The organism is Burkholderia sp. IO2, assembly GCF_029522185.1.
Lineage (GTDB): Bacteria > Pseudomonadota > Gammaproteobacteria > Burkholderiales > Burkholderiaceae > Burkholderia > Burkholderia cenocepacia.
In genome coordinates this window covers 54810-110331 of record NZ_JAKWFH010000020.1, presented here as the reverse complement: position 1 = coordinate 110331, position 55522 = coordinate 54810, and the positions used below count along the sequence as shown (strand labels likewise).

The window sequence follows — 55522 nt, the reverse complement described above, 5'->3', positions numbered from 1 at the left end:
TGGACCGCCTCGACTTCGTGCTGCTGATGTCGGTGAACCCCGGCTTCGGCGGCCAGTCGTTCATTCCGGAAACGCTGAACAAGCTGCGCGAGGCGCGTGCGCGCATCGACGCGTACACCGAGCGCACGGGCCGCGAGATCCTGCTCGAGGTCGACGGCGGCGTGAAGGCCGACAACATCGCGGAAATCGCGGCGGCCGGCGCGGACACGTTCGTCGCGGGTTCGGCGATCTTCGGCAAGCCCGACTACCGCAAGGTGATCGACGAGATGCGCGCGGCGCTCGCGACCGTCGAACGGAGCTGACGCCGTGGCCGACTCGTCGTTCGCCGGCCGCGCGCCGGCCGAGGCCGCCACGGACGCGGCCCCGATCCGCTTTGCCGCGCCGCGCATCGACGCCGCGCTGATCGACCTCGACGGCACGATGGTCGATACCGCCGACGATTTCACGGCCGGCCTGAACGGGATGCTCGCGCAGCTCGGCGGGCCGGCCACGTCGCGCGACGAAGTGATCGGCTACGTCGGCAAGGGCTCCGAACACCTGATCCAGAGCGTGCTGAAGCCGCGCTTCCCGGCCGACGAAGCGCACGCGCGCTTCGACCACGCACTGGCGATCTATCAGAGCGAATACGCGAAGATCAACGGCCGCCACACGCGCCTCTATCCGGACGTGGCAGCCGGCCTCGATGCACTGCGCGCGGCCGGCATCCGGCTCGCGTGCGTGACGAACAAGCCGCACCGCTTCGCGGTCGAGCTGCTCGAACAATACGGGCTGGCCGGCTGCTTCGGCATCGTGCTGGGCGGCGACAGCGTCGCGCGCAAGAAGCCCGACCCGCTGCCGATGCTGACGGCCTGCGACGCGCTCGGCGTCGCGCCGGACGCCGCGGTCGCGATCGGCGACTCGGAAAACGATGCGCTGGCGGGCCGCGCGGCCGGGATGGCGACGCTGACGGTGCCGTACGGCTACAACCACGGCAAAGCTATACAAACGATAAATTCGGATGGTATAGTCGATTCGTTGCTGGTCGCGGCTCGCACAATTTCCGCGCACAACGCCGGCCGGCCAACCATCTGATTATTTCTTCCATCCGCATGTTTCTGAATAAAAAACGGAGTCTGAGCAGCATCGACCGGGGAGCCTGGCCCTGGCGTCGCTGGTCGCGCTAACCTCTTCGATGAGGTACGCTGAAGCACGTCTTCAGCGCCGTTTTTTATCTCGCTGCGCATCCGCGCGCCGACCGTCGCACCACCTCGAGTTCCACCGCGTCCGAACGCTCGCGTTCAGGACCGGCCGCAGGCTCGCGACGTTCACGCCCGGAGTGCCGGCCGGCAACAGGCACTTCTCGATCGACCGCCCTTTCGCCGACGGCCACCCGCGCAGCGTCAAGTGATCCCTGGCGCACGCGCCGCTCGTCCCGAACAGGACCGGAACATGACCGAACTCGAATTCCAATCGCTCGCGAACGAAGGCTACAACCGCATCCCGCTGATCGCGGAAGCCCTCGCCGATCTCGAAACGCCGCTGTCCCTCTACCTGAAGCTGGCCCAGCCCGAACGCGCGGGCGCCAACTCGTTCCTGCTCGAATCGGTGGTCGGCGGCGAACGCTTCGGCCGCTATTCGTTCATCGGCCTGCCCGCCCGCACGCTGGTGCGCACCCGCAACGGCGTGTCGGAAGTCGTGCGCGACGGCCAGGTCGTCGAGACGCACGACGGCGACCCGTTCCAGTTCATCGAATCGTTCCAGGCGCGCTTCAAGGTCGCGCAGCGCCCGGGCCTGCCGCGCTTTTGCGGCGGCCTCGCCGGCTACTTCGGCTACGACGCGGTGCGCTACATCGAGAAGAAGCTCGCGAACACCGCGCCGCGCGACGATCTCGGCCTGCCCGACATCCAGTTGCTGCTGACCGAGGAAGTCGCGGTGATCGACAACCTCGCCGGCAAGCTCTACCTGATCATCTACGCGGACCCGGGCCAGCCCGAAGCGTACGCGAAGGCGAAACAGCGCCTGCGCGAACTGAAGCAGCGCCTGCGCACGACCGTGCAGCCGCCCGTCACGTCGGCGAGCGTGCGCACCGAGACGTTCCGTGAATTCAAGAAGGACGACTATCTGGCCGCCGTGCGCCAGGCCAAGGAATACATCGCCGCCGGCGAGCTGATGCAGATCCAGGTCGGCCAGCGGCTGACGAAGCCGTACCGCGACAATCCGCTGTCGCTGTACCGCGCGCTGCGTTCGCTGAATCCGTCGCCGTACATGTATTACTACAACTTCGGCGATTTCCACGTGGTCGGCGCATCGCCGGAAATCCTGGTGCGCCAGGAAAAGCGCGGCGAAGACCAGATCGTCACGATCCGCCCGCTCGCCGGCACGCGCCCGCGCGGCAACACGCCCGAGCGCGACGCGGAACTCGCGACCGAGCTGCTCAACGACCCGAAGGAGATCGCCGAGCACGTGATGCTGATCGACCTCGCGCGCAACGACGTCGGCCGCATCGCGGAAATCGGCTCGGTGCAGGTGACCGACCAGATGGTCATCGAGAAGTACTCGCACGTGCAGCACATCGTCAGCTCGGTCGAAGGCAAGCTGAAGCCCGGCATGACGAACTACGACGTGCTGCGCGCGACCTTCCCGGCCGGCACGCTGTCCGGCGCGCCGAAGGTGCGCGCGATGGAACTGATCGACGAGCTCGAGCCGGTCAAGCGCGGGCTGTACGGCGGTGCGGTCGGCTATCTGTCGTTCTCGGGCGAGATGGATCTGGCGATCGCGATCCGCACGGGCCTGATCCACAACGGCAACCTGTACGTGCAAGCGGCGGCCGGCGTCGTCGCGGATTCGGTGCCCGAATCCGAATGGCAAGAGACCGAGAACAAGGCGCGCGCGGTGCTGCGTGCGGCCGAACAGGTCCAGGACGGCCTCGATAGCGACTTCTGACCGGAGACTGACCATGCTGCTCATGATCGACAACTACGACTCGTTTACCTACAACCTGGTCCAGTACTTCGGCGAACTCGGCGAGGACGTGCGTACCTACCGCAACGACGAAATCACGCTCGACGACATCGCGCGCCTGAACCCCGACGCGATCTGCCTGTCGCCCGGCCCGAGCAATCCGCAGCACGCGGGCATCACGCTCGACGTGCTGCGCGAATTCGCGGGCAAGAAGCCGATCCTCGGCGTCTGCCTCGGCCACCAGGCGATCGGCGAGGCATTCGGCGGCCGCGTGGTGCGCGCGAAGACCATCATGCACGGCAAGGTAAGCCGGATCGAAACCGACTGCCGCGGCGTGTTCGCCGACCTGCCGAAGCATTTCGACGTGACGCGCTACCACTCGCTCGCGATCGAGCGCGAATCGCTGCCGGACTGCCTCGAGGTGTCCGCGTGGACCGACGACGGCGAAATCATGGGCGTACGCCACAAGACGCTGCCGGTCGAAGGCGTGCAGTTCCACCCGGAATCGATCCTGTCCGAGCACGGCCATGCGTTGCTCGAGAATTTCTTGAAGCAGACGCGCGGAGCGGCCCGCGTGGCCGCGCCCACCGCCTGACGGGAGCCTCACGATGACGATTACCCCGCAGGAAGCGCTGCAACGGACGATCGAGCACCGCGAGATCTTCCACGACGAAATGCTGCACCTGATGCGGCTGATCATGCGCGGCGACCTGTCGCCCGTGATGGCGGCCGCGATCATCACCGGGCTGCGCGTGAAGAAGGAGACGATCGGCGAGATCGCCGCCGCCGCGACCGTGATGCGCGAATTCGCGAACCACGTCGAGGTGCAGGACAACTCGAACTTCGTCGACATCGTCGGCACCGGCGGCGACGGCTCGCACACGTTCAACATCTCGACCGCGTCGATGTTCGTCACGGCGGCCGCGGGCGCGAAGGTCGCGAAGCACGGCAACCGCGGCGTATCGAGCAAGTCCGGCAGCGCCGACGTGCTCGAGGCGCTCGGCGTGAACATCGACCTGCAGTCGGACCAGGTCGCCGCGTCGATCGCCGAAACCGGCATGGGCTTCATGTTCGCGCCGAACCATCACCCGGCGATGAAGAACATCGCGGCCGTGCGCCGCGAGCTCGGCGTGCGCACGATCTTCAACATCCTCGGCCCGCTGACCAATCCGGCCGGCGCGCCGAACCAGCTGATGGGCGTGTTCCACGCCGACCTCGTCGGCATCCAGGTGCGCGTGATGCAGCGCCTCGGCGCGCAGCACGTGCTGGTCGTGTACGGCAAGGACGGGATGGACGAGGTATCGCTCGGCGCCGCGACGCTCGTCGGCGAATTGCGCGACGGCAAGGTGCACGAATACGAGATCCATCCGGAGGACTTCGGCCTGCAGATGGTGTCGAACCGCACGCTGAAGGTGGAAAATGCCGACGAATCCCGCACGATGCTGCTCGGCGCGCTGGACAACCAGCCGGGCGTCGCGCGCGAGATCGTCACGCTGAACGCGGGCACCGCGCTCTATGCGGCGAACGTCGCCGAATCGATCGCGGACGGCATCCAGCTCGCCCGCGAAGCGATCGCGAGCGGCAAGGCCCGCGCGAAAGTCGACGAACTCGTGCGCTTCACGCAGCAGTTCAAGCGCTGACCCTCTTACGAATCCAGCAGGAACCCACATGAGCGACATTCTCGACCGAATCATCGCCGTCAAGCGCGAAGAAGTCGCGGCGGCCATGCGCAGCACGCCGCTCGAGGCACTGAAACTCGACGCATCGGCGCGCGACCTGCGCGACTTCGTCGGCGCGCTGCGGGCGAAGCACGCGGCCGGCAACGCCGCCGTGATCGCCGAAATCAAGAAGGCGAGCCCGTCGAAAGGCGTGCTGCGCGAGCATTTCGTGCCGGCCGACATCGCGCATTCGTATGCGGCGCACGGCGCCGCGTGCCTGTCGGTGCTGACCGACGAGCAGTTCTTCCAGGGCGGCGTGCGCTATCTCGAGGAAGCGCGCGCGGCCTGCTCGCTGCCGGTGCTGCGCAAGGACTTCATCGTCGACGCATACCAGATCGTCGAAGCCCGCGCGATGGGCGCCGACGCGATCCTGCTGATCGCCGCCGCGCTCGACACGCCGCTGATGCAGGATCTCGAAGCGTATGCGCATTCGCTCGGGCTCGCGGTGCTGGTCGAAGTACACGACCGCCACGAGATGGAACAGGCGCTGACGCTGAAGACGCCGCTGCTCGGCATCAACAACCGCAACCTGCGCACGTTCGAGACGTCGATCCAGACCACGCTCGACATGCTCGACATGATTCCGTCGGACCGCATCGTCGTGACCGAATCGGGCATCCTGTCGCGCACCGACGTCGACACGATGCGCGCGGCGAACGTGAACACGTTCCTCGTCGGCGAAGCGTTCATGCGCGCCGACCAGCCGGGCGAGGAACTCGCACGGATGTTCTTCTGATGGCGATCGAAAAGGAAATCAAGCTCGCGCTGCCGGCCGGCCAGGCCGACGCCGCGCGCCGCTTCTTCGAGACGCTGACCGGCGAGCCCGGCCACGCGATCACGCTCGCGAACGTCTATTACGACACGCCCGATCTCGCGCTGGCGCGCTCGAAGAGCGCCGTGCGCGTGCGCCGCACGCCGGACGGCTGGCTACAGACGTTCAAGACCGTCGGCAGCGCGGAAGGCGGCCTGCACCGCCGCCACGAATGGGAACTGCCGGTCGCCGGCGACGCGCTCGAAATCGACGCGCTCGTCGCGGCTTGCGACGTGCCGGAAGCCGCCGCCGCGCTGAATGACGCGGCCGGCGCCCTGTACGCGCTGTTCCGCACGGATTTTTCGCGTACGCTGTGGCGCATCGCAATCGGCGGCGCAACCGTCGAAGCCGCGGTGGACCTCGGCGAGATCGTCGTCCAGGCGGAGCGCGACACGCGCCGCGAACCGATCAGCGAAATCGAACTCGAACTGATCGACGGCCCGGAAACGGCGCTCGCGACGCTCGCCGCCGAACTGCAGCAGGCGCTGCCGGGCCTCGTTCCCGAAAATATCAGCAAGGCGCAGCGCGGCTACCGGCTGCGCGCGCAATAAACACGCATCACGCATGGCAACCCGCAAGACTTCCCGCGCGCCGCAACAGGCGTCGCTGTTCGACGATCCCGTGCCGGAAACGGCACCGGCCGATCTTCCGTCCCCGGCTTCCGAGCCACCCGCGGCCGCGCGCAAAGCCGCGAAGAAAACCGCCGCACCGGCGTCCGCGCCGGCCCCGGCCGCCGCGGCACCGCAGTCCGTTGCCGCCGACGTACCGCATCTCGCCGCGCAATTCGACGCGCTGCCGGCCGTCTGGCGCGACGTGCTGAAGCCGTTCATCGACAGCGACGCGTACGCGCCGCTGTGCCGCTTCGTCGACGACGAGCGCGCGGCCGGCAAGACGGTCTACCCGACCGACGTGTTTCGCGCGCTGCGCCTGACGCATCCCGACGACGTGAAGGTCGTGATCCTCGGCCAGGACCCGTACCACGGCGACGATCGCGGCACGCCGCAGGCGCACGGCCTCGCGTTCTCGGTGCCGCCGGCCGTGCGCACGCCGCCGTCGCTGCGCAACATCTTCAAGGAAATCGCCGCGAACTTCGGTCACGACACGCCGCGCCACGGCTGCCTCGATACGTGGGCGCGGCAGGGCGTGCTGCTGCTCAACACCGTGCTGACGGTCGAGCGCGGCGCGGCCGCGAGCCACGCGAAGCGCGGCTGGGAACAATGCACGGACACGCTGATCCGCGAACTCGCCAACCGCCATCGCGGGCTCGTGTTCATGCTGTGGGGCGCACATGCGCAGGCCAAGCGCGCGCTGTTCGATCCGAGCGAACACTGCGTGCTGGAGGCGCCGCACCCGTCGCCGCTGTCCGCGCACCGCGGCTTCCTCGGCTGCCGCCATTTCGCGCTCGCGAACGACTATCTGGTCGGCGCGGGCCGCGCACCGATCGACTGGCGCCTGCCGGACGTGGCCGAAACGTTCGCGTAACGGCCTCGGCAGCCGGTTCGCCAGCCACCCCACCGCATGCAAAAACGCCGCGTCCCTTTCGGGGCGCGGCGTTTTTTTATCGGGCGACGCAGCGGGTGCGTCGCACCCGCGTCGAGCTTGCGCGTTACGCGGCGGCGATCGCTTCGCGTGCGCTGGCCAGTGCGGCGCTTTGCGCATCCGGACCGAGGTTCAGGCCTTCCGCATGGATGAAATTCACGTCGGTCAGGCCGATGAAGCCGAGGAACGAACGCAGGTACGGCGTGTGGCTGTCGTTCGGCGTACCGAGGTACTTGCCGCCGCGGGCCGTCACGACGTGAACCTTCTTGCCCTTGATCAGGCCTTCCGGACCGTTCTCGGTGTAACGGAACGTGACGCCTGCGCGGGCGATCCAGTCGAAATACGTCTTCAGTTGCGACGAGACGCCGAAGTTGTACATCGGCGCGCCGATCACGATGATGTCGGCAGCCTGCAGTTCGGCGATCAGTGCATCGCTCTTCGCGACGATCGCATTCTGCTCTGCGGTGCGCTTGTCGGCCGGCGTGAAGAACGCGCCGAGCACCGATTCGTCGAGGTGCGGCAGCGCATCGGCCAGCAGGTCACGAACCACGACGTTCGCGCCGGGATTCGATTGTTGCAGCTTTGCCGTCAGTTCGTTGGCCAGCAGCGTGGATTGCGCACCTTGCGAACGCGCGGCGGAATTGATTTGCAGAATGGTCGTCATGTCAGGCTCCAGTGGGGTTGCGCTTCAGTAGCGCGAGTGACGCCATTGTGCGTGGCCATATGACCGCGAAAAAGCGGGTTCAGGGCGACGGATTGTTGCAACAACGGAACAATCCTTGATCGCGCCCCGATACCCGCGTGCGTCCGCTTACCCCTTCAGCCAGGCTTCGCGGGCCTTCGTGGCCGCAGCCGGCTTCGCGGCCGCCGTCAGCCGGTAGCGGGTGACTTCCGGACCGTCGAGCTTCAGCTTCGCGGTACGCAGCTCGTCGCGGCGGAACGCGTGAACCTCGACCTTGTCGCCCGGCCGGTAGCGGGCCAGCAGCGCATCGAGGTTCGTACCCGTCACGCGCAGGCCGTCGACCGCGATCAGCGTGTCGCCGGCCGACAACCCCGCGCGATGCGCGGCGCCGCCTTCGTAGACCGCCGCCAACGTGCAGTCCGCGCCGCCGCGCGGGCGCGCGCCGATCGTCGGCTTCGCGGCCGCGCCGGTCGCGACATCGGGCGTCAGCGTCACGCCGAACGGCGCGAGCAGTTCGGCGAGCGGCAGGTCGCGCGTGCCGTGCACGGCGTCGGCGAACAGGCGGCCGAGCGCGACGCCCGTCGCCTCTTCGATCAGCGTCTCGACTTCGTTTTCCTCGACGCCCGCCTGCTGGCCGCGATAGAAGTCGCGGCCGTAGCGTTGCCACAGCAGGCGCATCACGTCGTCGAGCGACTTGCGGTTGCGCGTCTGCGCGCGGATCGCGAGATCGAACGCCAGCGCGACGAGCGAGCCCTTCGTGTAATAGCTGACGATCGCGTTGGTCGCGTTCTCGTCCTGACGGTAGTACTTGATCCACGCGTCGAACGAGCTTTCCGCGACGCTCTGCTTGAGCCGGCCCGTGCCGCGCAGCACGCCGCCCACGGTGCGGCCGAGCGCCGCGAAATAGTCGTCCTGCGACATCAGCCCGCTGCGGACCAGCATCAGGTCGTCGTAATACGACGTGAAGCCCTCGAACAGCCACAGCAGCGACGTGTAGTTCTCGCGGGTGAGGTCGTACGGCACGAACGCCGCCGGCTTGATGCGCTTCACGTTCCACGTGTGGAAATACTCGTGGCTGCAGAGGCCGAGATACGTGCGATAGCCTTCCGTCGTTTCCGGTCGCCCCTTCACCGGCAGGTCGGTACGGTTGCAGATCAACGCGGTCGACGCGCGATGCTCGAGGCCGCCGTAGCCGTCGCTGACCGCGAGCGTCATGAACACGTAGCGCTCCATCGGTGCCTTCTTCGACTTCGGCTCGAACAACGCGATCTGCGCCTCGCACACCCGCTTCAGGTCGTTGCGCAGCCGCTCCAGGTCGAGCTGCGTCACGCGCCCCGCGATCACGATGTCGTGCGGCACACCGTGCGCGTCGAACGTCGCGAGCGCGAATTCGCCGATCGTCACCGGATGGTCGGACAGCTCGTCGTAGTTGGCCGCGCGATATGCGCCGAAACCGTAGCGCCGGGTGCCGCCCGCTTCGGGCAGTGCGGTGCCGACGCGCCAGGTGCGGAACGCCGCGCCGGCCGGTTTCGCGATATCGACTTCGCACGGCGCGTCCTCGCGACCGGCGACGCTCAGGAACACGGCCGTCGCGTTGAAGAAGCCGCCCGATTCGTCGAGATACGCGGAGCGCACCGACAGGTCCCATGCATACACGTCGTAACGCAGCGTCAACGCGCCGGTCACGGGCGCGGCCTGCCACGTGTGCTTGTCGGTCTTCGCGATGCGCACCTTGCGGCCCGCGTCGTTGAACGCACGCAGCGTCACGATGTTGCGCGCGAACTCGCGCACGAGATAGCTGCCCGGAATCCATACCGGCAGCGAGAAACGCTGGCCTTCGGGATCGGGATCGGCAACCGTCACCGTCACTTCGAACAGGTGCGCGGCAAGATCTTTCGGGACAATCGAATAGCGGATCGGCTGGGTCATCGTGGCAATCGGTCGGTCGAATACGGCGGCGAAAACGAAGAGAGGCGCCGGCAGATCATGCGGGCGCCCCTCGCTGGCCGGGCCATGCGCCCGGCGTGCAGTCGGTTACTTGCTCGAGGCGAGCGCCTGGTTGAGCTGGTCGGCCGATACCGCGCCCGGCAGGCGGCGGCCGTCCGGCAGGAAGATCGTCGGCGTACCGGTGACGTTCATCCCGCGGCCGAGCGCGAGGTTCTTGTCCAGCGCGCTGGTATCGCAGGTACCGGCGCCGGACGGCGCACGGTGGTCGAGCATCCAGCTTTCCCACGTCTTCGCGCGGTCGGTCGCACACCAGATCGCCTTCGACTTCGCGGTCGAATCCGGCGACAGCACCGGATACAGGAACGTGTAGACGGTCACGTTGTCGACCGACTGCAGCGTCGTCTCGAGCTTCTTGCAGTACGGACAGTTCGGATCGGAGAACACCGCGATCTTGCGGGCGCCGTTGCCCTTGACGACCTTGATCGCATTCGCGAACGGCAGGCTCGCGAAGTCGATCTTGTTGATTTCGGACAGGCGGGCGTCGGTCAGGTTCTTGTGCGTCTTCGCGTCGACGAGATCGCCGAGCAGCACGTAGTCGCCCGCCGCGTCGCTATAGATGATCTGCGAGCCGAGGTTCACTTCGTAAAGGCCTGCAACCGGCGATTTCGACACGCTCTTGATCGGCGCGTCGTTGCCCAGCCGGGCCTGCAGCGTAGCCTTCAGCTTGTCGGTGGTCTGGTCGGCCTGCGCGGTGCAGCCAAGCGTCGCCATCGTGACGGCCAGCGCCAGCGATGCGATGCGGATCGTTTTTTTCATTGAAATCTTCCTTCAGCTCAATCGGAGTGCACGGCACAGTGTACGCCGTAACGGAACCGTCTCCGACCGGCGCGGTGGCGGAAGGTTCGCTCAGCCGAGCGCGGCCGACACGAGCCAGCGCTTCACGAGCGGCTGCGCGCCGACGAACGCCATGCCCGCATTGCGCACCGCCTTCGCGAGCGAGCCCGGCACCGCGAACAGCCGCTGCAGGCCGTCGGTCGCGACCATCAGCGCGCGGATGTCCTCCCGACGCGAACGCTCGTAGCGGCGCAGCAGCACCGTATCGCCGAGGTTGCGGAAGCTTTCCTTGCCCGCGATCGCATCGGCGAGCGCGGCGACGTCGCGCAATCCCAGGTTCATCCCCTGCCCCGCGAGCGGGTGGATCAGGTGCGCGGCATCGCCGACCAGCGCGACGCGCGGCGCGATCAGCTTGTCGACCGTCTGCAGCGCCAGCGGGAAGCCGGCGGCCGGCGTCACGCATTCGAGCGCGCCGACCTGGCCGTGCGACACGCGCTCCACCTCGGCCGCGAGCTGCGCCGGATCGAGTGCGAGCAGTGCGTCCGCGTGCGCGGTGTGCGCGGACCACACGAGCGACACGTGGCCGTCCGGCAGCGGCAGCAGCGCGACGATCTCGCCTTCGTGAAACCATTGGTACGCGGTCTCGCGGTGCGGCAAAGATGCCTTGAAATTCGCGACGACGCCCGTTTGCCGGTAGTCGCGCCGCTCTACCCTGGCCCCCATTTGGGAGCGCACCCACGAATGCGCGCCGTCGGCGCCGACGACGAGATCGGCTTCGAGCACCTGTCCCGACGACAGTGTGAGCACGGCCGCGTCGTCGCGCACGTCGAAGCCCTGCGCACGCGCGTCGAACCACGTCAGGTTCGGCTGGAAGCGCAGCGCGGCGTCGAGCGACGCCTCGACCAGCGACGATTCGGCGATCCATGCGAGCTGCGGCACGGACGCCTGATACGCGGAGAAATGCAGTTCGGCATGCGCATCGCCATACACGCGCATGTCGTAGACGGGCGCGAGCCGGCTGTGGTCGAGCGCCTGCCAGACCCGCAGCCGCTCGAGCAACGCCTGCGAGCTGGACGACAGCGCGTAGACGCGCGTGTCGAACGCGAGATCCGCGGCGCGCGGCGTGGCCGGCTGGGCGAGCAACGCGGTCTTGTAGCCGGACTGGGTCAGCGCGAGCGCGGCCGTCTTGCCGACGAGCCCGCCGCCGACCACGGCGACGTCGAAGGAGTGGTGGGCAGTCATGGCGGGCATTATAGCCGCGGGGCCAAACCCTTACGCGGCCGGACTTTGCGGGAAATCAGCAGAATCGCAGCCCGGTGCGCCGGCGCGGCGGCCCGCCGCATCGGCCGTTCGGCGCCAGCCCGGAATCCGGGCCGCCGGCACGGTACAATAGCGTCTTTGACCGTCGGCCCGCCGCGCTCCACGCGCCGGCCGCCCTTTTTTCCCGCGCCGCCGTGCCTTGTCCGGCCGCGCCGCCTCACCCGTCCGAAGGATTCCATGAGTCTCAAATGCGGCATCGTCGGCTTGCCCAACGTCGGCAAGTCCACCCTGTTCAATGCGCTGACCAAGGCCGGCATCGCCGCCGAGAACTACCCGTTCTGCACGATCGAGCCGAACGTCGGCATCGTCGAAGTGCCCGATACGCGCCTGAAAGCGCTCTCCGAGATCGTCAAGCCGGAGCGTGTCGTGCCGGCCGTCGTCGAGTTCGTCGACATCGCGGGCCTCGTCGCGGGCGCGAGCAAGGGTGAAGGCCTCGGCAACCAGTTCCTCGCGAACATCCGCGAAACCGACGCGATCACGCACGTCGTGCGCTGCTTCGAGGACGAGAACGTCATTCACGTCGCCGGCAAGGTCAGCCCGATCGACGACATCGAAGTGATCAACACCGAACTCGCGCTCGCCGACCTCGGCACCATCGAGAAGGCGCTCACGCGCTATTCGAAGGCGGCGAAGTCGGGCAACGACAAGGAAGCGGCGAAGCTCGTCGCGGTGCTCGAAAAGGTGCGCGCGCAGCTCGACCAGGGCAAGGCCGTGCGCGGCCTCGCGCTGTCGGACGACGAACAGGCGCTGATCAAGCCGTTCTGCCTGATCACCGCGAAGCCGGCGATGTACGTCGCCAACGTGAAGGACGACGGCTTCGAGAACAACCCGCACCTCGAGGCGGTGCGCAAGTACGCGGAAAGCGAAAACGCGCCGGTGGTCGCCGTATGCGCGGCGATCGAGGCGGAAATCGCCGATCTCGACGACGCGGACAAGGAAGCCTTCCTTGCCGACATGGGCATGGAAGAGCCGGGCCTCGACCGCGTGATCCGCGCAGGCTTCAAGCTGCTCGGCCTGCAGACCTACTTCACCGCGGGCGTGAAGGAAGTGCGCGCGTGGACGATCCACATCGGCGATACCGCGCCGCAAGCGGCGGGCGTGATCCACACCGACTTCGAGCGCGGCTTCATCCGCGCGCAGACGATCGCGTTCGACGACTTCGTCACGTACAAGGGCGAGCAAGGCGCGAAGGAAGCCGGCAAGATGCGCGCGGAAGGGAAGGAATATGTCGTGCACGACGGCGACGTGATGAACTTCCTGTTCAACGTCTAAGCAAAACTGGCCGTCCAGCGCAAACCGCGCCGCGCCACCCAAGCCCGCAAACCCCCGTGGTTGCGGGCTTTTTTGTTGCCATGCGGTGCCGGCAACCGCCAGCCGCATCCACAAAAAACCGTATACAAGGCGGTATATAATAGGGGCACAAACCTCAAAACCGTATACGGCAGCCACCATGCCCAAGCTTAACGACACGCAATGCCGCAACGCCAAGCCGCGCGTAGGCCACAACGGTGAAGCGACGCCTATACGGCTTGCGGACGGTAACGGGCTGTTTCTCGAGGTGAAATCCAAGGGAGCCGGTGTCTGGCGCTATCGGTTCGAACTCAACGGCAAAGCTGGCATATATACCCTCGGCAACTACCCCACTATCGGACTTGCCGAAGCGCGCAAAGAGCGCGAACGCCTGCGGGAGCTGGTGAAACAAGGCATCAACCCCGTTCACGACCGGCAGACGACAAAGGCAACGCGCTTGCTGGCGAATGCCGTGACATTCGAATCCATTGCGAAAGAATGGCTAGGTGCGAAGGACTGGCAGCCGGAGACGAAGGCCCGCCGCCTGGACATGTTCGAACGTGTCGTGTTCCCGTCGATCGGCAAACTCCCGGTCCGTGCCATAACACCGGCACTGGTATTGGAACTACTCAAAAAAGCGATGACAGCGAACGGGCCCAGCGTCGCAGCCGAAGCCAAACGATCCATGTCGGGTGTCTTCGAACTGGCGATTGCGACGCTTCGTGCGGAAACGGACCCAGTCTATCCGGTGCGCAAGGCTCTACCGCCCAACAAGACGCAGCACAAGAGGCCGCTTACTACTGAGGAAATTGGCCAGTTCATGCGCGATCTCATTGGATACGACGGTAACTTCCAGACCGTCACTGCGTTCCGCTTAATGTGGCTGACGTTGTGTCGACCGAGCGAAGCCATCGAAGCCGAATGGGATGAGTTCGACCTTGATGCTGGAGTGTGGCGCATCCCAGCAACGCGCATGAAGAAACGAAAAGAGCATACCGTCCCGTTACCGCGACAGGCCATCGAAGGGCTACGTGCAATTCACGGTTTCACTGGCAAGCAACGATTCGTGTTCCCCCATCGCGACGATCGGACAAAACCGATGACGGCCGCTGCACTACGTCAAGCACTCAAAACGCTGGGCTGGGCCGGAAAATACAGCCCCCATGCAACGCGCACCACCGGCAGTACCCGCTTAAACGAACTGAATTACCCGACCGACTGGATCGAACGACAACTCGCGCATATCGATCAAAACGGAGTTCGGCGAACATATAACCACGCCGAACACTTCGATAGCCGGGCGAAAATGATGCAGGACTGGGCGGACATGCTCGACGCACTTCGAGACGGAGCGAAGATCATTCCGGGACACTTTGGACGAGCCACCTAGACCCAACCATACGGCAGTATCCTGCTGGGAGACCTATAAGATGGTGACGAACAACACATCGACTCTAGCACCGAAGGACCAACAATTTCCCAATGGACTCGAGGTAGCAGACTACGTAGGTTGGGAAAGCTGGGATTATCGGCGGTGGGCGTGGGAATTTCTCCGGCGCAACAACAACTTCCGGCACGCCTGCAATTCGCTACCGGACGATCAGGAGGCTCGCACTGCCAAGAAACGCGAAATCGCCGGGATGTTTGGGCTCCGTCGATTCAAGCACTATGCCGAAGCCTACGATGAAGGCAAATCCGCCGAATTTAGAGCACTGGCGGTATCACCGCGCCCCAAAGGACAGTCCACATCATGGTCGCGCGAGTTACGCAATGACGAAGTCTGCATCGTTTTCAATCTGCGCCCATCACTCTTTGGCAGCGATGCGCTCGACCTCCAAATGAAGAATGCACGGCGCATCATTGAACGGCGGGCGGACGCGCTTCGAACGTCGCTTGGGGTAGACAGAAGAGCCGCCGCACCGAGACCCACGGCGAAGAGCCTTCTCCGCAAATTGAGGCTCCTGGATGCCCGGCATCTCGATATTTCATGGGTAGATATCGCGGAAGCGCTTCGAACCCGACCCGGTCAGGATCTGTTCGAACTGAAAGAGGCTGAAAGAAAAGCATACGAACCCGCCGTCGAACTCGCTGAGTACGGGTACCTGGCTTTACTGACATCGAAATCCAGCAGAAAAAGCCTGCAACCGAAGGTCGGCAAAGTACCGACAGCCTGACAAAGCGACAACGGTCCGGCACCGAGCTTACCGGAGAAGACGGAGACGACTTTGGGTGAAGTTGTCTCCTCGAAATGCCTACTCTGAGATGGAAAAATCGAATCCATGCCGTTCCTCACACGGCGTTTTTCGAGGCCCATCCATGAATGAAAAGCATAGTACCGTCGAAGACAAATTGTCCGGCCGCGAGTTGGGTCAAGGCCAATTAGTCCGCATCTTGCCTCGCCCCGAAGTCGAGCGAGTTACAGGAATCTCCCGCTCGCTCATCTACGAGCTTGCGAGAGCCGGATCATTTCCCAAGCCGGTTCGCCTCACGTCCAACAGAGTCGGGTGGCTTGAACACGAGGTCCAGGAATGGATTCGAGCAAAGGCCGCGCTTCGAAAGTTTGAATAATCCTCACCCCTCTCTTTCGATGCCTACCTGACACATTGTCGTGCACGCCACCGGCCTCTACGGCAAGCATTGGCGTCCAGCAGGCTCTGTAATACATACCCTGTATAGCCAATATGACCCATACACAATGGTGAGAGATATGAGTAGCAATGCAGATCAAATACTCCCTGAGAAGTTCCAAGTCAACGTGGATACAGTGTGCTTCTCAGTAACGGGAGTACAGATGGACGTAGATGAAGTGACGAAAGTCCTTGTTTCAACGCCGGGAGGTGCTCAGCAACAGATTACCAATCGGAAGTCCGTGGCGGGAAAATACGGACGCCACGCCCTGCACTATCGCGTGAAATCAAGGTCTCCACATGACCACGAGTTGTTCGTTGAAGGCTCTCCATTTGCAAATCAATATGGACAGAATGTCTGGTCGAGCGGCAGCGTCAAACTGGCTTGCACATCTACCGTCCGGCGCCTTGTCCGCGAACTGAACATCGACGCAGCATCCGATAAAATCGCCGCATGGAGCGAAGGAAACATCGAGTTGCATCGCGTCGATCTTGCAGTGAATTTTCGGCTCGATTCGAGTCAACGGGTCGACGAGGCACTGACCGTACTCAAGCACATCCTGGTTGCCAAGCGTCGACAGTGCAGCACGCACCGCCGCTATGCCGCATATCGCCCCAAGAGTGGCAAGCAATATCAGATCGCTGTCTATGACAAAGGGGACCAACTGTCGCTGAAGAGTTCAGGCGACCATGCTGGCGATTTGTTTCGCAATCTATCTAAGGAATGCGAAGGAATTCTCCGAATCGAAGTCAGGTTGCGACGCGCTGAACTTCACAAGCTTGGGCTACCCCTCGCCCGAGACTGGCAGTTGGATACGTCTCGCGAGGTATTCCGCAAATATTTTGCTCGGCTCCCGCTGCACGACGTCACGTTTGGCCCTCTGTCTGCCGCGGACTTCGAGGGCATTGACGAGCGTAGGCGTCCCGCAATGGCATTACATAAGCTCGGAGTTGATTGGAGATTGATCTACTGCGCACGAACACGCGCGCGTCACAAGGCATATTTCAAGGGACGCGGCATTGACTTGGATTGCCCAAACCTCCCCGGACCAGCGATCTCGCTTGCAGAGTTGCTATCGAAACCAGATGCGATAGCAAAAACTCCCCGTTGGTTGATCGAGGCAGGCATGGCACCACGACGCAGTCGCAAACGGCCGCAAGCAAGCTCTAATCGCACGAGCTAGGCGCGACCAGAGTTACCGCGACGCAAGCTCCCTAGCGAGCGTAAGCAGATTTTCCTTGTGCTCGCTAGGCAAACGCCCATACAGATCGATCAACTCCGCCAACTCCGGATCATCAGCATAGAGATATGCAACGGAAACCCCGAGGACAGCAGCCAGCCGCTTCGCGAACTGATAATCAACTTTGTGAATTCCCAGTTCATATCGGTTGACTCGGGTACTGGCAACGAAGGGGTCCAACCCGGCCGCGATCCCGAGTTGCTTCTGCGACATTCCCACTCTCAGGCGAGCCCCTTTCAGGCGCGCACCGAAAACCGACGTTTCCTCGCTGGACATCCCGTAGCCCGTTGACTGCAAGGCTACGAATATCGTTGCATCAACACGTCTGGCATACTACGTTTTTCGTAGTTTTCGATGCTTGTCGATGTCTGGCCGGCATTCGTGCAGACGTTGCCAACTGAAATTCACGGAACAAACATGAGAACACCTGCCCAATTCTTAGCAATGGCGCTCGCACTCGCATCAGCGTGTGCGAGCGCTCAAACCGCCGCCGACTTCCAGGATCAAGTTGTCGGTCAGATAGTCGGGAACGTATGCAAAAATGAAATGAGGAATGTTGGCGTCTTCGCAGGCTCCCGCGCCAAAGGAAAAACCCGTGACGAGATGCTTGTCGCAATCGACGAAGCCGTGACCTCGCAGCACCAGACACCCACAATGGCGCAGTTGCATCAGTTGATGCTGAACATCGCTTATTCGGGCCCCGTCGTTAAGAGCGACCAAGACCCACAACTCCGTGTTGTGATGGCCAAAGCTCATCTTGCCTGCGTGCAGTACATGAACTCCGCCGCAAGTGGCTTGCAATAGCATTGCAAAAAACCTTTCAGAGCCGCCCGTCATCACGGTAGCGTTGCAACTGCTGCGGCAATCGAGGCCGGCGGAATCAGACATGCAGATATTCGCCGGCTTCGTACCAACCCCGCCGCCATCAGGGAATGACAGACCCACTCGCCGGTCAACCGTAGCAGGCCTGTCTCGCCCTCGAAAATGGTGAGCATCAACACCTCACTGTTCGGCGCACCTGCGCCACCCCTCCACGCCATCCCTCGCTTCACAATGCCTCACGACACTTCACTACGTGTCACTTCACATCACCACGCATCACCACACCTCACAAAGCCAGAAGACCGTAACCACAAACCCCCTATCTTTTGGGAAATATATCATTAAAATTCAATGACTTATAAGTCATAGCGCAAAGCTATTTCCGTGATATCGCGCCGGTCGCTGCTAGATATCGGGGAAATTTTCCATCCGACACTAGACATTCTCCGATCGATCCAGTAAATTCGAGCATAACCCTCAAAGGAGGCCGGAATGTCCGATCCAATTCAACTTGCAATAGCCAAGCTACAGGCGAAATTGCTCGACCAGGAGCGGGCTGTGGCCAAGACCAAAATGGTCATCAACGAACTCTGCGAGATCGAAGGGTTGCCGCTGTTGTACGAGCTTGAAGAAAAGCAAACGCAGGGCACCGCGAACCTTGCGATTCGGTCAGACCAGTTCTATGGTCAACCGCTCGCGGCTGCGATACGAGCAATTCTGGAGTTGCGTAGAAAGCTGGATAAAGGGCCCGCAACGGTAAACGAGATTTATGCAGCCCTGATCGAAGGCGGGTTCGCCTTCGACACGCGCAACGAAGACAATGCCAAACGAGGGTTACGGATCAGCCTGTCGAAGAATTCCGTAACTTTTCATCGCTTGCCGAACGGCAAATTTGGCTTGCTTGAATGGTATCCGGCGGCAAAAACTAAGCGGCCGGCGAAAAACGGCAGTGGGTCCGATGAGGAAGATCTCAGCGGCGATGCGACGCCGGACGAAAACGAAGAACAGGATCAGACCGAACGGCCCACCGAGGCCACGGAAGGCGAAGACAACTGATGGCGAGCTGCGGAGAGCACGACATGTCATAGAAAGTAAGAAGCCCCGACGCAAAACTCTGGCAGGAGTTCAGCGTCGAGGCTTGCTTGGCACAGACCGGCTAGCAACCGGCCTTGGAGCATAAGCGCTCCAGGTGAATGAGGGCGACCCAAGCACCTGCACCGTCTGGTTAGGACAACCTGAGTGTATACCACTTAGGTACCGCAGGCAAACGACTGCCCTCCAATCCATTTCGATTGGAGGTGCCGCCATGCGCGGACTTACCACGATGAAAACCGTCTATGTGACGGCATACACTCGGTTCCGATTCGGTCGGGTCGAACATGTATGCCAGCACTGGCGGTCACATCCCGGTCAGTTGAGTCTCTTCGACTAACCCGGGAAGCAGTTGGTGCTGGACACCAAGTGCTTAACAACGGAGGGGCACAGACGATTGTCGCCCCTCCACTTCTTCTAGATAGATACCTCTGCGGGCCCGCCGCCCCTGTCACCCCTTGGTAGGGGCAACCAGAACCCAACCGCGTTAGCCTAGCAAAGCACCTAAGCTACCGCTGCGCCGTGCCCCCCCTTGCACCAGCCCGCCACATGATCGACCCCATTTTATTTAGGTTGCGCCTTAGCCGGGCAATAGTGCCACCACCAAGCCAGCCTGATAGGCCCCTTGCATGCCCCCTAGCCCCCCCCAAACCGCCCGGCAGGGCCCTTACAACCCCGCCCTAGCCGTTTGGCAGCTGACAGGCCACACTGCCGGCCACGCCAAGCCCCAACATGGCAGCCACACACAATAAACCGTATACAAAACCGTATACAAACGTTCCGCATCTCGAAAAACACCAGAAAATTGCGGGGAAATTCATCAAACTTTCCGTTTAACGTCTGAGCGTTGCTGTCGCATCGAGCGTAAAAAAGCCCGCTGAATGCGGGCTTTTTCTTTTCGACGGCGGAAGACCGACTCATTCCCGACCGACGACCTTCAGCGTCCCGGACAGATGCAGGAACTGTCCATCCTTCATCGCGATGTTCGTATCCACCGCACCGCGTTCGAAATCCTCGACGTGCACGACGTTCGAGCCGGTGGACGGCTCATGCCAGTACACCATGTACACCTGCGGACGGACCTCGCGCGCCGTGTACTGCACCGTATCCGTCACGCCCTTGAATTGGCCGGCCGTGCCGACGAACGACATCGTCCTGTCGTCCTTGAAGTTCAGGTCGAACGCGGTAGCGCCGAACTGCACGCGCACCGTCTTGCCCGCCGCGGGGAACGGCGCCGGCGCGGGCCACTGCATCTCGCCCTTGGCAACTTTCGCGCTCAGCTCGAGCGACGGCTTCTCGCCGAGATCCGGGTAGCGCGCCTCCATCGCCGCGATCAGCGTCGTCGAATCCTTCGCGCGCGCCGCTTCCTGGTCGAACGCCTTCACGTAATTCCGCGTGAACGCGACGCCCGTGGTGAACGGCTGGCTGCCGTCGCGGTTCGGCAGGAAGTGGCCGGGCACGACGCGCGCCGGCTTCAGCGCATCGATCCGGTCGAGCGTTGCCAGCCAGTTCGCGTGCGACAGCGGCGTCTGCGTGTCGGCCATCCAGACATGAATGTTCGCGGCGACCGGGATGCCACCGACCACGGTCCGCGCGGAAGGAATCCACACGAACGTGCGATCGGGCGTCGGGCCGTCGAGCCCGACGATGCGCAACGGCTCGCCGTCGACGCGCAGCGTATTGCCGTCGAGCGGCTGCGGCACGATCACCGAAGCCGGCGCGTTGTCCTTCAGGATCGGGCCCCAGTAGGCGAGCTTGCCGTCCTTGCTGGCCTCGATCGCGGCGACGGTCTGCGGCGTCGCGACGATCTTCGCATCCGGGAACGCCGCGTGAATGGTTTCCAGCCCGAAGTAATAGTCGGGGTCGCTGTGGCTCACGTAGACGGCCTTGAGCGTCTTGCCGCTCGCCTTGATCCGGCTCACCAGCGCCTGAGCGTCGTTGCGCTGGAACTGGGCGTCGATCAGGATCGCCTCGGTCTTGCCCGAAACGATTTCGGACGAAACCGGGAAGATCGCATGCGCGCCCGGATTGTAGACATCGACGGTCAGCGGGGCAGCGATGCTTGCGGATGCGGCGCCGAGCAGCGCAGTCGCCGCAAGTGCGGAAGAAAACAGATGACGGATCGACATGGTCGGACTCTTGATTGGTGGTGAGCCCGTAGAATAAATGAAACTGCCTCGGTAACAAATATCCCGCTTGTCGATGATTTATCTCCCAACAGGAATGAATCGACCGCGACGCGGCCGTCCGAGCGGACGCCGGCCGGGCCGTTACCCGGTAATCCTTGATGAACAAAAAAAGCCCGGCCGGCACACGCCGGTCGGGCCACGATACTTCCGGGCCGTATCACTCAGGTGCTATCGGATCCGGCCGCTCGCGCGCTCACGTCGCCGACACCCGCCGCCCGGCGTTCGCCTGCGCATCGCGCCCACGCTTGTTCAGCCACGACGCGAACAGCACGATCAACGCGAGCACGGCCGTCGCGCCGACTTCCATCCGGTGCTCCTCGCTGACGAACATCACGGTCAGCGTGCCGCAGATGAACAGGATCACGGCCCACGTGAGCCACGGGAACAACCACATCCGCAGCGTCAGGTCGGCGCCGCCCGCTTCGAGCGTCTTGCGCATCCGCAGTTGCGAGATCGCGATCACGAGATACACGAGCAACGCGATCGCGCCCGACGTCGCGAGCAGGAAGCCGAACACCTGCTCCGGCATCAGGTAGTTCGCGATCACGGTCAGGAAACCGAACGCGGTCGACGCGAGCACGGCCGCGCGCGGCGTGCCGGTCGAATCGGTGCGATGCAGGAAGGCCGGCGCGTCCTTGCGCCGGGACAGCGAGAACAGCATCCGCGACGCGGTGTACAGCGCCGAATTCAGGCAGCTCGCGACCGACACGAGCACGATCACGTCGATGATCGCCTTCGCGTTCGGGATGCCGATCAGCTCCATCGCGCGCTGATACGAGCCATGCTTCGGCAGCAGCGGGTCGTTCCACGGCACGATGGCCGCGACGACGAGGATCGAGCCGAGATAGAACAGCGTGATACGCCAGATGACCGAGTTCGTCGCGCGCACGATCTGGCGTTGCGGGTTGTCCGATTCGGCGGCCGCGATCGTCACGATCTCGGTGCCGAGGAACGAGAACATCGTCGTGAGCATCGCCGCGAGCACCGCGCTCGCGCCGTGCGGCATGAAGCCGTCGTGCACGAACAGGTTCGACACGCCCGACACGGTCGGCGCAGGAATGATGCCGACGATCGCCGCACCGCCGATGCACAGGAACACGACGATCGCGACGACCTTGATCAGCGCGAACCAGAATTCGAATTCGCCGTAGTTCTTGACGGAAAAGAGATTGGTGATGGTGAGCAGCAGCGTGATGCCGAGCGCGAAGATCCACGTCGCGATGCCCGGGAACCACGCATTGAGAATGGTCGCGGCGGCGGTCGCCTCGATCGGGATCACCAGCACCCAGAACCACCAGTACAGCCAGCCGATCGTGAAGCCGGCCCAGTGGCCGATCGCGCGATCGGCATAGGTCGAGAACGACCCGCTGTCCGGATGCGCGACGGCCATTTCGCCGAGCATGCGCATCACCAGCACGACCAGCACGCCCGCGATCGCATACGCGAGTATCGATGCCGGCCCGGCTTCCGCGATCGCGTGGCCGGAGCCGACGAACAAGCCCGCGCCGATGACGCCGGCAATCGACATCATCGTCACGTGACGCTGCTTCAGGCCGGTGCCGAGGCCTGTGTTGCTTCCACTCATCTGTCTCTCTCCAAAAAACGGTTCCGATACGACCGGGTGTCGCGTGAAGGCGGCGCGGGGAGTTGTCGTTCTTGAATCCGGCTGCGACCGCGCGTGCGTCGCACGCGGGCATGGGCCGGATGGGGCCGTTCCGGCCGGGCCGTCCGCGCAGTCTGCGAAGCTGCGGGTGCGATGCGGCGCACCGGGCGCCGGCGCATCGCGTACGCCCGTTCCGTCGGCTGTCGTCAGCCGCCTTCGAAGCGAAGGAGTGTAAGCATCAAACGGTTCTTCACTAAGAACCAATTGAAGCATTTCGATGGAACCACTCGTTGCATCGATGCGAACCGATGCAACGCTTGCTCCGGTTCGGCCGCGCCTCGCGCGCCGGGCGCGCCGTTCAGTTCGCGTCGCGGGCGGCGGCTTCGTTCCGCCACTGCGCCGGCACGATTGCGTGCCATTCTCGCAGAAGCAGGTTTTTCACGGCGTCCGGATGCGCAGCCGACAGGCGCACCAGCACGATCGGCCAGCCGACATAGTGATCGGTCACGTAATACACGTCGGGCGCCGATTCGATCAGCCACGCGCGCTCGTCGGGGCCGACGCCCTTCACGACGAGCGTGTCGCCGTCCTCGCGCAGCCGCGCGAGCAGCTTGCCCTTCACCTTGAGAGCGGGCGTGCCGTACGACCTGCCTTCCTCGACGCCGCGCCACGCCAGTGCGATCTGCCGGACTTCGTCGAATGTCACGATGCCTCCCCGACCATGCGTCGATGGTTGACGATCCGGCCACCCTACCGGAAATCGCGCGACGCACCCAGCCTCGCGGCGCTATCCGCCGGCCGCGCGGGCGGCGGCCGGCGCACGCCCGGTGGTCGCGACGATCGCGAACGCGATCGCATTCGCGGCGGCGCTCGCGAGGATCGGCATGAGATAGCCGCCGCCCGCATCGTAGATGAAGCCGGCGGCGGCCGGCCCGACCAGCGTGCCGAACGCGACGCTCGTGTACAGGATGCCGATGATCGCGCTCACGTTGCGCCCGCCGAAATAGTCCATCACGACCGCCGGCAGCACGGCGACCCAGCCGCCGTAGAACACGCCGAACACGAGCGCGAACGCAGCGAGCGTCGCAACGGTGCCGGCGCCCGCCCACGCGACCAGCGCGACGGCCATGCCCGCGAACATCGCGAGCAGCGACGCACGGCGGCCGAAGCGGTCGGCGAGGCCGCCGAGGAAGAAGCGGCCGGCCGTGCTGCCGACGCCGATCGCGCCGAGCAGCAGCACGGCCGTCGACGGCGCGACGCCATGATCGAGCGCGTACGGCACGAGGTGAACGAACGGGACGAACACGCCGAACGAGCAGACGAGGCAGGCCGCGTAGAGGCTCGCGAACGGCCGCGACGTGACGGCTTCGCGCACCGCCGCGCCGGCTGGCGCGTTCGCGGCGGCCGGGGAAGCACCGGCATGCCGGCCGCCGCCGTCACGGGCGACCTCGCCGTCCGGCAGCAATCCGCGCCCGCGCGGGTCGTTCTCGATCAGCAGCGACATGCCGGCCCCCAGCACGAGCGCGATCGCGGCCAGCGTGAAATACGCGCCGCGCCAGCCAACCTGCGCGATCAGCGCGGAGGCGAGCGGCGGCATCACCAGCGTGCCGACGCCGATCCCCGCGACCGCGAGCCCCGACGCGAACCCGCGCCGACGCACGAACCAGCGCTGCACCGCGCCGACGGCCGGCACGTACGCGCAGCCGACGCCGAACCCGACCCCGAGCCCGTACGCGACGTAGACCTGCAGCAGCGTGCGCGCCGCGCCGGCGGCCGCGAGCCCCGCGCCGGTCAGCAACATCCCGACCACGGCGAGGCGCCGCGAGCCGAAACGATCGGCCAGCGGCCCGCTGACGATGCCGAAGCCGAAGTAGAGGAAGCCGGCGAGCGAGAACACGAGCGAGATCTGGCCACGCGACGCGGCGAAATCCCGCTGCAGCGACTCGACGAACGCGCTGAACGTGTACGCGCTGCCGAATCCGACGAACGTGACGGCGAACGCAGCCGCCACCACGTACCAGCCGTAGAAAAGGCGCGATGCGCCCGGGCGGTTCATGACGATGCTCCTTTCGGGTTCCACCGGCTGCCGGGCGGCGTCCGGATTGCCTCGTGGATATAGTTGAACTATGTTGATCGCATCGGCCGCCGGCGGGCAGCCGTGAAACGGGCGATCCGATGCGTCAACGGTACTCGCGCGTACGCGTCGTCTCAAACGATATTTCGTCGACCTTTCGCTTTAGAAAAACTGAATGAACCGTTCGCGCCTGCCGCCGCTCAATGCGTTGCGCGCCTTCGAAGCCGCCGCCCGCCACCTGTCGGTGAAGTCGGCGGCCGAGGAGCTGTCGGTCACGCCCGGTGCGGTGAGCCAGATGATCCGCACGCTCGAGACGCATCTCGGCGTGCAGCTGTTCGAGCGCGTGAACCGCGGCATCCTGCTGACGGCCGCCGGCCGCGACTACCTGCCGCCCGTGCGCAACGCGTTCCGGCAGATCGCCGACGCGTCGCAGCGCGTGTCGGGCGCCGCCGACAGCGGCGTGCTGACCGTGAGCGTGACGCCGTTCTTCGCATCCGCGTGGCTCGTCCCGCGCCTCGCGCAGTTCCGGCAGGCTTGCCCGGACGTCGACCTGCAGGTCGTCACGAGCCACGCGCTCGCGGATTTCGCGCGCGACGGCGTCGACGTCGCGATCCGTCACGGCCTCGGGCGCTACATCGGGCTCTGCAGCGAACGGCTGCTGACGGTGGAAATCGTCGCGCTCGCGTCGCCCGACCTCGTCGCGCGGCTCGGCATGCCGGCGACGCCGGCCGAGCTCGTCGGCTGGCCGCAACTGCACGACGCCGAACGCAAGGGCTGGCACATCTGGTTCGGCGCGCAGCGAATCGACGATTTCGGCCCGCCGCGCGGCCCCGCGTTCGACGACTCGGGCCTGCTGCTGCAGGCGATCGTCGCCGGCCAGGGCGCCGGGCTGCTGCCGGCGGCGATGGTGCGCGGCGAACTGGCGAGCGGCCGGCTCGTGCAGCTTGCCGACGTCGCATGGCTCGACGATTTCGCGTACTACCTCGTCTATCCGCCGCATCACGCGGAACGGCCGAAGGTTGCCGCGTTCCGCCGCTGGATTCTCGATGCCGCGCAGACCGACGGCGCGGCGTCGATGGCCGGCGCGGCGTAGCGTCGCGCGGCGTAGCGTCGCGCGGCGCCCCGGCGCCGATCCGCTAACATGCGGCGCGGGCCATCGGCCCGACATCGATAACAACGAACAGAACGAGAGAGACCATGCGTGCCCTGCTTCGCCGCGCGACCCACGTCGCGACCCTGTCCGCCGCGCTTTTCGTCGCGTGCACCGCGTTGCCGCCTGCCGCGCACGCCTATCGCGCGTCGCCCGGCTACGGCAACGAAGCCGATCTCGACCGTCACGACACCTATCGCAACCGCGACGGCGAAACCGTGCATGCGCCCGCGCATTCGAAATCGGGCCGCGTGCCGGACGGCGCGAGCGCGCGCTGCCGAGACGGCACGTACAGCTTCAGCCGCCACCGGCGCGGCACCTGCTCCGGGCATGGCGGCGTCGCCGCGTGGCTGTGAGCGCGGGTCGGCCGAATGGCCTGCGCGGTGCCAGCGGCAGCCGGCGGCGAAGTACAATACGCGCTCGCACCGCCTCGCCCCGCGCGGCACGCTCCGTACCGAATCACCCGACGCCGCCAGCCCGCGCGCTGCGCGGCCGTCTCAACCACTTCTGACTTTCACACCGAAATGGCCCAATACGTTTTCACGATGAACCGGGTCGGCAAGATCGTGCCGCCCAAGCGCCAGATCCTGAAGGACATCTCGCTGTCGTTCTTTCCCGGCGCGAAGATCGGCGTGCTCGGCCTGAACGGCTCGGGCAAGTCGACGCTGATCCGCATCATGGCGGGCGTCGACAAGGACATCGAGGGCGAAGCCACGCCGATGCCGAACCTGAACATCGGCTACCTGCCGCAGGAGCCGCAGCTCGACCCGACGAAGACTGTGCGCGAAGCCGTCGAGGAAGGCCTCGGCGACCTGTTCCAGGCGAACAAGAAGCTGGAAGAAATCTACGCGGCCTACGCCGAACCGGACGCCGACTTCGACGCGCTCGCGGCCGAACAGGCGAAATACGAAGCGATCCTCGCGTCGAGCGACGGCGGCAGCCCCGAGCAGCAGCTCGAAGTGGCCGCCGACGCGCTGCGCCTGCCGCCGTGGGACGCAAAGATCGAGCACCTGTCGGGCGGTGAGAAGCGCCGCGTCGCGCTGTGCAAGCTGCTGCTCGAGAAGCCCGACATGCTGCTGCTCGACGAACCGACCAACCACCTCGACGCCGAATCGGTCGACTGGCTCGAGCAGTTCCTGGTGCGGTTCCCGGGCACCGTGGTCGCCGTCACGCACGATCGCTACTTCCTCGACAACGCGGCCGAGTGGATTCTCGAACTCGACCGCGGCCACGGCATTCCGTGGAAGGGCAACTACAGCAGCTGGCTCGACCAGAAGGAAGAGCGCCTGAAGCAGGAAGAAGCGTCGGAATCGGCACGCCAGAAGGCGATCAAGAAGGAACTGGAGTGGGTGCGCCAGAACCCGAAGGGGCGTCAGGCGAAGTCGAAGGCGCGTATCGCGCGCTTCGAGGAGCTGAGCAGCCAGGAATACCAGAAGCGCAACGAAACGCAGGAAATCTTCATTCCGGCCGGCGAACGCCTCGGTAACGAAGTGATCGAGTTCAAGAACGTCAGCAAGTCGTTCGGCGATCGCCTGCTGATCGACAACCTGAGCTTCAAGATCCCGGCCGGCGCGATCGTCGGCATCATCGGCCCGAACGGCGCCGGCAAGTCGACGCTGTTCAAGATGCTGACCGGCAAGGAACAGCCGGATTCGGGCGAAGTCGTGATGGGCCCGACGGTGAAGCTCGCGTACGTCGACCAGAGCCGCGACGCGCTCGACGGTTCGAAGACGGTGTTCGAGGAAATCTCGGGCGGTGCCGACGTGCTGACGGTCGGCAAGTACGAAACGCCGTCGCGTGCATACATCGGCCGCTTCAACTTCAAGGGCGGCGACCAACAGAAGATCGTCGGCAACCTGTCCGGCGGCGAACGCGGCCGCCTGCACCTCGCGAAGACGCTGATCTCGGGCGGCAACGTGCTGCTGCTCGACGAACCGTCGAACGACCTCGACGTCGAAACGCTGCGCGCGCTGGAAGACGCGCTGCTCGAATTCGCGGGCTCGGTGATGGTGATCTCGCACGATCGCTGGTTCCTCGACCGGATCGCGACGCACATCCTCGCGTTCGAAGGCGATTCGCAGGTCACGTTCTTCGACGGCAACTACCAGGAGTACGAAGCCGACAAGCGCGCGCGCCTCGGCGAGGAAGCCGCGAAGCCGAAGCGTCTGCGCTACAAGCCGATCAGCCGCTGACCGGTGCGGCCCGGGCATCCGGCGCCGCGCTCACGCGGGGCTGGACGCCGAAGGTGATCGAAGGAAGCCGCATCCGGAACGGCACAACGAAAAAGCGGGCCCATGGCCCGCTTTTTTTCGCCTGGCGCTCGTCCCGCCGCTTACACCAGCGCGCCCAACTCGCGCAGCCGCGCCTCGGTCGCCGCCGCGCTCGTGTGATGAATGCCGTGCCAGCCGAGCGCCGTGGCGGCCGCCGCGTTCTTCGCGTTGTCATCGATGAACACGAGTTCGTGCGACGCGATGCCGGGCAGGTGCGGCTCGATCCGCGCGTGCATCTCGCGGTAGATCGCCGGATCGGGTTTCACGAGCTTCACGCGGCCCGACACGACGATGTCCTTGAACCGGCGCAGCACCGGGAAGTTGTCCCATGCATACGGAAACGTCTGCGCGGACCAGTTCGTCAGCCCGAACAGCGGCATTCCCTGCGCGTCCAGCCGGTCGACGAGGGCCGCGCCTTCTTCGAGCACGCCGCCGATCATCTCGTGCCAGCGCGCATAGAACGCGCGGATCAGCGCTTCGTGCTCGGGAAACTTCGCGACGAGTTCGGCCGTGCCTTCCTCGATCGTCTGCCCGCCGTCCTGACGGACCACCCAGTCCATCGCGCACACGTGCGTGAGGAACCAGCGGCGCTCGGCGTCGTCGGGAATCAGTTCACGGTAAAGGTACTCGGGGCTCCAGTCGATCAGCACGCCGCCGAAATCGAACACCACTGCCTTGATCGTCATGCGAACTCCGTAGCAAGCACGTCCGCGAGCGGACGCGGCGTCACCGCGTTGCCCGACAGCGAATTGTTGTTCCAGATGAAGTGATGGTGCGCGACGATCTGCGCCGCCGACAGGTGGACGCGCTCGTTCGTCGTGTGCAGGTCGGACACGACGGTCGTCCGGTAGCCGAGCAACGCGGCGCGGCGTGCGGCCGAATCGACGCAGAACTCGGTCGCATAGCCGCAGATCAGCACCGAGCGGATGCCGTGGCGATCGAGCTGCGCCGCGAGCGGCGTGTCGTGAAACGCGTCGCTCGCCTGCTTGCGCACGCGCCAGTCGTCGCGACCGACGACCAGCCCCGCATGCAGTTCCCAGCCCGGCGTGCCGGGCACGACGTCGTCGTCCGCGTCGCCGTCGTGCTGCACGAAGCACACCGGCGCGTTCGCCGCGCGCGCCGCCGCCGTCAACCGGTTGATGCCCGACACCACGTCGTCGAGCCGGTACGCGGGCCGCGCCCGCTCCACCAGCCCGCGCTGCATGTCGACCACGATCACCGCAGTGTCCGCCATTGCCTGCCCTCGCTGTTATTGTCCGGCCGTCGTTCGATCGCTATCCGATCGCTGTCCGATCGCGATCAGCCGCTATCCGGCCCTGCCGCGCGTTGCGTCAGATCGGCTGCGTGCGCGCGTCGAGCCACGCCTTCGCGTCGCCGCTCACATGCCGGCCGACGCGCTCGCGCACCGTCGCGTGATACGTGTTCAGCCACGCGCGCTCTTCGTCGTGCAGCATCTCGATCAGCACGCAGCGCGTGTCGATCGGGCACAGCGTCAGTGTCTCGAACGCGAGGAAATCGCCGAATTCCGTCTGCCCGGCCGCGCGGTTCACGACCAGGTTCTCGATCCGGATGCCCCACTGGCCCGGACGGTACACACCCGGCTCGATCGACGTGATCATCCCCTCTTCCATCGCCGTGTACGGCTCGGCCGGCGCGTAGTGCGAGATCACCTGCGGGCCTTCGTGCACGTTCAGGAAGTAACCGACGCCATGCCCGGTGCCGTGGCCGTAGTCGAGCCCGGCCGCCCACATCGGCGCACGCGCGATCGCGTCGAGCATCGGCGAGCGGATGCCGCGCGGGAAGCGGGCGCGCGACAACGCCATCATCGACTTCAGCACGATCGTGAAATCGCGCCGCTGCAGGTCGCTGACGGTGCCGACCGGCACGACGCGCGTGATGTCGGTCGTGCCCGTCACGTACTGGCCGCCCGAATCGATCAGCAGCAGGCCGTCGCCGGCGATCGTCGCGTGCGACTCGCGCGTCGCGTGGTAGTGCGGCATCGCGCCGTTCGCGTTGAAGCCGGCGATCGTCGCGAAGCTCGCCGACACATAGCCGGGGCGCCGCGCGCGCGCGGCCGTGAGCTTCTCCTCGATCGTCAGCTCGGTGATCGTTTCGCGATTGACGGCCTGTTCGAACCACGCGAAGAATTCGGCGAGCGCGGCGCCGTCATGCTCCATCGTCACGCGCACGTGCTCGATCTCGGCGGTCGTCTTGCGCGACTTCGCGAACGTCGACGGATTCACGGCCTCGACGAGCTTCACGCCGGCCGGCACGGCCTCGAGCGTGCCGAACGTCACGCGGCGCGGGTCGATCAGCAGCGTCGCGCCGTCCGGCAGCGCCGCGAGCGACGCACGCGCGGCGTCGTAGGCGCGGACGTCGACGCCATCCTGCGCGAGCGACGCGGCCAGCGCCGGCGGTACCTTGCCGTCGGCGACGAACAGCGTCGCGCGATCGGTGCCGATCATTGCGTGCGCAACGAATACCGGATTGAAATTGACGTCGGCGCCGCGCAGGTTGAACAGCCACGCGAGATCGTCGAGCGTCGACACGAAATGCCACTGCGCGCCTTGCGCGTGCATCGCGCGGCGGACGTCGGCCAGCTTGCTCGCGCGCGTCGTGTCGGCCTGCGGCGCCACGTGCTCGAACACCGCATCGCCGGGCAGCCCCGGCCGCTCGGGCCAGATCGCATCGAGCAGGTCGACGTCGGTACGCAGCGCGATGCCGCGCGCACTCAACGCGGCCGTCAGCCCGCGCGCGGCCGCGACGCCGAGCACGGCGCCGTCGACCCCGACCGTCGCGCCCGCCGCCACGTTCTGCGCGAGCCAGTCGACGTGCGGCGCGCTCTGCTGCCCGCCCGTCATCTTCATCAGTTGCACGCCCGTGCCCGCCAGTTCGGCGTCGGCCTGCACCCAGTAGCGGCTGTCGACCCACAACCCCGCGAAGTCCGCGGTGACCACCAGCGTGCCGACCGAGCCCGTGAAGCCGGACAGCCAGCGGCGCGCCTGCCAGCGTTCGGGCAGGTATTCGGACAGGTGGGGATCGGCGGACGGCACGAGATAGGCGGCCAGGTTCTCGCGGACCATGGCGTCGCGCAATAGCGCGAGACGGGCCGGCACCGGCGAGACTTCGGGGAGACGGGCATTCATGATTTCACCTGAGAGCATTCAGCGACGGGCCGACAGCGCGACCGTCACGGCTACGGCGAGGAACGCGACGCCGGTGCAGACCGGCCATTCGAGCGTCTCGCCATCGTAAAACAGTCCCGAGAGATTGCCGACCATGCGGGCGGCGGCCGCGCCCACGATGCCGACGAGCACCGCGACCCACCACGCCGGCCGGCCCGTGCGCCGCATCGGATGCAGCCAGCGGCCGAACAACCCGACGGCCGCTCCCAGGACAAGGATTCCAAACCAGTTCATTCGACGCCTTCTATAAATTCAGATTCGTCCCATAGGCGTGAACGTTGCCAGCGGCTAGCATCGATTCATCCATCGAACCCGAGACCAGCCGGGCGCCGCGAACATTCGAGTGTAGGGGCCGACTCGACGTTATGGCAAGCGCACACCGGCTGCCGTATTGAAGAAATTCTCATGCGAATCGCGCTGATCGATCCGGAGTCGCGTCACACCGCACTCCTGAACCGCCTGCTCTTTGCCGGCGGTCACGTGTGCCATGCTTTTCCATCCAGCGCCGCTTTCTTCGAGTGGCTCGCCGCCGACAACACCTGCGACATGCTGGTCACCGGCCACTGGGCCGGCGATCAGCCGGCGCAGGAAGTCATTCCGCGCGCGCAGGCGGTCCTGCCGGGATTGCCGGCCATCGCCGTGATGCAGTCGGCACGCGAAAGCGAAATCGTCTCGTGCCTGCACGCGGGCGCCGACGATTGCCTCGTGCGCCCCGTGAGCGGGCCCGAGCTGCTCGCGCGCGTCAACGCGCTGAGCCGGCGCGCCGGCGTTCGCCGGCCGCCCACCCGCTCGCGCGAAATGTACGGCGAATACGCGTTCGACGCCACACACTGCCTCGTGCGTTTCGGCGACGCAATCGTTTCACTCACGCCGAAGGAGTTCCGTTTCGCGCAGTTGCTGTTCACGAACCTGTCGCGGCCCGTGTCGCGCGCCCATATCCTCGAAACGGTATGGGCGCGCCGCCGCGACATGAAGTCGCGCACGCTCGATACCCACGCGTCGCGGCTGCGCAGCAAATTGCAGCTGCTTCCGGAGCGCGGCTACCGGCTGCTGCCGCTCTACGGCTTCGGCTACCAGCTTGACCGCGTACCGATCGAGCCCCCAAATTCGCGCCCCCGCCACGCTGATGCCCGGTATGCGGCGAGTGAGGAAATCGCTGAAACGCTATAATATGGGGCTAAACGATAGCCCTCGATATGCAACTCCTCACGATCGGAATCAATCACCACACTGCGCCTGTCGCCCTGCGCGAACGCGTGGCGTTTCCGCTCGAGCAAATCAAACCGGCTCTCGTCACGTTCAAGAACGTGTTTCTCGGCCCGCAGGCGCCCAATACGCCCGAAGCGGCGATCCTCTCGACCTGCAACCGCACTGAACTGTATTGCGCGACCGACGATCGCGCGGCCCGCGAAGGCGCGCTCCGCTGGCTGTCGGAGTATCACCGGATTCCGGTCGACGAACTCGCGCCGCACGTCTACGCGCTGCCGCAGTCGGAAGCGGTCCGGCACGCGTTCCGCGTCGCCTCCGGCCTCGATTCGATGGTGCTCGGCGAAACCCAGATTCTGGGCCAGATGAAGGATGCCGTTCGCACCGCGACGGAAGCCGGCGCGCTCGGCACCTATCTGAACCAGCTGTTCCAGCGCACGTTCGCGGTGGCGAAGGAAGTGCGCGGCACGACCGAAATCGGCACGCAGTCGGTGTCGATGGCCGCGGCCGCGGTGCGCCTCGCGCAGCGCATCTTCGAAAAGGTGTCGGATCAGCGCGTGCTGTTCATCGGCGCGGGCGAAATGATCGAGCTGTGCGCGACGCACTTCGCCGCGCAAGGCCCGCGCGAACTCGTCGTCGCGAACCGCACGGCCGAACGCGGCCAGCGGCTCGCCGAACGCTTCAACGGCCGCGCGATGCCGCTGGCCGACCTGCCCACCCGCATGCACGAATTCGACATCATCGTGTCGTGCACCGCGTCGACGCTGCCGATCATCGGCCTCGGCGCGGTCGAGCGTGCGGTGAAGGCGCGTCGCCACCGGCCGATCTTCATGGTCGACCTCGCGGTGCCGCGCGACATCGAGCCCGAAGTCGGCAAGCTGAAGGACGTGTTCCTGTACACCGTCGACGATCTCGGCGCGATCGTGCGCGAAGGCAACGCGTCGCGTCAGGCCGCGGTCGCGCAGGCCGAAGCGATCATCGAAACCCGCGTGCAGAATTTCATGCAATGGCTCGACACGCGCAGCGTCGTGCCGGTGATCCGTCACATGCATACGCAGGCCGACGCGCTGCGCCGCGCCGAAGTCGAGAAGGCACAGAAGCTGCTCGCACGCGGTGACGATCCGGCCGCCGTGCTCGAAGCCCTGTCGCAGGCGCTGACCAACAAGCTGATCCACGGCCCGACGAGCGCGCTCAACCGCGTCAACGGCGCCGATCGCGATTCGCTGATCGACCTGATGCGCGGCTTCTACCAGCACGCGCCGCGCTCGAACGACCAGTCCGGCCACTAGCGCCGGCCGGTCGCCCTGCCGCCGGCCGCGCATTGCCCTGCCGCCGGCCTATCCTTTCCGAATACCCTTGCCCGGGAGCGCCGCTCCACACCATGAAGACGAGCATGCAACGCAAGCTCGACCAGCTGTCCACACGGCTGGCCGAACTGAACGACCTGCTGAGCCGCGAAAACGTCACGGCCGACCTCGACCAGTACCGCAAGCTGACGCGCGAACATGCGGAACTCGGCCCGGTCGTCGAGCAATACGCGTTATGGCGCCAGTCGCGCAGCGACGAGGCGGCCGCGCAGGAACTGCTCGCCGATCCGTCGATGCGCGATTTCGCGGAAGACGAAATCCGCAGCGCACGCGAGGGCATGGCGCGCCTCGAGACCGAGCTGCAGAAGATGCTGCTGCCGAAGGATCCGAACGACGACCGCAACATCTTCCTCGAAATCCGCGCGGGCACGGGCGGCGACGAATCGGCGCTGTTCGCGGGCGACCTGCTGCGCATGTACCTGCGCTTCGCGGAACGCCAGCGCTGGCAGGTCGAAATGATGTCGGAGAGCGCGTCGGATCTCGGCGGCTACAAGGAAGTGATCGTGCGGATCGCGGGCCAGGGTGCGTATTCGCGGCTGAAGTTCGAATCGGGCGGCCATCGCGTGCAGCGCGTGCCGGCCACCGAGACGCAGGGGCGCATCCATACGTCCGCGTGCACGGTCGCGGTGATGCCGGAAGCCGACGAGATCGGCGAGGTCGAGATCAATCCGGCCGACCTGCGCATCGACACGTTCCGCGCGTCCGGCGCGGGCGGCCAGCACATCAACAAGACCGATTCGGCGGTGCGCGTCACGCACATCCCGACCGGGATCGTCGTCGAATGCCAGGACGATCGCTCGCAGCACAAGAACAAGGATCGCGCGCTGAAGGTGCTCGCCGCGCGCATCAAGGACAAGCAGTATCACGAGCAGCATGCGAAGGAAGCCGCGACGCGCAAGAGCCTGATCGGCTCCGGCGACCGTTCGGAACGCATCCGCACGTACAACTTCCCGCAGGGCCGGATGACCGACCACCGGATCAACCTGACGCTGTACCGGCTCGAGGCGATCATGGACGGCGATCTCGACGAACTGATCGGCGCGCTCGTCACCGAGCACCAGGCCGAGCTGCTCGCGTCGCTCGGCGAAGCCGACTGAGGCCACGATGCCCGACACCACCGCCGACGCCCTGCTGCGCACCTCGCCGCTCGACCCGGTCGATGCACGCGTGCTGCTCGCGCACGCGCTCGGCTGGACCCGCACGCAGCTGATCACGCGCGGCGACGCGCCGCTCGACGCGGCCGCGGTCGAACGCTACCGCGCGCTCGAAGCGCGCCGCGTCGCCGGCGAACCCGTCGCGCAACTGGTCGGGATGCGCGAGTTCTTCGGCCGCCCGTTCGACGTGACGCCCGACGTGCTGATCCCGCGCCCCGAAACCGAGCTGCTCGTCGAAGCCGCGCTCGATGCGATCGACGGGCTGCCGCACGCGGCCGTGCTCGACCTCGGCACCGGCAGCGGCGCGATCGCCGTGTCGATCGCGGCCGAGCGCCCCGATGCGCGCGTGTGGGCGCTCGACCGTTCGCCGGCCGCGCTCGCGGTCGCGCAACGCAACGCCGACAAGCTGCTCGACGCGCAGCGCCCCGGCGGCCCGCCGCACTGGCTGCAGAGCGACTGGTACGCGGCGCTCGATCCCGCGCTCGCGTTCGATGCGATCGTCAGCAACCCGCCGTACATCGCGCAGCACGATCCGCATCTCGCCCAGGGCGACCTGCGTTTCGAGCCGCGCGGCGCGCTCACCGACGACGCCGACGGCCTCAGCGCGATCCGCACGATCGTCGCGGGCGCCGGCGCCCATCTGAAGCCGGGCGGCACGCTCTGGATCGAGCACGGCTACGACCAGGCCGAAGCCGTGCGCGCGATCCTGGTGTCGCACGGCTTCGTCGCGGTCGAATCGCTGACCGATCTCGCCGCCATCGAACGCACGACCGGCGGCCGCCTGCCGGGCTGATGCCCGGCCCGCCCGGTTGAAATCCGCTATCATTTCGATCTAACGCCCCGCAAACGCAAGGTCAGTCATGGACACCCAACAACGTATCAAGCAAATCGTCGACGAAAACCAGGTCGTGCTCTTCATGAAGGGCAACGCGCAATTCCCGATGTGCGGCTTCTCGGGCCGCGCCGTGCAGGTGCTGAAGGCCTGCGGCGTCGACCAGTTCAAGACCGTCAACGTGCTCGAGGACGACGAAATCCGCCAGGGCATCAAGGCCTTCTCGAACTGGCCGACCATCCCGCAGCTCTACGTGAAGGGCGAATTCATCGGTGGCTCGGACATCATGATGGAGATGTACCAGTCGGGCGAACTGCAGCAACTGTTCGCCGCCGCGTAACACGCGGCACCCGTCCCCCTTTCGATGGCATCTTCCAGCGCGCCGCCACGCCGGTTGATCGTCGCGATCACCGGCGCCACCGGCGCGATCTACGGTGTGCGGCTGCTCGACCTGCTGCGCGCCGCCGGCGGCGTCGAAACACACCTGCTGATTTCGAACGCCGGCTGGCTCAACATCCAGCATGAACTGAAGCTGCCGAAGGCCGACGTCGAAAGCCGTGCGGACGTCGTGCATTCGGTGCGCGACGTCGGCGCGACGATCGCGTCGGGCTCGTTCGCGACCGATGGCATGGTGATCGCGCCCTGCTCGATGAAGACGCTCGCGAGCGTCGCGCACGGGCTGTCCGACAACCTGATCACGCGCGCGGCCGACGTCACGCTGAAGGAGCGCCGCCGTCTCGTGCTGATGGTGCGCGAAACGCCTTTCAATCTCGCGCATCTGCGCAACATGACCGCCGTCACCGAAATGGGCGGCATCGTCTTTCCGCCGCTGCCGGCGTTCTATGCGATGCCGAAGACGATCGAGGAACTCGTCGATCAGACCGTCACGCGCGTGCTCGACCTGTTCGCGCTCAGCGCGCCGCTCACGACACCGTGGGCCGGCATCCGGCACGCGCAGTAAGCCACGCCTCTTCTGCGCGCATCTCCGCCGATCCTCACCACAACTCCGTCGATTCCACGCCTTCCGATGCCAGCCGGCAATCGGAAGGCCGCTGTCGTCACGATTATCAACAAACAAGCACCAATCAAATTCAAGCGCGCCGATTTATCAATGCACGGTGCGCGCCTATAGTCACAGGCAAACTCTTTCGCAGGTCACCACCATGAACCGCTTGCCTTCGCTGTACCTGTCCCACGGCGCCCCGACGCTGCCGATCGACCCGGCGCTGCCGTCCGGCGCGTTCACGCACCTCGGTGCCGAATTGCCGCGCCCACGCGCGGTACTGATGCTGTCCGCGCACTGGGGCACGCAGCGGCCGGTCGCGAGCGTCGCCGCGCATCCGGACACGATTCACGACTTCTACGGTTTCCCGCAGGCGCTGTACGACATCCGCTATCCGGCGCCGGGCGCGCCCGACGTGGCCGAACGCGCGGCCGCGCTGCTCAACGCAGCCGGCATCGCGACCGCGACGACCGAACACGGCCTCGATCACGGCGCGTGGGTGCCGATGCTGCTGATGTTTCCGGAAGCCGACGTGCCGGTCGCGCAACTGTCGATCCAGCCGCGCGCGGACGCCGCGCATCACTTCGCGCTCGGCCGCGCGCTGCGGCCGCTGCGCGACGAAGGCGTGATGGTGATCGGCTCGGGGCAGATCACGCACAACCTGCGCGCCGCCGATTTCGGCGCCGCGCCCGAGGATGCGGACCCGCGCGTCGCGGAATTCACCGACTGGTTCGAGGCGAAACTGGCCGCACGCGACGTCGACGCGCTGCTCGACTACCGCCGGCAGGCGCCGCACGCGGCGTTGATGCATCCGACCGACGAACATCTGCTGCCGGTCTTCACGGCGCTCGGCGCGGCGGACGACGACTACCGGCTCGGCATCCAGTCGCTCGGCACTTACCAGCGCGTGCTCGCGATGACGAACTACGTGTTCGCGAGCGCCGGCGCCTGAACCTGAACGGGGGCGCCACCGCCGGGCCAGTAAAAAGCCCGCCCGAGCATCGCTCGGGCGGGCTTTTTTCGCTGCATCCTGCCGCCGCCGAATCCGGCGGCAGGTCAGGCGTCAGGCACCGACCCCTTCGAGGATCTCGTCGTGCGACTCGCGCTCGTCGAGATACTGGGTCCGGTAACCGGTATTCACGCCCCAGAAGTAGAACACCAGCGAGATCGCCGCGACGACCAGCATGTCCCAGCCGTACGGCAGCAAGCCATAACCGCCGAATTCCTTGCTGCCGATCAGCGACAGCACGGCCATCGTCGGCAGGTACGCGACCAGCCACCATGCGGCCTTCAGGTCGGCGCCCCAGCCGGTCCAGCCCGACTTCGCCTGGAAGAAGAAGTACACCGGCAGCGCAACGATCATCAGCAGGATGATTTCACCCGTCAGCGGCCACTTCGCCCAGTACAGGATCAGCGACGCGCACACGAACGCGAACGGGGCGATCAGCTTCATCAGCGGAATCGACAGCGGGCGCTCGATGTCGGTCGCCGAGCGGCGCAGCGCCATCAGGCTGATCGGGCCGGTCAGGTACGAGATCACCGTCGCCACCGAGATCACTGCCGCGAGCGAGCTCCAGCCGCGGAAGAAGAACAGGAAGATGAACGACACGAGCAGGTTGAACCACATCGCCTGGCGCGGCACGCCGTAGATCGGGTGCACGTTGCCGAACATCTTCGGCATCGTGTTGTTGCGCTCCATCGCGTAGATCATGCGGGTGGTCGTCGCCATGTAGGTCGTACCGGTGCCGCTCGGGCTGATGAACGCGTCGACGTACAGCAGGATCGCGAGCCAGTTCAGGTTCAGCGCGATCGCGAGTTCCGCGAACGGCGACGAGAAGTTGAAGTGCGCCCAACCCTTCGCGACGTCGGCCGGGTTCACCGAGCCGATATAGGCCATTTGCAGCAGCACGTAGATCACGAGTGCGAGCAGGATCGACGTGATCACCGCGAACGGCACGCTGCGCGCCGGATTGCGCGCTTCACCGGCCAGGTTCACCGGGCTCTGGAAGCCGTTGAACGCGAACACGATGCCGCTCGTCGCGACCGCGGTCAGCACGGCCGACCAGCCATACGGCGCGAAGCTCGTATTCGACGCGGTGCCGAGGTTCTCCGCGTGGAAGCTCGTCAGCATCAGGCCGAGGATCGTGAGGCCCGGAATCAGGAACTTGAAGATCGTGATCGCGGTGTTCGCCCGCGCGAAAGCCTTCACGCCCCAGTAGTTCAGCAGGAAGTAGACGACGACCAGCACGGCCGACAGCAGCAGACCGAGAGTCTGCAATTCGCCGTTCACGAACAACGCATGCGCCCACGGATACGGCCACGTGCTCATGTACTGGATCGACGCTTCCGCCTCGATCGGGATCACGGATACGATCGCGATCCAGTTGGCCCACGCGCTGATGAAACCCACCAGCGAACCGTGCGAGTACCGCGCGTAACGCACCATGCCGCCCGACTCGGGGAACATTGCGCCCAGTTCCGCATACGTCAGCGCAATCGCCAGAATCACGACCGCGCCGATGATCCATGCGCAGATCGCCGCCGGACCGGCGATCTTCGCGGCTTTCCAGGCACCGAACAGCCAGCCCGAGCCGATAATCGAACCCAGCCCCGTCAGCATCAATGCAAACGGGCCGATGTTCCGTTGAATAGAACTCTTCACATCCTCTCCTGTGTCTCAAAAAGCATGGTCGGCCTGCGGTCCGGGATCGGCTCGGACAGCACCGCGCACGCATTCTTGGGGGGACGGTCAACCCGATCGGGGCAACCCGTCCACGCGGCGCGTAGTTTAACGGTTGCACCTCGAACGTGGCGCCAAAATCGATCGGCCCCTACAAAAAATTCGCATCGCTTGCAAGCTTTGTAAACCCGATCTCCGCAATAACCCTGAGAGCATGGGAATACGGTTGACCATCAGACCGATTAGCCGTATAAAGGACTTCGCAGGATTTCAAGTGGCGAGTGAATTGGTTCTTTCGTAGTTCGCCCATCAACGGTACTCCGGTTGGTCCTATTACCCCTTCCTTGATTTTCCGCACCCCATGGGCTTCGGCCCCGTTTTATCTTTTTAGGAACAAGTAACATGGCAACCGGTACCGTCAAGTGGTTCAATGACGCAAAGGGCTTCGGCTTCATCACCCCGGAAGGCGGCGGCGACGATCTGTTCGCGCACTTCTCGGAAATCCGCGTCGAAGGCTTCAAGACGCTGCAAGAAAACCAGAAGGTTGAATTCGAAGTGAAGACGGGCCCGAAGGGTCTGCAAGCTGCGAACATCCGTCCGGTCTAAGCTTGGCGCGATAATTCGTGTAAAAAAGCCCCGCTTCGGCGGGGCTTTTTGTTTTTGCGCGCCGCTCGTCCGGCATGGCGGCTTATAGCCGCCCGCGCCGCTCAGCCGAACAGGCGCTGCGCGTGAATGCCGAGCCCCGTCGCGACACTCGCCAAGCGATCGCCGAACACCGGCTGCGCATCCGGAAACGCGCCGGCGAGCGCACCCGACAGGAACGCGAGCCCCGTCGAACCGCCGGTGAAATACAGCGCACCGACGTCACGCGGCGCGACGCCCGCGAGCCGCACCGTTTCGCGTGCGGCATCGACGATGCGCGCGGTATCGTCCTGGCTCGCGTCGACGAGGCGATCCGCGTCGAACGCGATCAGCAGATCCTCTTCCACGTCGTTCAGGTCGATCATCGTCTCCCCGCCCGCCGCGACACCGATCTTCGCCTCTTCCGCGCGCGCCATCAGCGCATGCCCGAGCCGCTGCTCGACCACGCTCGTGAGCCGGTCGTACTGCCGCACATCCTGGTACAGGTGCTTCATCAGCTTCAGCTCGCCGACGCGCTTGGGCGTGTAGACGGTATTGATCAGGTGCCAGGTCGCGAGATCGAAGTAGATCTTGTTCGGCAGCTCGCGCCCTTCCGGGTCGAGCGAACGGTAGCCGAACGCGGGCAGGATCGCCGCCAGCTCGACCCGCCGGTCGTAGTCGGTGCCCGCGACGTGCACGCCGTGGTGCGCCAGCACGTCGTCCTTGCGTTCGAGCCGCGCCATCCGCTGCGGGCCGACGCGCACCAGCGAGAAGTCGGACGTGCCGCCGCCGATGTCGGCGACGAGCACGAGACGCTCGGCCTGCTGGCGCGACTCGTAGTCGAACGCGGCGGCGATCGGTTCGTACTGGAAGTGAACGTCCGCGAAGCCGACCGAGCGCGCGGCCGCCTCGAGCTGATCCTGCGCGAGCCGGTCGGCGCGCGGATCGTCGTCGACGAAGAACACCGGCCGGCCGAGCACCGCGCGACCGATCGGCGCGCCCGCGCGCGCTTCGGCCTTGCGCTTCAGGTGCGTCAGGAAGCGCGCGATGATGTCGGTGTACGCGATCGCGCTGCCGTCACCGAGATCGGTCGTCGTTTCCGCGAGCGGCGAGCCGAGGATGCTCTTCATCGAGCGCATCAGCCGGCCGTCGAAACCGTCGATATAGGAGGCCAGCGCCGCCCGGCCATATTCGACCGTCTCTTCGTCGTTGTTGAAGAAGATCGCGGTGGGCAGCGTCAGGTGGTCGCCCTCGACGGGCGCGAGGCGCATGCCATCGCCGTCGGGCAGCGCCACGGCGGAATTGGACGTGCCGAAATCGATCGCGCAGTAAGTCATGGGAAATTGCCGCAGCAGGGCCGGCGCGAAAACGGAAAGGACGGGCTTTTTAACATGAAGCCCGCGGGATCACAACCGGGGCCGGCCAGCGGCGCCGCGCAACGGGCGCCCGGTGGCGACGGCGCGCGCCGTGGCGCGCCGCGAACATGCGCGGACAGGATGCGCGACGCAGCCTGCCCGCCCGCGGGATCAGGCTGCCGCGTCGAAGCTCTTCTTCCACGCACCGGCGTAGACGACTTCGCCGATCGCATGGCGCGTACGCGGCGCCTTCTCGCGATCGCGCAGCACGGGATCGAGCTTGTCGACGTTGCCGTAGTGGCCGAGCGAGATGATCGACACGATCGCGACGTCCGCCGGAATCGCGAACGCGTCGCGGAATGCCTTCGGGTCGAAACCGCTCATCTGGTGCGCGGCGAGGCCCAGCGCGTGCGCCTGCAGCACCAGCGACATCGCGGCGGCGCCGGCGTCGTACAGCGCGGTCGGCGCCGGCTCGCCCTTCGGCGTGAGCGTGTGCGCGGTGACCGCGATCAGCACCGGCGCCGGTGCATTCCAGCCCTGGTTGAACGGCACCAGCGTCGCGAATGCGCGCTTGAACGCGTCTTCGTCCTGGGTGCGATCGAATACGATGAAACGCCACGGTTGCGCGTTGTACGCGGACGGGGCCCAGCGTGCCGCTTCGAGCACCGCGTGGAGATCGCCGGCGCTGACGGGCTCATCCGAATACGCGCGCGGGCTCCAGCGGCCCGCGATCAGATCGTGAATCGAAACAGTGGTGGGAGCAGGTTTGACGGACATGCGGTTCCTCGCTGACATCGATGAAGGGGCGCGAACGCCCGGCGAACCGCAAGCATACCCGCTTGAGCGACAGCGCGCCCGATCCCGCCGCGCTATGCAAATCTGCGTGCGTGCAATGGCCGGCCGCGGCGGTGCGGCCGGCCGGTCCGCCGCGATCAGGCCGCCTGCGCGGCCGCGCGCGACGGGCCGCGGTTGATCCGCAGCACGATCAGCGCGCCGACGATGCACAACCCGCCCGAGATCATCGACGCGATCGTGTAGGTGCCGAGGCTCGCGCGCAGCAGCCCGGCGCCGAGCGCCGCGAATGCCGCGCCGAGCTGGTGGCCGGCGACGATCCAGCCGAACACGACCGGCGCCGCGGCCTTGCCGAACACGTCGGTCGCGAGCCGCACGGTGGGCGGCACGGTCGCGATCCAGTCGAGCCCGTAGAACATCGCGAACAACGGCAGCCCGAAGAAATCGATCCCGAACGCATGCGGCAGGTAGATCAGCGACAGCCCGCGCAGTCCGTAGTACCAGAACAGCAGCACGCGATTGTCGTAACGGTCCGACAACCATCCCGACAACGTCGTGCCGAACAGGTCGAACACGCCCATCGCCGCGAGCAGCGACGCGCCCTGCACCTCGGTCATCCCGTAGTCGCTGCACATCGCGATCAGGTGCGTGCCGACATAGCCGTTGGTGCTCGCACCGCAGATGAAGAAGCTGAAGAACAGCAGCCAGAAATCGCGCGAGCGGCTCGCCATCAGCAGCGTGCGGAACGCGACCGCGAGCGGATTCTCCTTCGTCGCGTCCGGCGCGGGCGGCGCATCGGCCGGCTCGCCGTACGGGCGCAGCCGCACGTCGGCCGGCCGCTCGGGCAGCAGGAACGCGACGAGCGGAATCACGATCGCGGCCGCCACCGCGACGACCAGCACGACCGGCCGCCAGCCGTGGCGCTGCGCGATCGCCGCGAGCATCGGCAGGAACACGAGCTGGCCGGTGGCCGTGCTCGCGGTCAGGATCCCCATCACGAGGCCGCGCCGCGCATGGAACCAGCGCGTGACGAAGGTCGCGGACAGCGTCAGCGCGACGACGCCCGTCGAACAGCCGACCATCAGCCCCCAGATCACGACCATCTGCCAGCTCTGCGTCATCATCGACGACAGCGCGACGCCCGCGCTCATCGTCACGAGCGCGGTGAGGATCGTCGGGCGCAGCCCGAAGCGTTGCATCGCGGCGGCCGCGAACGGGCCCGTCAGGCCGTACAGTGCGATGTTCACCGAAATCGCCAGCGAAATCGCCGCGCGGCTCCAGCCGAGCTCGCGTTCGAGCGGCACCATCAGCACGCTCGGCGTCGCGCGCGTGCCGGCAGCCGCCAGCAGGATCAGGAATACCACCGCCGCCGCGAGCCATCCGTAATGGAAGCGCCCGCCGATTCGTGTCACTGCCCAGTTCATCTTCATGTTCTCCAGTTGACGGTTCCGGTGTCGTCGCACCCGCTCCGTCCCAACCAGGCCACCTCCGCCGCGCATTTCAACATCGGCTGACCCGGGCCGACGCTTGGCATTCGTCTGTTGATCCGGCCGCGATTGTTACCGACCGGTCACAAGTGTGTTGCGATCGTAGTGACCAGTCGGTAACATGTCAAGCAATTCACCACGAAGTCGAGGGTCATCATGTCGGGCATCGAGGTCGCCAAACCGCCGGCACGGCGCACGCGCCGGCCGATCGACGGCGCCACCGCGCAGGAGCACCTGCTGCGCGCCGCCGAGGAGCTGTTTTACAAGGAAGGCGTGCGAACGGTCGGCGTCGAGGCGGTGGTGGAGCGCGCGGGCGTCAACAAGATGAGCCTGTACCGTCAGTTCTCGTCGAAGGACGAGCTGATCCTCGCGTATCTGGAACGGATGGACGCGTGCTTCTTCGAGCGGCTCGACACGAGCGCCGCGAAGCATCCGGGGCAGCCGAAGGCGCAGTTGATCCAGTACTTCGTCGATCTCGCCGAACGCGCGACGCAAAAGGACTATCGCGGCTGCCCGTTCGTCAACGTGGCCGCCGAATTCCCGGATGCGTCGCATCCGGCGCGCGAACGCGTCGCGCAGAACAAGGAACAGCTGATGAAACGGCTCGTCGCGCTGTGCGAAGGCGCCGGCGCGCGGCAGCCGAAGGCGCTCGCCGATGCGCTCGCGCTGGTGGTCGAAGGCATTTATGCGGCGAGCCAGACCTACCGGCACGGCGAAACGCCGATCGGCACCGCGCCCGCGCTCGTCACGCAGCTGATCGAAGCCGCCTGCGCGTGACGGGCCGCGCGCGTTCGTCGCCGGCGTGCCCGCTACAATGCGGCCCTCGCCGCCCCTCCGCCCGACTGGTATCACGATGACCGACACCCGCCCCGACTCGCACGACGACATTCTCGCCGCCACGCGGCACTGGCTCGCGCGCGCGGTGATCGGGCTCAACCTGTGCCCGTTCGCGAAAAGCGTCTACGTGAAGGAACAGGTGCGCTACGCGATCAGCGAAGCGACGACCCTGGAGGATGCGCTCGCCGAACTCGAAACCGAGCTGCGCTTGCTCGACGCGGCGGACCCGCAGCAGATCGATACGACGCTCGTGATCTACCCGCATGCGTTCGCCGATTTCGTCGACTACAACGATGCGCTGTTCTTCGCCGAGCGGCTCGTTCAGCAATTGCGGCTCGACGGCGTGCTGCAGATCGCGAGCTTCCATCCGCAATACCAGTTCGACGGCACCGAACCCGACGACATCGAGAACTACACGAACCGCGCGCCGTATCCGATCCTGCACCTGCTGCGCGAGGACAGCATCGCGCGCGCGGTCGACGCGTTTCCGGACGCGTCCGCGATCTACGAAAAGAATCAGGAAACGCTGCGCCGCCTCGGCCACGCAGGCTGGCGCGAATGGATGCGCCGGCCGGGCGACGACGTGTGACGCGGCGTGTCACGTGCGGCGTGCAACGTGCGGCGCGGGCGCCATGCCCGCGCACGCGCGCCGTCAGCCTTCGGCCGGCTCGACGGCGGCGTCGCTCGCCGGAGCGGCTTGCGCGACGAAGAAGCGCTCGTTCAGCTCGGCGAGCCCGAACATCCCGAGGATCTCGTTCAGCCGCTCGCCGGGGCGCCGGCGCGGCAGGTTCTTGTACTGCGCGATGATCAGCTCGTTCTTCATCGAATGCTCCCAGCCGACCAGTTCGGTCACGCTGACCTGGTAGCCGTGCGCTTCGAGCTGCAGGCAGCGCAGCACGTTGGTGATCTGGCTGCCGAATTCGCGCGTATGCAGCGGATGGCGCCACACCTCGGTCAGCGCATTCGCGAGCGACTTGCCCTTGTTCTTGCGCAGCACGCCCGCGACTTCCGCCTGGCAGCACGGCACCAGCACGATGTGCTGCGCGCGCTTCGCGAGCGCGAAGCGAATCGCGTCGTCGGTCGCCGTGTCGCACGCGTGCAGCGCGGTGACGACGTCGACCGTGTCGGGCAGTTGCGGCGACGTGATCGAATCGGCGACCGACAGGTTCAGGAACGACATGCCGCCGAACCCGAGCCGGGCGGCGAGCTCGGTCGAGCGCGTGACGAGTTCCTCGCGCGTCTCGATGCCGTACACGTGCGACGCGAACGCCGGCGTGCCGTGCCCCGGCTGCTGCTTGAAGAACAGGTCGTACAGGATGAAGCCGAGATACGACTTGCCGGCGCCGTGATCGACGAGCGTCACGTGGCCTTTGTCGGCCTGCACGCCGGCGAGCAGCGGCTCGATGAACTGGAACAGGTGATAGACCTGCTTCAGCTTGCGGCGGCTGTCCTGGTTCAGCTTCCCGTCGCGGGTGAGGATGTGCAGTTCCTTCAGCAGCTCGACGGACTGCTCCGGGCGGATTTCGTGGGTCTTGTTCGACATCGTGAAGCGCCGCCGGGCCACGGTCGGTCGACCACGGCCCGGCGGCGGAAATTCGTGAGGAATGGCGACAGTTTACCGAAAATACGCGGTCAGGCCCGGGCGCCGAGCCGCCACAGCGACGTGATCTCGGCACGACGCGCCGCATGCAGCGGATCGTCGGCGTCCGTCGACTTCGGGTGCGCGGGACGGATGTCGTCGCGGCCGAGCACGACGAGGCCGGCTTCGTCGATCCATTGCAGCAGGGTTTCACGCGGCCGCAGGCCGAGATGCTCGGCGAAATCGGACAGGATCAGCCAGCCCTCGCCGCCCGGCTCCAGATGCGCGGCCAACCCCGCGAGGAAACCGCGCAGCATGCGGCTGTCCGGATCGTAGACCGCGTATTCGATCGGCGCGCTCGGCCGGGCCGGCACCCATGGCGGGTTGCAGACCACGAGCGGCGCACGGCCGGGGGGAAACAGGTCGGCCTCGACGATATCGACGTGGCCCGCATGACCGAGCCGCGCGACGTTCTCGCGCGCGCAAGCGAGCGCACGCGGATCCTGATCGGTCGCGACGATATGCTCGACGCCGCGCGAGGCAAGTACCGCGGCCAGCACGCCGGTACCCGTGCCGATGTCGAACGCGAGCGACGTCGCCGGCAGCGGCGCGCGTGCGACGAGCTCGACGTATTCGCCGCGCACCGGCGAGAACACGCCGTAATGCGGGTGGATCGGCGCGCCGCCGAGCGCCGGGATCGGCACGCCCTTCTTGCGCCACTCATGCGCACCGACGAGCCCGAGCAGTTCGCGCAGCGACACCACCGACGGCGCGCCGCCGGGGCCGTACGCTTCCTCGCAGGCCGCGCGCACGTCGGGCGCGCGGCGCAGCGGGATCGTGTAATCGGCGTCGAGCGGGATCAGCAGCATGCCGAGCGTGCGGGCGCGCTGCGATTGCGCGAGACGATGCAGGTTGAACGCATCGACGCCGGCCGCGGCTTTCGCCTTCTTCGGCTTGCGTTCGACACGGCGCGCCATCGCCTGCACGAGCTGGCGTGCGTTCTGGAAGTCGCCCTGCCAGACGAGCGCGGTGCCCTCGCACGCGAGGCGGTAGGCCGCGTCGGCGGTCAGGCGGTCGTCGGCGGGCACCGCGCGCTTCGGCGGTTGCACGCCGGCTTCGGAGCGCCAGCGCACGGCATGATCGACGCCGTCGGCGTCGGTCCAGTGGAAAACGGGGGAATCGGTCACGCGAACTCGGTTACGGTTGGCTCAGCGGCAGCGAGAATTCGCCGCGCGGACCACACCATACCGCGCTTTGCCCGACCCGGCAAAACAGGCGCCGCGACAATCGCCCGGAAGCGTTCATCGCGGCGCAATCTCGTCAATCAGGCGAGATCGACGGTTTCCGCAATGGGTGCATCGCGCTTGACGGCCGCGATGCCGTTCTCGCGAGCCTGCACGCTGCTGTACGTCTCGCTCGTGCCGATGACCTGGTGGTTGGCCGCCTTCAGATTGAACATGGGCTCACCGTTGTGGGCGAGCTTCCGTTCGTAACGCTCGTCGAGCGGCGCGTTTTCCCGCACGGACGCGATCCCGTTCCTCGCGCCGCTTTTCTCCTCGTACCGCTCGCTCGCGAGGATGATTTCCCCGTTCGCCGACTTCAGGTGGAAGTAGTACTGGCCGTTCGTGGCCTTCTTGAGTTCGAATTTTGCCGCCATGGCGTTCCCCTAAAAAGAATGTCCGACCCTCGGACATCGGCAAGTGTAAGGGGCATGCCGACAAAAATCGACATTTCGCGGAGATAAGCATTAAAGACTGTCAAATAGTGAATTTTCAGACACATTTGGCCGACGTTGAATCCGGCCGAACGATTTAGCCGCCCCATCCCGGCATGGTCGGCAGGCGCAGCGTGCCCGCGTCGTTGAAGCGCACCGTGCCCAGCACGCTGCCGGCGAGCCGGCCACGCAACGCATACGGCAGTTCGCCGTTCGCGGCCGCGCCGGGCAGGTTCCACGCCTGCCGTGCGGCAGCGAAAGCCGACACCGACACGGGCACGTCGAGCACGGCCTCGCCGAACCGCGGCACGGTGCCCGCCCGGTCGCTGACCCCGCTCGCGAACGGCGCGCCGTTCAGGTCGAGCGCGACCGAGATGCCGTCGTAGTCGATCGGCGCATCGTTCGGATTCTGCACGCGCAACTTCAGGCTGAAGCGCATCTCGAGACCCTGCCCGACCAGCGGGTCGAGTCCGGCGACCGACACGCGCACGGGCTCGCGCGTGAGCGCCGCGCAACCGCCCAGCACGAACACGGTCGCGAACAGCAGCAGCACGGCGCGCAGCGGCGCGATACGGAACAGGGCGCATGGCATGGGGAGGCCTCCTCGTGGCGATCGGTGAACGGGTCGTCGACGCATTGTACCGACCATGCAGCCTCTCGCCGGACTTCGTAGTTTTCGTGGCGCCGGCAGATCGTTAATAGATTAAAACTACGAAATTTCCGGCTAAACGGAAAGCGCATTAATGACTTTCAGCATTCAATGAAGCACTCGGAATTCAATAGATGCTCTTTCTAAATTTTTCGTTTCCTTTACCCAAAACCATCAAGTATATTTACGCATCCTTGGAGCAAGCCGACAAACCTTGAAGCCGCATGACGGCGAATTTACGGGACGGCGACACGCTGTCCTTCCGTCCTGCGGACTGGCCCGGCCAGCCCCGTAGGTCGTCGGTTCAAAGGGATTGCGCGCCTGCGCCGGGCGTGCTGCCCCGTGTCGTGCGCGCGAAATCAATTCAGTACAACACGCGCCCGGCCATTTTGAACCGGCAAGTTAACCGACATCCGGAAATCCAGAGGGGGCAGTAAACCATGATTACCTTCACGTAGTCGGCCGCCGTCTTTTCGAATAATCCGTCATTGGCATTTTTTCGCTGTTGATTAAACGGCGAGGGGTTGCTTTTGCCGGCGTTTTCGCAGCACTGAACGATTCTTTCAACAATCGAGGTTTCAGTCATGTCGATCCATATTCGCAAGATGCGTTATCTGCCGCTCGTCGCCGCACTCGCGCTCGCCGGGTGCGGCGGCGACGACGGCGGTGCGGGCTCCGCTTCCGCGCTCAGCTCCGCCGGCGCGCCGCATACGGGCTCGTCGCCCACCGTCGCCGCGCCGCCGAGCGCATCGAACGTCGACAAGAGCGTCTCGCCCGTCGAATTGCCGGACACCGTGGTGCCCGTGAACTACCGGCTGTGGTTCCGCCCGAACGAAGCGCTGAACGCGTTCGACGGCCGCGCCGACGTCGAGATCAAGGTGCTCAAGCCGGTCAACAACATCGTGATCGCCGGCCACCGGATCAAGTTCACCAACGGCCGCATCACGCTGCAGCCGGGCAACATCCAGCTGATCGCGACGCCGCAGGACAAGGGCGACTTCTATCAGCTGCGCCCCGTGAGCGGCTCGATCTCGCCGGGCAACTATTCGCTGCACATGGAGTGGTCGGGCATCATCAACTTCAAGTCGTATGACGATCCGGTCAACCACACGGGCGGCAGCTGCGGCGACGATCCGTATCCGGGCTGCTCGGCCGCGGAAGGCGTGTTCCGCGTCGACCTGAAGGGCACCGACGGCAAGACGAGCGGCGCGATCCTGACGCAGGGCGAAACCAACCTGTCGCGCCAGTGGTTCCCCGGCTGGGACGAGCCGGCGTTCCGCCCGACCTATGAAGTGACGGCCGAAGTGCCGCAAAGCTGGCGCGTCGTGTCGAACGCGGCCGAGAAGCCGTCGACCAACGTCGGCGGCGGCTACAAGCTCGTGCAGTTTGAGAAGACCCCGCCGATGCCGTCGTACCTGCTGTTCTTCGGCGGCGGCATGTTCGACACCTACGAGGACGACTTCACGAGCCCGCTGCCGGGCGGCAAGGGCGGCCTGCACCTGCGCGTGTTCACGCCGCCGGGCATGAGCGAGTGGGCGAAGCCGGCGATGGACCGCACCAAGCAGGCGCTCGACTACTACTACCGCTACACGGGCATCCCGCTGCCGCTCACGAAGTTCGACACGGTGGCCGCGAACGATGCGTTCAAGGAGCAGAAGGACCTGAACTTCGGCGGGATGGAGAACTGGGGCTCGATCCTCGAGTTCGCCGACGACATCCTGCCGCAGCCGGGTCAGCCGATGTCGCACTACGGCAACGAAGTGCTGACGCACGAAGTGGCGCACCAGTGGTTCGGCGATCTCGTGACCACCGACTGGTGGGACAACGTGTGGCTCAACGAATCGTTCGCGACGTTCTTCGAGACGAAGACGACGATCCAGTTCTTCCCCGACGAGTTCAGCTGGCTCGACCAGGTGAAGAACAAGTATCGCGTGATCAATCGTGACATCGGCCCGAACGCATTCCCGGTCGCGCCGAACTTCAACGACTGGGCGTCGAACGACTTCGTGCTGAGCGCCAGCGCGTTCACGTACGACAAGGGCGGCCACGTGCTGAAGACGCTCGAGAACTATCTCGGCGAGCAGACGCTGCGTAAGGGCCTGCAGCAGTACCTGGTCGACTACTCGTTCGGCAACGGGACGCCGAAGCGTCTGTGGGATGCGCTGTCGAAGGAAAGCGGCCAGGCGGTCGGCCCGATCGGCGACAGCTACGTGCGCCAGACCGGCGTGCCGCTGATCTCGCTCGACACGCAATGCGACCTGACGAAGAACCAGACGGTCGTCACGCTGAAACAGCAGCCGTTCCCGAACAAGAACGCGTATCCGGGCCTGCAGTGGACGGTGCCGCTCACGCTCGCGTACGGCCAGGGTCTCGCGAAACGCACGACACTCGCGCTGAAGGACACGCAGACGCAGACGCGGATCGACGGCTGCACGGGCGTGGTCGCCGACCCGAGCGGTCTCGACTACTACGTCGTGAACTACAGCGACGCGGCCTGGAGCGGGCTGCTCACGCAGATCAACAGCTCCACCGATCCGGTGCTGCTGGCGAACCTGAAGAGCGAAGCGGCGCTGCTCGTCGCGAACAACCTCGCGCCGGCTTCGCGCTCGACGTCGATCGGTTCGGTCGCTTCGCCGGCCGCGATGAAGCTGCGCCAGACGCCGAGCTTCAGCGGCATCGAACCGGTGACGAAGCAACGCCCGGCCCTGCAATACCAGGGCATCTTCAAGCCGCGCAAGGTAGTCACGCAGTAACGGTGCGCGTCCGGCCGGTGCCGCGCGACCCGCGGCGCCGGCCGGCGTACCGGTTTCTCCGACCTGTTGACGGGCCTCGCATGCGAGGCCCTTTTTTCATGGGGCGCGGCGTTCGCCCGTCGTCACGCCCACGCGGCGTCCCACGCCGGCTGCGCGAACCACGTGGCGAGGAACGCGACGAGCCGCGACGTGCGCGCACTGCCGCGCGCCTGCTGACGCAGCACGTGGATCGTCGCCGGCTCGGGCGCCGCCGCGTACTGCGGCAGCAGCGCGCGCAACCGTCCGTCGCGCAGCGCGTCCGCCGCGAGCCAGGTCGGCAGGTGCGCGAGACCGAGCCCGTCGATGGCCGCCTCGAGCAACGCTTCCGAATGATTGCTGCGAAACCGCGGCTGCGCCGGCACGTGACGGCGCTCGCCGAAGCGCCACGCGCCGGGCGGCGGCGCGCCATGCCATGCGAGACAGTCATGGCCGGCGAGCGCGTCGGGCGATGCGGGCTCGCCGCGCCGGGCGAGGTAGGCCGCGCTCGCGCACAGCACGCGCCGCTGCGGCGCCAGCACCGTCGCGACGAAACGCGTGTCCTCGAGCGGGCCGATGCGCACCGCGAGATCGACGTCGGAGCCGAGCCGCGCGCCCTGCAGGTCGACCATGCTGTCGGTCAGCACGAGGTCGACCTGCAGCGCCGGATAGCGCTGCATGAACGCGGCCAGCGCGGCCATCAGGTGCCGCCGGCCGAAGGGCGCCGGACAGTCGACGCGCAGCAGCCCGCCCGGTTCGTCGTGCTGGCTGTGCAGGTCTTCCTGCAATCCGCGCAGCTCGGCCAGCATCCGGGTCGCGCGCCCGTACAGCAGTTGCCCGGCCTCGGTCGGCCGCAGCGCGTGCGTGGTGCGATGCAGGAGACGGATGCCGAGCTGCGTCTCGAGCCGGTCGATGCGCCGCGTGACCGACGACGCGGCGACGCCGAGCCGGCGCGCGGCCGCCGAGAAGCTCTGCTGGTCGACCACGTCGACGAACAGCGCGAGGTGCGGGGAAAGGAAGTCGTCCATTCGTGAGCCTGTGGATGGGCTATGCGGAATACGCAAAACAATCATCCGCCTTTGCACGTTTCCGCGTCAAACCGGGCCCACTAGACTGCATTCACCGGTTTCATCCGCCGCACGCGCCGGCCCGCCGGGCCGGGCAGCCGCCATCGTTCACGGAGATCATCATGCGCAGCATCCGCTTCGACAGCCCCGCCGCCGACATCGAGTCGCTCGACGCGCGGGTCCGGGACATCGCCCCGCCCGTACCGGCCGACGGCCAGATGCTGATCGAGGTGCGCGCGGCCGGCGTGAACCCGAGCGACGTGAAGGCCGCGCTCGGCCGCATGCCGCATGCGGTGTGGCCGCGCACGCCGGGGCGCGACTGGGCCGGCATCGTGCGCAGCGGCCCCGACAACTGGATCGGCGCGCCGGTGTGGGGCTCGGGTGGCGATCTCGGCGTCGGGCGCGACGGTTCGCATGCGGAATGGCTCGTACTGGACGCCGCGCACGTGCGCCGCAAGCCGGGCGTGCTGACGCTCGACGAGGCGGCCGGCGTGGGCGTGCCGTTCGTCACCGCGTACGAAGGCCTGCGCCGGGCCGGCATGCCGACGGCCGACGACGTCGTGCTCGTGTTCGGCGCGCACGGCAAGGTCGGTCAGGCCGCGATCCAGCTCGCCACCGCACGCGGCGCGACCGTGATCGGCGTCGAGCGCGGGCCCGGCGCCTATCGCGGCCATGCGTCGGGCGACGTCCCCATGATCGACGCATCGAGCCGGACGGTGGCCGACGCGGTACGCGAGTTGACCGGCGGCCACGGCGCGGACATCGTCTACAACACGGTCGGCAGCCCGTATTTCGAAGCGGCGAACGCGTCGATGGCGATCGGCGCGCGACAGATCTTCATCTCGACGATCGAGCGCAGCGTGCCGTTCGACATCTTCGCGTTCTATCGCGGCCAGCACACGTTCGTGGGCATCGATTCGCTGCAGCTCGGCGCGGCCGCGGTCGCGCAGATCCTCGATACGCTCGCGCCCGGCTTCGGCAACGGCACGCTGCGCCCGTTCCCGATCGGTGACGACTACGTGTACCCGCTCGAGCGTGCGCACGACGCGTATCGCGCGGTGCTGGCCGGCGCGCGCGAGCGCGTCATCCTCAAGCCCTGACACCGGCCCCACGGGAGACCGCCATGATGGATTACGTGACCTCGCTCGCGGTGGGCGTCGGTGTCGGCGTGTTGTACGCGCTGCTGCACGTGCGCTCGTCGGCCCCGCCGCTCGTTGCGCTCGTCGGCCTGCTCGGGATGGTGATCGGCGAACGCGCGATCGCGCTGCTGCGTTGATGCGTCGATGCAACGCCCGATGCCGCGCTAACGATCGTCGCGGCGCCGGAACGCCCACCACGCGGCCAGCGCGGTGAAGCCGGCAACGAGCAGCACCATCAGCCAGAAGCCGTGCTTGTTCTCCGAGAACGGCACGCCGCCGACGTTCATCCCGAAGAAGCCGGCGACGATGTTGATCGGCAGCGCGATCACGGTGACGAGCGTCAGCGTGAACAGCGTCCGGTTGTTCTGCTCGTCGAGGCGCGAACCGATCTCTTCCTGCAGCAGCTTGATGCGCTCGTTGAGCCCCGCCAGATCGGCGAGCACCAGCGAGAATTCCTCGGTCGACTCGCGCAGCTCCTGAACGTCTTCCGTGTGCAGCCACGCGGGCGGCTTCGCGAGCAGCCGGAAGATCGACCCGGGCTCCGGCGCGAGCATGCGCTGCAGGCGCGTCAGCGTGCGGCGCATCGCACCGAGTTCGATGCGGCTCGACGTGAGCCGCTGCGACAGGAAGCGATCCTCGATGCGGTCGACGTCGATGCTCGTGCGCCGCATGATCTGGATCAGCAGGTCGGCCTGGTCGCGCAACAGGTGCACGAGCAGTTCCGCGGGCGAGCGGAACTGCTCGCCGTCGCGCACGCATGCGCGCAGCGTGTCGACCGAGCGCAGCGGCTTGAGCCGCGCGGTCACCATGATGCGCCGCTCGACGTGGACGAACAGCGTCGCGATCTCCGACGGCGTCAGTTCGAGGTTGAACATCACGTCGTTGACGATCGCGCGCAACGCGCCGTCTTCCTGCTCGATGCGCGTCGAGCGCGAGCCTTCGTGCAGGAATTCGAAGAAGCTGTCGGGCAACCCGAGATGCGTGCGCATCCAGCGCTCGCTCGCGCCGTGCGCGAGATTGAAATGCAGCCAGACGAAATCGCCCGATGCGGCCGCGCCGTGCTCGCGGCACGTGCGCAGCCACGCGGCGGCCGCGTCGGCATCGAGCAGCGCGCCGGCGCCGCCCGGATCGAAGCGGAATCCGCACACCATGCCGGAGGTATCGGCGCCGTAAGTCTGTACGATCAGGTCCATCGTGTCGAAGGGGGTGCGGCACGCGGCGCGCCGCACATCGCGGGTCGCGGGCCCGCGCCGGGTAAGGAAAGGAGACGTATGCCCGACGGGCGTGACGCGCGCGTGACAGTGTCACGCGACATCATACCGGCAGCTTCTCCTGCCCCAAAAACAACGCGCCGCCCGATGGGCGGCGCTGACCGGAAAGACCTCGTGACGGGCGCGGCACGCGTTACTGCCGCGTCTCCGACTGCGCGGCGCTCGGGCACGCGGGGTCCTTGCCCCAGTGGCCGTCGCACACGCGCCAGCGACACAGCTGATCCTCGAAGAAACCGCGCTCCGAACACTCCTTCACGCGCGACGCCAGCGAGCCGCCGGTGGTTGCCGCCGTCTTGGTCGGCACGGCCTGCCCCTTCTGCGCGGCGAGTTTCTTGTCGGCCGGCTTCGTGCGCGCGACGAGCGCCGCGAGCAGATCGGCATCCGGATCGTCCTTCCCGGCCGCCTTCGCGGTTCGGGTGGACGTCGCTTCGCGGCGCTTCTTCGCCTGCGCGAGCTCGGCCTGCTGTTCCTTGCGATGCTTGCGGGCTTCGGCCTTCGTGTCGACCTTCGCCTCGGTTTTCGTGTCGGTCTTGCCGTGAGCCGCGACCTTCGTGCTCTTCGACGCGTCGGCCTTCGCGGTCTTGGACGTCGCCGCTGCGGCGGCCGCAGTGGCGGCGACGCCGGCCGCGGCCGCCCCGCCCGAGCCCTCTTCGGCGCCGTTGGCAAG

General features: G+C 66.1%; 55 protein-coding genes (2 of these 55 only partly in view). 29 read left to right on the top strand and 26 right to left on the bottom strand.

Going from position 1 to position 55522, the window contains the following annotated elements; genetic code table 11:
* The 8 genes from rpe to MMB92_RS15335 form a co-directional block, all read left to right on the top strand.
* On the top strand, positions 1–302 hold the end of the coding sequence (rpe, locus tag MMB92_RS15370; protein WP_006482066.1) for a ribulose-phosphate 3-epimerase. It extends 385 nt beyond the left edge of the window; only the last 302 of its 687 coding nucleotides appear in the window; its start codon lies beyond the left edge, outside the window; its stop codon occupies positions 300–302.
* A gap of 4 nt (positions 303–306) precedes the next feature.
* Positions 307–1071 carry a phosphoglycolate phosphatase gene (locus tag MMB92_RS15365; RefSeq protein WP_277562769.1) on the top strand — a complete coding sequence of 255 codons (765 nt, stop codon included), beginning with the start codon at positions 307–309 and terminating at the stop codon, positions 1069–1071.
* 357 nt (positions 1072–1428) lie between these two features.
* Complete coding sequence (gene trpE, locus MMB92_RS15360) at positions 1429–2922, top strand: anthranilate synthase component I (RefSeq protein ID WP_006482077.1); 1494 nt, start codon at positions 1429–1431, stop codon at positions 2920–2922.
* Positions 2923–2935: 13 nt separating this feature from the next.
* Positions 2936–3535, top strand: a complete 600-nt coding sequence (locus tag MMB92_RS15355; protein ID WP_058901223.1) for an aminodeoxychorismate/anthranilate synthase component II — start codon at positions 2936–2938, stop codon at positions 3533–3535.
* Between the two features lie 13 nt (positions 3536–3548).
* Positions 3549–4580, top strand: a complete 1032-nt coding sequence (gene trpD, locus MMB92_RS15350) for an anthranilate phosphoribosyltransferase (protein ID WP_006482067.1) — start codon at positions 3549–3551, stop codon at positions 4578–4580.
* 28 nt (positions 4581–4608) lie between these two features.
* Positions 4609–5394: an indole-3-glycerol phosphate synthase TrpC gene (gene trpC / locus MMB92_RS15345; protein ID WP_277562768.1), complete on the top strand. Its 786-nt coding sequence runs from the start codon at positions 4609–4611 to the stop codon at positions 5392–5394.
* Entirely contained in the window at positions 5394–6020 is a 627-nt protein-coding gene (locus MMB92_RS15340) for a CYTH domain-containing protein (RefSeq protein ID WP_006482076.1), read from the top strand. The genes trpC and MMB92_RS15340 overlap by 1 nt, the downstream gene beginning before the upstream one ends.
* Before the next feature lie 13 nt (positions 6021–6033).
* Positions 6034–6951, top strand: coding sequence for a uracil-DNA glycosylase (locus MMB92_RS15335; RefSeq protein ID WP_048989067.1), 918 nt, complete (start codon positions 6034–6036; stop codon positions 6949–6951).
* 124 nt (positions 6952–7075) lie between these two features.
* Here the strand turns inward: MMB92_RS15335 and MMB92_RS15330 are convergent, their stop codons facing one another.
* From MMB92_RS15330 to MMB92_RS15315, 4 genes are all read right to left on the bottom strand, one after another.
* On the bottom strand, positions 7076–7672 hold the full coding sequence (locus tag MMB92_RS15330; RefSeq protein ID WP_006482079.1) for an NAD(P)H-dependent oxidoreductase: 597 nt from the start codon (positions 7670–7672) through the stop codon (positions 7076–7078).
* A gap of 147 nt (positions 7673–7819) precedes the next feature.
* A complete protein-coding gene (locus MMB92_RS15325; protein WP_059723916.1) occupies positions 7820–9619 on the bottom strand; it encodes a PDZ domain-containing protein in 1800 nt (599 codons plus the stop codon).
* Between the two features lie 105 nt (positions 9620–9724).
* On the bottom strand, positions 9725–10453 hold the full coding sequence (locus MMB92_RS15320) for a DsbC family protein (protein WP_006482072.1): 729 nt from the start codon (positions 10451–10453) through the stop codon (positions 9725–9727).
* A 90-nt stretch (positions 10454–10543) separates the two neighbouring features.
* Positions 10544–11722 carry a UbiH/UbiF family hydroxylase gene (locus MMB92_RS15315; RefSeq protein ID WP_060263502.1) on the bottom strand — a complete coding sequence of 393 codons (1179 nt, stop codon included), beginning with the start codon at positions 11720–11722 and terminating at the stop codon, positions 10544–10546.
* A gap of 246 nt (positions 11723–11968) precedes the next feature.
* Here MMB92_RS15315 and ychF point away from each other — a divergent pair, with 246 nt between their 5' ends.
* The 4 genes from ychF (at position 11969) to MMB92_RS15290 (ending at position 16892) form a co-directional block, all read left to right on the top strand.
* Positions 11969–13063, top strand: a complete 1095-nt coding sequence (ychF, locus tag MMB92_RS15310) for a redox-regulated ATPase YchF (RefSeq protein WP_006482062.1) — start codon at positions 11969–11971, stop codon at positions 13061–13063.
* Positions 13064–13241: 178 nt separating this feature from the next.
* Positions 13242–14471 carry a tyrosine-type recombinase/integrase gene (locus MMB92_RS15305; protein ID WP_277562767.1) on the top strand — a complete coding sequence of 410 codons (1230 nt, stop codon included), beginning with the start codon at positions 13242–13244 and terminating at the stop codon, positions 14469–14471.
* A 40-nt stretch (positions 14472–14511) separates the two neighbouring features.
* Complete coding sequence (locus MMB92_RS15300; protein ID WP_277562766.1) at positions 14512–15255, top strand: DUF6499 domain-containing protein; 744 nt, start codon at positions 14512–14514, stop codon at positions 15253–15255.
* A gap of 617 nt (positions 15256–15872) precedes the next feature.
* Positions 15873–16892, top strand: a complete 1020-nt coding sequence (locus MMB92_RS15290; protein WP_277562764.1) for a phage/plasmid replication protein — start codon at positions 15873–15875, stop codon at positions 16890–16892.
* A 12-nt stretch (positions 16893–16904) separates the two neighbouring features.
* Here the strand turns inward: MMB92_RS15290 and MMB92_RS15285 are convergent, their stop codons facing one another.
* Positions 16905–17225 (bottom strand): helix-turn-helix transcriptional regulator, encoded by a 321-nt coding sequence (locus tag MMB92_RS15285; protein WP_277562763.1) that lies wholly within the window; start codon positions 17223–17225, stop codon positions 16905–16907.
* A gap of 186 nt (positions 17226–17411) precedes the next feature.
* On the bottom strand, positions 17412–17837 hold the full coding sequence (locus MMB92_RS15280) for a hypothetical protein (protein ID WP_277562762.1): 426 nt from the start codon (positions 17835–17837) through the stop codon (positions 17412–17414).
* A 426-nt stretch (positions 17838–18263) separates the two neighbouring features.
* On the opposite strand from MMB92_RS15280, the gene MMB92_RS15275 reads away from it, so the two are divergent.
* Entirely contained in the window at positions 18264–18827 is a 564-nt protein-coding gene (locus MMB92_RS15275) for a hypothetical protein (RefSeq protein ID WP_277562761.1), read from the top strand.
* Between the two features lie 953 nt (positions 18828–19780).
* Here MMB92_RS15275 and MMB92_RS15270 read toward each other — a convergent pair.
* The 4 genes from MMB92_RS15270 to MMB92_RS15255 all read right to left on the bottom strand — a co-directional run bounded on the left by MMB92_RS15270 (position 19781) and on the right by MMB92_RS15255 (position 24711).
* Positions 19781–20992 carry an MBL fold metallo-hydrolase gene (locus MMB92_RS15270; RefSeq protein ID WP_034201060.1) on the bottom strand — a complete coding sequence of 404 codons (1212 nt, stop codon included), beginning with the start codon at positions 20990–20992 and terminating at the stop codon, positions 19781–19783.
* A 253-nt stretch (positions 20993–21245) separates the two neighbouring features.
* A complete protein-coding gene (gene gabP / locus MMB92_RS15265; protein ID WP_058901218.1) occupies positions 21246–22637 on the bottom strand; it encodes a GABA permease in 1392 nt (463 codons plus the stop codon).
* A gap of 376 nt (positions 22638–23013) precedes the next feature.
* The gene (locus MMB92_RS15260) at positions 23014–23361 is read right to left on the bottom strand and encodes an MmcQ/YjbR family DNA-binding protein (RefSeq protein WP_058901217.1); all 348 of its coding nucleotides are present in this window, start codon (positions 23359–23361) and stop codon (positions 23014–23016) included.
* Positions 23362–23442: 81 nt separating this feature from the next.
* Complete coding sequence (locus MMB92_RS15255; RefSeq protein ID WP_060263503.1) at positions 23443–24711, bottom strand: MFS transporter; 1269 nt, start codon at positions 24709–24711, stop codon at positions 23443–23445.
* A gap of 193 nt (positions 24712–24904) precedes the next feature.
* Here MMB92_RS15255 and gcvA point away from each other — a divergent pair, with 193 nt between their 5' ends.
* The 3 genes from gcvA to ettA all read left to right on the top strand — a co-directional run bounded on the left by gcvA (position 24905) and on the right by ettA (position 28071).
* Positions 24905–25822: a transcriptional regulator GcvA gene (gcvA, locus tag MMB92_RS15250; RefSeq protein WP_060214736.1), complete on the top strand. Its 918-nt coding sequence runs from the start codon at positions 24905–24907 to the stop codon at positions 25820–25822.
* Between the two features lie 104 nt (positions 25823–25926).
* The gene (locus tag MMB92_RS15245) at positions 25927–26235 is read left to right on the top strand and encodes a DUF3761 domain-containing protein (protein ID WP_006494399.1); all 309 of its coding nucleotides are present in this window, start codon (positions 25927–25929) and stop codon (positions 26233–26235) included.
* 168 nt (positions 26236–26403) lie between these two features.
* On the top strand, positions 26404–28071 hold the full coding sequence (ettA, locus tag MMB92_RS15240) for an energy-dependent translational throttle protein EttA (protein WP_006494122.1): 1668 nt from the start codon (positions 26404–26406) through the stop codon (positions 28069–28071).
* Positions 28072–28211: 140 nt separating this feature from the next.
* Here the strand turns inward: ettA and MMB92_RS15235 are convergent, their stop codons facing one another.
* From MMB92_RS15235 to MMB92_RS15220, 4 genes are all read right to left on the bottom strand, one after another.
* Positions 28212–28835, bottom strand: a complete 624-nt coding sequence (locus MMB92_RS15235) for an HAD-IA family hydrolase (RefSeq protein ID WP_006494401.1) — start codon at positions 28833–28835, stop codon at positions 28212–28214.
* Positions 28832–29383, bottom strand: a complete 552-nt coding sequence (locus MMB92_RS15230) for a cysteine hydrolase family protein (protein WP_006482082.1) — start codon at positions 29381–29383, stop codon at positions 28832–28834. The genes MMB92_RS15235 and MMB92_RS15230 overlap by 4 nt, the downstream gene beginning before the upstream one ends.
* A 97-nt stretch (positions 29384–29480) precedes the next feature.
* The gene (locus MMB92_RS15225; RefSeq protein WP_034201063.1) at positions 29481–31295 is read right to left on the bottom strand and encodes an aminopeptidase P family protein; all 1815 of its coding nucleotides are present in this window, start codon (positions 31293–31295) and stop codon (positions 29481–29483) included.
* A gap of 18 nt (positions 31296–31313) precedes the next feature.
* Positions 31314–31568 carry a hypothetical protein gene (locus MMB92_RS15220; RefSeq protein WP_277562760.1) on the bottom strand — a complete coding sequence of 85 codons (255 nt, stop codon included), beginning with the start codon at positions 31566–31568 and terminating at the stop codon, positions 31314–31316.
* A 171-nt stretch (positions 31569–31739) separates the two neighbouring features.
* Between MMB92_RS15220 and MMB92_RS15215 the strand changes: the two genes are divergently transcribed.
* The 7 genes from MMB92_RS15215 to MMB92_RS15185 all read left to right on the top strand — a co-directional run bounded on the left by MMB92_RS15215 (position 31740) and on the right by MMB92_RS15185 (position 37848).
* Entirely contained in the window at positions 31740–32504 is a 765-nt protein-coding gene (locus tag MMB92_RS15215; protein WP_006494404.1) for a response regulator transcription factor, read from the top strand.
* Positions 32505–32530: 26 nt separating this feature from the next.
* Positions 32531–33829 (top strand): glutamyl-tRNA reductase, encoded by a 1299-nt coding sequence (gene hemA, locus MMB92_RS15210; protein ID WP_006482047.1) that lies wholly within the window; start codon positions 32531–32533, stop codon positions 33827–33829.
* Positions 33830–33921: 92 nt separating this feature from the next.
* Entirely contained in the window at positions 33922–35004 is a 1083-nt protein-coding gene (gene prfA, locus MMB92_RS15205) for a peptide chain release factor 1 (RefSeq protein WP_006494405.1), read from the top strand.
* 7 nt (positions 35005–35011) lie between these two features.
* On the top strand, positions 35012–35854 hold the full coding sequence (prmC, locus tag MMB92_RS15200) for a peptide chain release factor N(5)-glutamine methyltransferase (protein WP_084749854.1): 843 nt from the start codon (positions 35012–35014) through the stop codon (positions 35852–35854).
* Positions 35855–35921: 67 nt separating this feature from the next.
* Positions 35922–36233 carry a Grx4 family monothiol glutaredoxin gene (gene grxD / locus MMB92_RS15195; RefSeq protein WP_006477066.1) on the top strand — a complete coding sequence of 104 codons (312 nt, stop codon included), beginning with the start codon at positions 35922–35924 and terminating at the stop codon, positions 36231–36233.
* 24 nt (positions 36234–36257) lie between these two features.
* Positions 36258–36854, top strand: a complete 597-nt coding sequence (locus MMB92_RS15190; protein WP_006482052.1) for a UbiX family flavin prenyltransferase — start codon at positions 36258–36260, stop codon at positions 36852–36854.
* Positions 36855–37056: 202 nt separating this feature from the next.
* On the top strand, positions 37057–37848 hold the full coding sequence (locus tag MMB92_RS15185) for a class III extradiol ring-cleavage dioxygenase (protein ID WP_006494408.1): 792 nt from the start codon (positions 37057–37059) through the stop codon (positions 37846–37848).
* Between the two features lie 111 nt (positions 37849–37959).
* Here the strand turns inward: MMB92_RS15185 and MMB92_RS15180 are convergent, their stop codons facing one another.
* Positions 37960–39558 carry an APC family permease gene (locus tag MMB92_RS15180; protein WP_006482046.1) on the bottom strand — a complete coding sequence of 533 codons (1599 nt, stop codon included), beginning with the start codon at positions 39556–39558 and terminating at the stop codon, positions 37960–37962.
* A gap of 420 nt (positions 39559–39978) precedes the next feature.
* Here MMB92_RS15180 and MMB92_RS15175 point away from each other — a divergent pair, with 420 nt between their 5' ends.
* A complete protein-coding gene (locus tag MMB92_RS15175; protein ID WP_006477070.1) occupies positions 39979–40182 on the top strand; it encodes a cold-shock protein in 204 nt (67 codons plus the stop codon).
* Positions 40183–40283: 101 nt separating this feature from the next.
* On the opposite strand, the gene MMB92_RS15170 is transcribed toward MMB92_RS15175, so the two are convergent.
* The 3 genes from MMB92_RS15170 to MMB92_RS15160 all read right to left on the bottom strand — a co-directional run bounded on the left by MMB92_RS15170 (position 40284) and on the right by MMB92_RS15160 (position 43768).
* Entirely contained in the window at positions 40284–41534 is a 1251-nt protein-coding gene (locus MMB92_RS15170) for an Hsp70 family protein (RefSeq protein ID WP_006494125.1), read from the bottom strand.
* A 189-nt stretch (positions 41535–41723) separates the two neighbouring features.
* Positions 41724–42329 carry a nitroreductase family protein gene (locus MMB92_RS15165; RefSeq protein ID WP_006482064.1) on the bottom strand — a complete coding sequence of 202 codons (606 nt, stop codon included), beginning with the start codon at positions 42327–42329 and terminating at the stop codon, positions 41724–41726.
* 155 nt (positions 42330–42484) lie between these two features.
* Positions 42485–43768, bottom strand: coding sequence for an MFS transporter (locus tag MMB92_RS15160; RefSeq protein ID WP_012492315.1), 1284 nt, complete (start codon positions 43766–43768; stop codon positions 42485–42487).
* A gap of 219 nt (positions 43769–43987) precedes the next feature.
* Between MMB92_RS15160 and MMB92_RS15155 the strand changes: the two genes are divergently transcribed.
* The gene (locus MMB92_RS15155) at positions 43988–44608 is read left to right on the top strand and encodes a TetR/AcrR family transcriptional regulator (protein ID WP_006481919.1); all 621 of its coding nucleotides are present in this window, start codon (positions 43988–43990) and stop codon (positions 44606–44608) included.
* Between the two features lie 76 nt (positions 44609–44684).
* Positions 44685–45257 (top strand): DUF1415 domain-containing protein, encoded by a 573-nt coding sequence (locus tag MMB92_RS15150; protein ID WP_060263506.1) that lies wholly within the window; start codon positions 44685–44687, stop codon positions 45255–45257.
* A gap of 63 nt (positions 45258–45320) precedes the next feature.
* Here MMB92_RS15150 and MMB92_RS15145 read toward each other — a convergent pair whose 3' ends face one another.
* From MMB92_RS15145 to MMB92_RS15125, 5 genes are all read right to left on the bottom strand, one after another.
* On the bottom strand, positions 45321–46211 hold the full coding sequence (locus MMB92_RS15145) for an SAM-dependent methyltransferase (RefSeq protein ID WP_034201872.1): 891 nt from the start codon (positions 46209–46211) through the stop codon (positions 45321–45323).
* An 89-nt stretch (positions 46212–46300) separates the two neighbouring features.
* Entirely contained in the window at positions 46301–47434 is a 1134-nt protein-coding gene (locus MMB92_RS15140; protein ID WP_006494412.1) for a class I SAM-dependent methyltransferase, read from the bottom strand.
* A gap of 137 nt (positions 47435–47571) precedes the next feature.
* Positions 47572–47904, bottom strand: a complete 333-nt coding sequence (locus MMB92_RS15135) for a YegP family protein (protein WP_034201067.1) — start codon at positions 47902–47904, stop codon at positions 47572–47574.
* Positions 47905–48058: 154 nt separating this feature from the next.
* Entirely contained in the window at positions 48059–48553 is a 495-nt protein-coding gene (locus MMB92_RS15130) for an LEA type 2 family protein (protein WP_060263508.1), read from the bottom strand.
* 421 nt (positions 48554–48974) lie between these two features.
* Positions 48975–49196, bottom strand: a complete 222-nt coding sequence (locus MMB92_RS15125) for a hypothetical protein (protein WP_154641260.1) — start codon at positions 49194–49196, stop codon at positions 48975–48977.
* Here MMB92_RS15125 and MMB92_RS15120 point away from each other — a divergent pair.
* Positions 49195–51363, top strand: coding sequence for a M1 family metallopeptidase (locus tag MMB92_RS15120; RefSeq protein WP_277562759.1), 2169 nt, complete (start codon positions 49195–49197; stop codon positions 51361–51363). The two genes, MMB92_RS15125 and MMB92_RS15120, sit on opposite strands and share 2 nt — an antisense overlap.
* 122 nt (positions 51364–51485) lie before the next feature.
* On the opposite strand, the gene MMB92_RS15115 is transcribed toward MMB92_RS15120, so the two are convergent.
* Positions 51486–52406: a LysR family transcriptional regulator gene (locus tag MMB92_RS15115; protein WP_006481915.1), complete on the bottom strand. Its 921-nt coding sequence runs from the start codon at positions 52404–52406 to the stop codon at positions 51486–51488.
* A gap of 161 nt (positions 52407–52567) precedes the next feature.
* Between MMB92_RS15115 and MMB92_RS15110 the strand changes: the two genes are divergently transcribed.
* Together MMB92_RS15110 and MMB92_RS15105 are read left to right on the top strand one after the other, a co-directional pair.
* A complete protein-coding gene (locus MMB92_RS15110) occupies positions 52568–53545 on the top strand; it encodes a zinc-binding alcohol dehydrogenase family protein (protein ID WP_277562758.1) in 978 nt (325 codons plus the stop codon).
* A gap of 23 nt (positions 53546–53568) precedes the next feature.
* Positions 53569–53721, top strand: a complete 153-nt coding sequence (locus MMB92_RS15105) for a DUF1427 family protein (RefSeq protein ID WP_277562757.1) — start codon at positions 53569–53571, stop codon at positions 53719–53721.
* Between the two features lie 27 nt (positions 53722–53748).
* Here the strand turns inward: MMB92_RS15105 and MMB92_RS15100 are convergent, their stop codons facing one another.
* Both MMB92_RS15100 and MMB92_RS15095 read right to left on the bottom strand, forming a co-directional pair.
* Positions 53749–54777, bottom strand: a complete 1029-nt coding sequence (locus MMB92_RS15100; RefSeq protein WP_006481924.1) for a transporter — start codon at positions 54775–54777, stop codon at positions 53749–53751.
* A 211-nt stretch (positions 54778–54988) separates the two neighbouring features.
* Positions 54989–55522 carry the 3' portion of a hypothetical protein gene (locus tag MMB92_RS15095; RefSeq protein ID WP_012492311.1) on the bottom strand. 459 nt of this gene lie beyond the right edge of the window, so 534 of the gene's 993 nt are visible here — the last part of the coding sequence; its start codon lies beyond the right edge, outside the window; its stop codon occupies positions 54989–54991.

What these genes read in the sequence shown, in the direction of transcription:
- trpD (WP_006482067.1), top strand. Translation starts at nt 3,549, where the DNA reads ATGACGATTACCCCGCAGGAAGCGCTGCAACGGACGATCGAGCACCGC.
- MMB92_RS15315 (WP_060263502.1), bottom strand. Translation starts at nt 11,722, where the DNA reads ATGCCCGCCATGACTGCCCACCACTCCTTCGACGTCGCCGTGGTCGGC.
- MMB92_RS15305 (WP_277562767.1), top strand. Translation starts at nt 13,242, where the DNA reads ATGCCCAAGCTTAACGACACGCAATGCCGCAACGCCAAGCCGCGCGTA.
- MMB92_RS15355 (WP_058901223.1), top strand. Translation starts at nt 2,936, where the DNA reads ATGCTGCTCATGATCGACAACTACGACTCGTTTACCTACAACCTGGTC.
- trpC (WP_277562768.1), top strand. Translation starts at nt 4,609, where the DNA reads ATGAGCGACATTCTCGACCGAATCATCGCCGTCAAGCGCGAAGAAGTC.
- trpE (WP_006482077.1), top strand. Translation starts at nt 1,429, where the DNA reads ATGACCGAACTCGAATTCCAATCGCTCGCGAACGAAGGCTACAACCGC.
- grxD (WP_006477066.1), top strand. Translation starts at nt 35,922, where the DNA reads ATGGACACCCAACAACGTATCAAGCAAATCGTCGACGAAAACCAGGTC.
- MMB92_RS15340 (WP_006482076.1), top strand. Translation starts at nt 5,394, where the DNA reads ATGGCGATCGAAAAGGAAATCAAGCTCGCGCTGCCGGCCGGCCAGGCC.
- MMB92_RS15270 (WP_034201060.1), bottom strand. Translation starts at nt 20,992, where the DNA reads ATGTCGATCCGTCATCTGTTTTCTTCCGCACTTGCGGCGACTGCGCTG.
- MMB92_RS15185 (WP_006494408.1), top strand. Translation starts at nt 37,057, where the DNA reads ATGAACCGCTTGCCTTCGCTGTACCTGTCCCACGGCGCCCCGACGCTG.
- MMB92_RS15155 (WP_006481919.1), top strand. Translation starts at nt 43,988, where the DNA reads ATGTCGGGCATCGAGGTCGCCAAACCGCCGGCACGGCGCACGCGCCGG.
- MMB92_RS15220 (WP_277562760.1), bottom strand. Translation starts at nt 31,568, where the DNA reads ATGAACTGGTTTGGAATCCTTGTCCTGGGAGCGGCCGTCGGGTTGTTC.
- MMB92_RS15135 (WP_034201067.1), bottom strand. Translation starts at nt 47,904, where the DNA reads ATGGCGGCAAAATTCGAACTCAAGAAGGCCACGAACGGCCAGTACTAC.
- ychF (WP_006482062.1), top strand. Translation starts at nt 11,969, where the DNA reads ATGAGTCTCAAATGCGGCATCGTCGGCTTGCCCAACGTCGGCAAGTCC.
- MMB92_RS15105 (WP_277562757.1), top strand. Translation starts at nt 53,569, where the DNA reads ATGATGGATTACGTGACCTCGCTCGCGGTGGGCGTCGGTGTCGGCGTG.
- MMB92_RS15150 (WP_060263506.1), top strand. Translation starts at nt 44,685, where the DNA reads ATGACCGACACCCGCCCCGACTCGCACGACGACATTCTCGCCGCCACG.
- MMB92_RS15255 (WP_060263503.1), bottom strand. Translation starts at nt 24,711, where the DNA reads ATGAACCGCCCGGGCGCATCGCGCCTTTTCTACGGCTGGTACGTGGTG.
- MMB92_RS15335 (WP_048989067.1), top strand. Translation starts at nt 6,034, where the DNA reads ATGGCAACCCGCAAGACTTCCCGCGCGCCGCAACAGGCGTCGCTGTTC.
- MMB92_RS15330 (WP_006482079.1), bottom strand. Translation starts at nt 7,672, where the DNA reads ATGACGACCATTCTGCAAATCAATTCCGCCGCGCGTTCGCAAGGTGCG.
- ettA (WP_006494122.1), top strand. Translation starts at nt 26,404, where the DNA reads ATGGCCCAATACGTTTTCACGATGAACCGGGTCGGCAAGATCGTGCCG.
- MMB92_RS15300 (WP_277562766.1), top strand. Translation starts at nt 14,512, where the DNA reads ATGGTGACGAACAACACATCGACTCTAGCACCGAAGGACCAACAATTT.
- MMB92_RS15230 (WP_006482082.1), bottom strand. Translation starts at nt 29,383, where the DNA reads ATGGCGGACACTGCGGTGATCGTGGTCGACATGCAGCGCGGGCTGGTG.
- gabP (WP_058901218.1), bottom strand. Translation starts at nt 22,637, where the DNA reads ATGAGTGGAAGCAACACAGGCCTCGGCACCGGCCTGAAGCAGCGTCAC.
- MMB92_RS15160 (WP_012492315.1), bottom strand. Translation starts at nt 43,768, where the DNA reads ATGAACTGGGCAGTGACACGAATCGGCGGGCGCTTCCATTACGGATGG.
- MMB92_RS15170 (WP_006494125.1), bottom strand. Translation starts at nt 41,534, where the DNA reads ATGACTTACTGCGCGATCGATTTCGGCACGTCCAATTCCGCCGTGGCG.
- MMB92_RS15165 (WP_006482064.1), bottom strand. Translation starts at nt 42,329, where the DNA reads ATGTCCGTCAAACCTGCTCCCACCACTGTTTCGATTCACGATCTGATC.
- MMB92_RS15325 (WP_059723916.1), bottom strand. Translation starts at nt 9,619, where the DNA reads ATGACCCAGCCGATCCGCTATTCGATTGTCCCGAAAGATCTTGCCGCG.
- MMB92_RS15125 (WP_154641260.1), bottom strand. Translation starts at nt 49,196, where the DNA reads ATGACTGAAACCTCGATTGTTGAAAGAATCGTTCAGTGCTGCGAAAAC.
- MMB92_RS15145 (WP_034201872.1), bottom strand. Translation starts at nt 46,211, where the DNA reads ATGTCGAACAAGACCCACGAAATCCGCCCGGAGCAGTCCGTCGAGCTG.
- MMB92_RS15175 (WP_006477070.1), top strand. Translation starts at nt 39,979, where the DNA reads ATGGCAACCGGTACCGTCAAGTGGTTCAATGACGCAAAGGGCTTCGGC.
- MMB92_RS15320 (WP_006482072.1), bottom strand. Translation starts at nt 10,453, where the DNA reads ATGAAAAAAACGATCCGCATCGCATCGCTGGCGCTGGCCGTCACGATG.
- MMB92_RS15225 (WP_034201063.1), bottom strand. Translation starts at nt 31,295, where the DNA reads ATGAATGCCCGTCTCCCCGAAGTCTCGCCGGTGCCGGCCCGTCTCGCG.
- MMB92_RS15115 (WP_006481915.1), bottom strand. Translation starts at nt 52,406, where the DNA reads ATGGACGACTTCCTTTCCCCGCACCTCGCGCTGTTCGTCGACGTGGTC.
- MMB92_RS15190 (WP_006482052.1), top strand. Translation starts at nt 36,258, where the DNA reads ATGGCATCTTCCAGCGCGCCGCCACGCCGGTTGATCGTCGCGATCACC.
- prfA (WP_006494405.1), top strand. Translation starts at nt 33,922, where the DNA reads ATGAAGACGAGCATGCAACGCAAGCTCGACCAGCTGTCCACACGGCTG.
- MMB92_RS15215 (WP_006494404.1), top strand. Translation starts at nt 31,740, where the DNA reads ATGCGAATCGCGCTGATCGATCCGGAGTCGCGTCACACCGCACTCCTG.
- MMB92_RS15130 (WP_060263508.1), bottom strand. Translation starts at nt 48,553, where the DNA reads ATGCCATGCGCCCTGTTCCGTATCGCGCCGCTGCGCGCCGTGCTGCTG.
- MMB92_RS15285 (WP_277562763.1), bottom strand. Translation starts at nt 17,225, where the DNA reads ATGTCCAGCGAGGAAACGTCGGTTTTCGGTGCGCGCCTGAAAGGGGCT.
- MMB92_RS15275 (WP_277562761.1), top strand. Translation starts at nt 18,264, where the DNA reads ATGTCCGATCCAATTCAACTTGCAATAGCCAAGCTACAGGCGAAATTG.
- MMB92_RS15290 (WP_277562764.1), top strand. Translation starts at nt 15,873, where the DNA reads ATGGACGTAGATGAAGTGACGAAAGTCCTTGTTTCAACGCCGGGAGGT.
- MMB92_RS15245 (WP_006494399.1), top strand. Translation starts at nt 25,927, where the DNA reads ATGCGTGCCCTGCTTCGCCGCGCGACCCACGTCGCGACCCTGTCCGCC.
- MMB92_RS15235 (WP_006494401.1), bottom strand. Translation starts at nt 28,835, where the DNA reads ATGACGATCAAGGCAGTGGTGTTCGATTTCGGCGGCGTGCTGATCGAC.
- prmC (WP_084749854.1), top strand. Translation starts at nt 35,012, where the DNA reads ATGCCCGACACCACCGCCGACGCCCTGCTGCGCACCTCGCCGCTCGAC.
- gcvA (WP_060214736.1), top strand. Translation starts at nt 24,905, where the DNA reads ATGAACCGTTCGCGCCTGCCGCCGCTCAATGCGTTGCGCGCCTTCGAA.
- hemA (WP_006482047.1), top strand. Translation starts at nt 32,531, where the DNA reads ATGCAACTCCTCACGATCGGAATCAATCACCACACTGCGCCTGTCGCC.
- MMB92_RS15110 (WP_277562758.1), top strand. Translation starts at nt 52,568, where the DNA reads ATGCGCAGCATCCGCTTCGACAGCCCCGCCGCCGACATCGAGTCGCTC.
- MMB92_RS15280 (WP_277562762.1), bottom strand. Translation starts at nt 17,837, where the DNA reads ATGTCTGATTCCGCCGGCCTCGATTGCCGCAGCAGTTGCAACGCTACC.
- MMB92_RS15100 (WP_006481924.1), bottom strand. Translation starts at nt 54,777, where the DNA reads ATGGACCTGATCGTACAGACTTACGGCGCCGATACCTCCGGCATGGTG.
- MMB92_RS15120 (WP_277562759.1), top strand. Translation starts at nt 49,195, where the DNA reads ATGTCGATCCATATTCGCAAGATGCGTTATCTGCCGCTCGTCGCCGCA.